Source organism: Psychrosphaera aquimarina, assembly GCF_032461525.1.
GTDB lineage: Bacteria > Pseudomonadota > Gammaproteobacteria > Enterobacterales > Alteromonadaceae > Psychrosphaera > Psychrosphaera aquimarina.
Map to the genome: position 1 here is coordinate 1,211,100 of NZ_JAWCUA010000010.1, position 57,671 is coordinate 1,268,770.

The 57,671-nt window shown below is 37.6% G+C and carries 58 protein-coding genes and 3 pseudogenes (2 of these 61 cut by a window edge); 38 read left to right on the top strand and 23 right to left on the bottom strand.

Going from position 1 to position 57,671, the window contains the following annotated elements; all coding sequences use genetic code 11:
• Positions 1 to 115, bottom strand: partial view of a glutathione S-transferase gene (locus tag RT723_RS17425; protein WP_315948415.1) — the 5' end (the start) only. The gene continues 551 nt to the left of window position 1, outside the view; the window shows 115 of its 666 coding nt (coding positions 1-115); it begins with the start codon at positions 113 to 115; its stop codon lies beyond the left edge, outside the window.
• Between the two features lie 116 nt (positions 116 to 231).
• Entirely contained in the window at positions 232 to 2,148 is a 1,917-nt protein-coding gene (locus tag RT723_RS17430) for a TonB-dependent receptor plug domain-containing protein (protein ID WP_315948417.1), read from the bottom strand.
• A 333-nt stretch (positions 2,149 to 2,481) separates the two neighbouring features.
• Between RT723_RS17430 and RT723_RS17435 the strand changes: the two genes are divergently transcribed.
• Positions 2,482 to 3,195 carry a substrate-binding periplasmic protein gene (locus RT723_RS17435; protein ID WP_315948418.1) on the top strand — a complete coding sequence of 238 codons (714 nt, stop codon included), beginning with the start codon at positions 2,482 to 2,484 and terminating at the stop codon, positions 3,193 to 3,195.
• Positions 3,192 to 4,034: a sulfurtransferase gene (locus RT723_RS17440; protein WP_315948419.1), complete on the top strand. Its 843-nt coding sequence runs from the start codon at positions 3,192 to 3,194 to the stop codon at positions 4,032 to 4,034. Before RT723_RS17435 ends, RT723_RS17440 begins: the two co-directional genes overlap by 4 nt.
• Here RT723_RS17440 and RT723_RS17445 read toward each other — a convergent pair whose 3' ends face one another.
• Positions 4,035 to 4,754: an arylesterase gene (locus RT723_RS17445; protein ID WP_252731682.1), complete on the bottom strand. Its 720-nt coding sequence runs from the start codon at positions 4,752 to 4,754 to the stop codon at positions 4,035 to 4,037.
• Positions 4,755 to 4,773: 19 nt separating this feature from the next.
• On the opposite strand from RT723_RS17445, the gene RT723_RS17450 reads away from it, so the two are divergent.
• The 3 genes from RT723_RS17450 to RT723_RS17460 are packed head-to-tail and all read left to right on the top strand — an operon-like array spanning position 4,774 to position 9,020.
• Positions 4,774 to 5,589 (top strand): ABC transporter ATP-binding protein, encoded by an 816-nt coding sequence (locus tag RT723_RS17450; RefSeq protein ID WP_315948420.1) that lies wholly within the window; start codon positions 4,774 to 4,776, stop codon positions 5,587 to 5,589.
• Positions 5,579 to 8,248, top strand: coding sequence for an ABC transporter permease (locus RT723_RS17455; RefSeq protein WP_315948421.1), 2,670 nt, complete (start codon positions 5,579 to 5,581; stop codon positions 8,246 to 8,248). The genes RT723_RS17450 and RT723_RS17455 overlap by 11 nt, the downstream gene beginning before the upstream one ends.
• 55 nt (positions 8,249 to 8,303) lie before the next feature.
• Entirely contained in the window at positions 8,304 to 9,020 is a 717-nt protein-coding gene (locus RT723_RS17460; protein WP_315948422.1) for an alpha/beta fold hydrolase, read from the top strand.
• Here RT723_RS17460 and RT723_RS17465 read toward each other — a convergent pair.
• Complete coding sequence (locus RT723_RS17465) at positions 8,998 to 9,711, bottom strand: CPBP family intramembrane glutamic endopeptidase (protein ID WP_315948424.1); 714 nt, start codon at positions 9,709 to 9,711, stop codon at positions 8,998 to 9,000. The two genes, RT723_RS17460 and RT723_RS17465, sit on opposite strands and share 23 nt — an antisense overlap.
• Before the next feature lie 109 nt (positions 9,712 to 9,820).
• Between RT723_RS17465 and RT723_RS17470 the strand changes: the two genes are divergently transcribed.
• The 3 genes from RT723_RS17470 (at position 9,821) to RT723_RS17480 (ending at position 13,298) form a co-directional block, all read left to right on the top strand.
• On the top strand, positions 9,821 to 10,729 hold the full coding sequence (locus RT723_RS17470) for a LysR family transcriptional regulator (RefSeq protein ID WP_315948425.1): 909 nt from the start codon (positions 9,821 to 9,823) through the stop codon (positions 10,727 to 10,729).
• A gap of 111 nt (positions 10,730 to 10,840) precedes the next feature.
• On the top strand, positions 10,841 to 11,203 hold the full coding sequence (locus RT723_RS17475; RefSeq protein ID WP_315948427.1) for a glutathione S-transferase N-terminal domain-containing protein: 363 nt from the start codon (positions 10,841 to 10,843) through the stop codon (positions 11,201 to 11,203).
• A gap of 367 nt (positions 11,204 to 11,570) precedes the next feature.
• A complete protein-coding gene (locus tag RT723_RS17480) occupies positions 11,571 to 13,298 on the top strand; it encodes a putative bifunctional diguanylate cyclase/phosphodiesterase (RefSeq protein WP_315948429.1) in 1,728 nt (575 codons plus the stop codon).
• Positions 13,299 to 13,333: 35 nt separating this feature from the next.
• Here the strand turns inward: RT723_RS17480 and RT723_RS17485 are convergent, their stop codons facing one another.
• The 4 genes from RT723_RS17485 to RT723_RS17500 form a co-directional block, all read right to left on the bottom strand.
• Positions 13,334 to 13,759, bottom strand: coding sequence for a DUF4426 domain-containing protein (locus RT723_RS17485; protein WP_315948430.1), 426 nt, complete (start codon positions 13,757 to 13,759; stop codon positions 13,334 to 13,336).
• A 12-nt stretch (positions 13,760 to 13,771) separates the two neighbouring features.
• Entirely contained in the window at positions 13,772 to 14,314 is a 543-nt protein-coding gene (locus RT723_RS17490; protein WP_315948431.1) for a YggT family protein, read from the bottom strand.
• An 86-nt stretch (positions 14,315 to 14,400) separates the two neighbouring features.
• Positions 14,401 to 15,246 carry a pyrroline-5-carboxylate reductase gene (gene proC / locus RT723_RS17495; RefSeq protein ID WP_315948433.1) on the bottom strand — a complete coding sequence of 282 codons (846 nt, stop codon included), beginning with the start codon at positions 15,244 to 15,246 and terminating at the stop codon, positions 14,401 to 14,403.
• A gap of 23 nt (positions 15,247 to 15,269) precedes the next feature.
• A complete protein-coding gene (locus tag RT723_RS17500; RefSeq protein WP_315948434.1) occupies positions 15,270 to 15,989 on the bottom strand; it encodes a YggS family pyridoxal phosphate-dependent enzyme in 720 nt (239 codons plus the stop codon).
• A gap of 32 nt (positions 15,990 to 16,021) precedes the next feature.
• On the opposite strand from RT723_RS17500, the pseudogene RT723_RS17505 reads away from it, so the two are divergent.
• The 5 genes and pseudogenes from RT723_RS17505 to RT723_RS17525 all read left to right on the top strand — a co-directional run.
• Positions 16,022 to 17,059 (top strand): annotated as a pseudogene (locus tag RT723_RS17505) (type IV pilus twitching motility protein PilT); the annotation flags it as partial.
• A 103-nt stretch (positions 17,060 to 17,162) separates the two neighbouring features.
• Positions 17,163 to 18,275, top strand: a complete 1,113-nt coding sequence (locus tag RT723_RS17510; protein WP_428983699.1) for a PilT/PilU family type 4a pilus ATPase — start codon at positions 17,163 to 17,165, stop codon at positions 18,273 to 18,275.
• Between the two features lie 432 nt (positions 18,276 to 18,707).
• Positions 18,708 to 18,862: pseudogene (locus RT723_RS18205) on the top strand (transposase); the annotation flags it as partial.
• Positions 18,863 to 19,104: 242 nt separating this feature from the next.
• Positions 19,105 to 19,575 (top strand): hypothetical protein, encoded by a 471-nt coding sequence (locus RT723_RS17520; protein WP_315948438.1) that lies wholly within the window; start codon positions 19,105 to 19,107, stop codon positions 19,573 to 19,575.
• Positions 19,576 to 19,824: 249 nt separating this feature from the next.
• Positions 19,825 to 20,499 (top strand): alpha/beta hydrolase, encoded by a 675-nt coding sequence (locus RT723_RS17525; protein ID WP_315948439.1) that lies wholly within the window; start codon positions 19,825 to 19,827, stop codon positions 20,497 to 20,499.
• Between the two features lie 186 nt (positions 20,500 to 20,685).
• Here the strand turns inward: RT723_RS17525 and RT723_RS17530 are convergent, their stop codons facing one another.
• Both RT723_RS17530 and RT723_RS17535 read right to left on the bottom strand, forming a co-directional pair.
• Entirely contained in the window at positions 20,686 to 21,063 is a 378-nt protein-coding gene (locus RT723_RS17530; protein WP_216054697.1) for a hypothetical protein, read from the bottom strand.
• On the bottom strand, positions 21,060 to 21,365 hold the full coding sequence (locus tag RT723_RS17535; protein ID WP_315948560.1) for a hypothetical protein: 306 nt from the start codon (positions 21,363 to 21,365) through the stop codon (positions 21,060 to 21,062). The genes RT723_RS17530 and RT723_RS17535 overlap by 4 nt, the downstream gene beginning before the upstream one ends.
• A 354-nt stretch (positions 21,366 to 21,719) precedes the next feature.
• Between RT723_RS17535 and RT723_RS17540 the strand changes: the two genes are divergently transcribed.
• Positions 21,720 to 22,085 carry a hypothetical protein gene (locus RT723_RS17540; protein ID WP_315948441.1) on the top strand — a complete coding sequence of 122 codons (366 nt, stop codon included), beginning with the start codon at positions 21,720 to 21,722 and terminating at the stop codon, positions 22,083 to 22,085.
• 85 nt (positions 22,086 to 22,170) lie between these two features.
• Here RT723_RS17540 and rne read toward each other — a convergent pair whose 3' ends face one another.
• On the bottom strand, positions 22,171 to 24,999 hold the full coding sequence (gene rne / locus RT723_RS17545) for a ribonuclease E (RefSeq protein ID WP_315948443.1): 2,829 nt from the start codon (positions 24,997 to 24,999) through the stop codon (positions 22,171 to 22,173).
• A gap of 544 nt (positions 25,000 to 25,543) precedes the next feature.
• Between rne and rluC the strand changes: the two genes are divergently transcribed.
• Together rluC and RT723_RS17555 are read left to right on the top strand one after the other, a co-directional pair.
• Entirely contained in the window at positions 25,544 to 26,515 is a 972-nt protein-coding gene (rluC, locus tag RT723_RS17550) for a 23S rRNA pseudouridine(955/2504/2580) synthase RluC (protein ID WP_315948444.1), read from the top strand.
• A 178-nt stretch (positions 26,516 to 26,693) separates the two neighbouring features.
• A complete protein-coding gene (locus RT723_RS17555) occupies positions 26,694 to 28,490 on the top strand; it encodes a GGDEF domain-containing protein (RefSeq protein ID WP_216054701.1) in 1,797 nt (598 codons plus the stop codon).
• A gap of 118 nt (positions 28,491 to 28,608) precedes the next feature.
• Here RT723_RS17555 and RT723_RS17560 read toward each other — a convergent pair whose 3' ends face one another.
• On the bottom strand, positions 28,609 to 29,223 hold the full coding sequence (locus RT723_RS17560; protein ID WP_315948445.1) for a Maf family protein: 615 nt from the start codon (positions 29,221 to 29,223) through the stop codon (positions 28,609 to 28,611).
• 125 nt (positions 29,224 to 29,348) lie between these two features.
• Here RT723_RS17560 and yceD point away from each other — a divergent pair, with 125 nt between their 5' ends.
• From yceD to RT723_RS17620, 12 genes and pseudogenes are all read left to right on the top strand, one after another.
• Entirely contained in the window at positions 29,349 to 29,924 is a 576-nt protein-coding gene (gene yceD / locus RT723_RS17565; RefSeq protein ID WP_315948446.1) for a 23S rRNA accumulation protein YceD, read from the top strand.
• Positions 29,905 to 30,069 carry a 50S ribosomal protein L32 gene (gene rpmF, locus RT723_RS17570; protein ID WP_216054704.1) on the top strand — a complete coding sequence of 55 codons (165 nt, stop codon included), beginning with the start codon at positions 29,905 to 29,907 and terminating at the stop codon, positions 30,067 to 30,069. The genes yceD and rpmF overlap by 20 nt, the downstream gene beginning before the upstream one ends.
• 22 nt (positions 30,070 to 30,091) lie before the next feature.
• Positions 30,092 to 31,118, top strand: a pseudogene (gene plsX / locus RT723_RS17575) (phosphate acyltransferase PlsX).
• A gap of 29 nt (positions 31,119 to 31,147) precedes the next feature.
• Complete coding sequence (locus RT723_RS17580) at positions 31,148 to 32,110, top strand: beta-ketoacyl-ACP synthase III (protein WP_315948447.1); 963 nt, start codon at positions 31,148 to 31,150, stop codon at positions 32,108 to 32,110.
• Positions 32,111 to 32,135: 25 nt separating this feature from the next.
• Positions 32,136 to 33,056 (top strand): ACP S-malonyltransferase, encoded by a 921-nt coding sequence (gene fabD, locus RT723_RS17585; RefSeq protein WP_216054707.1) that lies wholly within the window; start codon positions 32,136 to 32,138, stop codon positions 33,054 to 33,056.
• Between the two features lie 25 nt (positions 33,057 to 33,081).
• A complete protein-coding gene (gene fabG, locus RT723_RS17590) occupies positions 33,082 to 33,825 on the top strand; it encodes a 3-oxoacyl-ACP reductase FabG (RefSeq protein ID WP_371819970.1) in 744 nt (247 codons plus the stop codon).
• Positions 33,826 to 33,988: 163 nt separating this feature from the next.
• The gene (acpP, locus tag RT723_RS17595) at positions 33,989 to 34,222 is read left to right on the top strand and encodes an acyl carrier protein (RefSeq protein WP_105052546.1); all 234 of its coding nucleotides are present in this window, start codon (positions 33,989 to 33,991) and stop codon (positions 34,220 to 34,222) included.
• A gap of 96 nt (positions 34,223 to 34,318) precedes the next feature.
• Positions 34,319 to 35,557, top strand: coding sequence for a beta-ketoacyl-ACP synthase II (gene fabF / locus RT723_RS17600; protein WP_315948448.1), 1,239 nt, complete (start codon positions 34,319 to 34,321; stop codon positions 35,555 to 35,557).
• A gap of 118 nt (positions 35,558 to 35,675) precedes the next feature.
• Positions 35,676 to 36,494, top strand: a complete 819-nt coding sequence (gene pabC / locus RT723_RS17605; protein ID WP_315948449.1) for an aminodeoxychorismate lyase — start codon at positions 35,676 to 35,678, stop codon at positions 36,492 to 36,494.
• Entirely contained in the window at positions 36,487 to 37,521 is a 1,035-nt protein-coding gene (mltG, locus tag RT723_RS17610; protein WP_315948451.1) for an endolytic transglycosylase MltG, read from the top strand. Before pabC ends, mltG begins: the two co-directional genes overlap by 8 nt.
• Before the next feature lie 19 nt (positions 37,522 to 37,540).
• Positions 37,541 to 38,164 carry a dTMP kinase gene (gene tmk, locus RT723_RS17615; RefSeq protein ID WP_315948452.1) on the top strand — a complete coding sequence of 208 codons (624 nt, stop codon included), beginning with the start codon at positions 37,541 to 37,543 and terminating at the stop codon, positions 38,162 to 38,164.
• On the top strand, positions 38,161 to 39,051 hold the full coding sequence (locus tag RT723_RS17620; protein WP_315948453.1) for a hypothetical protein: 891 nt from the start codon (positions 38,161 to 38,163) through the stop codon (positions 39,049 to 39,051). Before tmk ends, RT723_RS17620 begins: the two co-directional genes overlap by 4 nt.
• A 27-nt stretch (positions 39,052 to 39,078) precedes the next feature.
• Here the strand turns inward: RT723_RS17620 and RT723_RS17625 are convergent, their stop codons facing one another.
• On the bottom strand, positions 39,079 to 40,554 hold the full coding sequence (locus RT723_RS17625) for a DUF3413 domain-containing protein (protein WP_315948454.1): 1,476 nt from the start codon (positions 40,552 to 40,554) through the stop codon (positions 39,079 to 39,081).
• Positions 40,555 to 40,583: 29 nt separating this feature from the next.
• Complete coding sequence (locus RT723_RS17630; RefSeq protein WP_315948455.1) at positions 40,584 to 40,799, bottom strand: YejL family protein; 216 nt, start codon at positions 40,797 to 40,799, stop codon at positions 40,584 to 40,586.
• 69 nt (positions 40,800 to 40,868) lie between these two features.
• On the opposite strand from RT723_RS17630, the gene RT723_RS17635 reads away from it, so the two are divergent.
• Genes RT723_RS17635 through RT723_RS17660 form a run of 6 tightly spaced genes read left to right on the top strand, consistent with a single transcriptional unit; the run spans position 40,869 to position 44,372 of the window.
• On the top strand, positions 40,869 to 41,882 hold the full coding sequence (locus RT723_RS17635; RefSeq protein WP_216054716.1) for a nucleoid-associated protein: 1,014 nt from the start codon (positions 40,869 to 40,871) through the stop codon (positions 41,880 to 41,882).
• Between the two features lie 11 nt (positions 41,883 to 41,893).
• Positions 41,894 to 42,121 (top strand): hypothetical protein, encoded by a 228-nt coding sequence (locus tag RT723_RS17640; protein ID WP_216054717.1) that lies wholly within the window; start codon positions 41,894 to 41,896, stop codon positions 42,119 to 42,121.
• Positions 42,122 to 42,130: 9 nt separating this feature from the next.
• Positions 42,131 to 42,577 (top strand): hypothetical protein, encoded by a 447-nt coding sequence (locus RT723_RS17645; RefSeq protein ID WP_216054718.1) that lies wholly within the window; start codon positions 42,131 to 42,133, stop codon positions 42,575 to 42,577.
• Positions 42,578 to 42,613: 36 nt separating this feature from the next.
• Positions 42,614 to 43,135, top strand: coding sequence for a DUF1697 domain-containing protein (locus RT723_RS17650; protein WP_216054719.1), 522 nt, complete (start codon positions 42,614 to 42,616; stop codon positions 43,133 to 43,135).
• Positions 43,136 to 43,137: 2 nt separating this feature from the next.
• On the top strand, positions 43,138 to 44,115 hold the full coding sequence (locus RT723_RS17655; protein WP_216054720.1) for a Gfo/Idh/MocA family protein: 978 nt from the start codon (positions 43,138 to 43,140) through the stop codon (positions 44,113 to 44,115).
• A gap of 26 nt (positions 44,116 to 44,141) precedes the next feature.
• On the top strand, positions 44,142 to 44,372 hold the full coding sequence (locus RT723_RS17660) for a hypothetical protein (RefSeq protein ID WP_315948458.1): 231 nt from the start codon (positions 44,142 to 44,144) through the stop codon (positions 44,370 to 44,372).
• Between the two features lie 88 nt (positions 44,373 to 44,460).
• Here the strand turns inward: RT723_RS17660 and RT723_RS17665 are convergent, their stop codons facing one another.
• On the bottom strand, positions 44,461 to 44,910 hold the full coding sequence (locus RT723_RS17665; protein ID WP_315948459.1) for a lysozyme inhibitor LprI family protein: 450 nt from the start codon (positions 44,908 to 44,910) through the stop codon (positions 44,461 to 44,463).
• A 31-nt stretch (positions 44,911 to 44,941) separates the two neighbouring features.
• Entirely contained in the window at positions 44,942 to 45,241 is a 300-nt protein-coding gene (locus RT723_RS17670) for a YciI family protein (protein ID WP_315948460.1), read from the bottom strand.
• A gap of 159 nt (positions 45,242 to 45,400) precedes the next feature.
• On the opposite strand from RT723_RS17670, the gene RT723_RS17675 reads away from it, so the two are divergent.
• Positions 45,401 to 46,822, top strand: coding sequence for a sodium-dependent transporter (locus RT723_RS17675; protein WP_315948461.1), 1,422 nt, complete (start codon positions 45,401 to 45,403; stop codon positions 46,820 to 46,822).
• A 409-nt stretch (positions 46,823 to 47,231) separates the two neighbouring features.
• On the opposite strand, the gene RT723_RS17680 is transcribed toward RT723_RS17675, so the two are convergent.
• From RT723_RS17680 to queF, 3 genes are all read right to left on the bottom strand, one after another.
• Positions 47,232 to 48,122, bottom strand: a complete 891-nt coding sequence (locus tag RT723_RS17680; RefSeq protein WP_315948463.1) for a radical SAM protein — start codon at positions 48,120 to 48,122, stop codon at positions 47,232 to 47,234.
• Between the two features lie 281 nt (positions 48,123 to 48,403).
• Positions 48,404 to 48,790, bottom strand: coding sequence for a ribonuclease E inhibitor RraB (locus RT723_RS17685; RefSeq protein ID WP_216054726.1), 387 nt, complete (start codon positions 48,788 to 48,790; stop codon positions 48,404 to 48,406).
• Between the two features lie 141 nt (positions 48,791 to 48,931).
• Positions 48,932 to 49,780, bottom strand: a complete 849-nt coding sequence (gene queF, locus RT723_RS17690; protein ID WP_315948465.1) for an NADPH-dependent 7-cyano-7-deazaguanine reductase QueF — start codon at positions 49,778 to 49,780, stop codon at positions 48,932 to 48,934.
• A gap of 65 nt (positions 49,781 to 49,845) precedes the next feature.
• Between queF and syd the strand changes: the two genes are divergently transcribed.
• A complete protein-coding gene (gene syd, locus RT723_RS17695; protein ID WP_315948467.1) occupies positions 49,846 to 50,388 on the top strand; it encodes a SecY-interacting protein in 543 nt (180 codons plus the stop codon).
• Positions 50,389 to 50,445: 57 nt separating this feature from the next.
• On the opposite strand, the gene RT723_RS17700 is transcribed toward syd, so the two are convergent.
• Positions 50,446 to 50,715, bottom strand: a complete 270-nt coding sequence (locus RT723_RS17700) for an EMAP trimerization domain-containing protein (RefSeq protein ID WP_315948468.1) — start codon at positions 50,713 to 50,715, stop codon at positions 50,446 to 50,448.
• Between the two features lie 171 nt (positions 50,716 to 50,886).
• Here RT723_RS17700 and RT723_RS17705 point away from each other — a divergent pair, with 171 nt between their 5' ends.
• A complete protein-coding gene (locus RT723_RS17705; protein ID WP_315948470.1) occupies positions 50,887 to 51,282 on the top strand; it encodes a DUF3192 domain-containing protein in 396 nt (131 codons plus the stop codon).
• 74 nt (positions 51,283 to 51,356) lie between these two features.
• Here RT723_RS17705 and RT723_RS17710 read toward each other — a convergent pair whose 3' ends face one another.
• Positions 51,357 to 52,703: a dicarboxylate/amino acid:cation symporter gene (locus RT723_RS17710; RefSeq protein WP_315948472.1), complete on the bottom strand. Its 1,347-nt coding sequence runs from the start codon at positions 52,701 to 52,703 to the stop codon at positions 51,357 to 51,359.
• Positions 52,704 to 52,873: 170 nt separating this feature from the next.
• Positions 52,874 to 54,220, bottom strand: a complete 1,347-nt coding sequence (gene astB / locus RT723_RS17715) for an N-succinylarginine dihydrolase (protein WP_315948474.1) — start codon at positions 54,218 to 54,220, stop codon at positions 52,874 to 52,876.
• Between the two features lie 346 nt (positions 54,221 to 54,566).
• On the opposite strand from astB, the gene topA reads away from it, so the two are divergent.
• The gene (topA, locus tag RT723_RS17720; RefSeq protein WP_315948476.1) at positions 54,567 to 57,248 is read left to right on the top strand and encodes a type I DNA topoisomerase; all 2,682 of its coding nucleotides are present in this window, start codon (positions 54,567 to 54,569) and stop codon (positions 57,246 to 57,248) included.
• A gap of 144 nt (positions 57,249 to 57,392) precedes the next feature.
• Here topA and RT723_RS17725 read toward each other — a convergent pair whose 3' ends face one another.
• Positions 57,393 to 57,671, bottom strand: partial view of a flavodoxin domain-containing protein gene (locus tag RT723_RS17725; protein ID WP_315948477.1) — the 3' portion only. 162 nt of this gene lie beyond the right edge of the window; the window shows 279 of its 441 coding nt (coding positions 163-441); its start codon lies off the right edge, out of view; it ends in the stop codon at positions 57,393 to 57,395.

Consider the following 57,671-nt stretch of genomic DNA (forward strand, 5'->3'; position numbering starts at 1 on the left):
CTGAAGTTTTAGGGTCTCGTTGGTATTCTTTTATTTCATACTCAAGCCCTAGCTCTTCTAATAACCATAAAATACGTTGAGAACGTGAATTATTTAAATGATGTACTGTGATCATACTTAGTCCTTTTTCTGAAAGTTAAAAGAGATTTAATTCTTTAATGAGCCTTTCAGAGCTATTGGTTAAAAGCTAATTAATCAGTATCTTACTGATAACGAGTTAATAATAAAGTGTTACCAGTTATAGGTCGCACTTATTGTGTACTGTTGGCCGCGTCCAGGTGTTCCAGGAACTTCTTCAAACGATTCATCCCAAAGGTTATCCGCAGCAAGCGTAATGCTTAAACCATCAATCTGAGTTGGGGTGTATGTAAACGTTAGGTGAGTGAAAAATGCATCGTCATCACCGTTACGTAATGCGTTTTCTTGTTGTTGACGCCATTCATTATCAACACGAACTTCAAGCATATCCATAGGGGTCCAAATAGCACCTAATGTTACACGGTGATCTGGATAATTTAATGCGTAAAAACTCGCGTCTATGTTGTCACCCCCAAGGGCTTGATAATAGTCTTCTGATTTTTTCAAAAAGGTGTAACTAGTAATGACTTTAGCACCGTCCAGTTGATGAGTGGTCAATAACTCTAAACCAACACTATCTATATCAACAGGGTTTGCTGAACGAGCCGTGGTCGAATTATAATTGTAAGTCCAGTCGGTTAAGCCATTATCTTGACGATAAAATATTGCCGCATCTACAGTCCAATAATCTTGCTCTAATGCAAAACCTAACTCTGTGTTCTTGGTACTTTCACGTTTAAGTTGACGATTGCTTCTAAATAACCCGCCTGTTTCGCTACCACCAATGGCGGTGTAACCTGCCACTTGGCTTGCTTCGGCGTACGAGAAATAAAGGGTTTTAGATGTGCCGTCACTTTCGAGTTTATTCCAAGTAACATCACTAATTACAGATACGTCGGAGTCATCACGGTTGGTATCATCAAAAGCAGCACCAAGACGTAAGGTTAACGTTTCGTTTTCGGCTAATGGCATATTATATTCCGGCAGTACACTTATCTTGTAGTACTTACGTGAAGTGAAGCTGTTTTCAAGAGTCGTTGACTCAATAGAGTCTTCTATATACTGGGCTGAGTAATTCCATGCCAATAGATTACTTTGTGCATGACGGCCTGACAAAGCGATTGATGTAACGTCGGTTTCATGGAACGCCTGAAAAGCCTCAGGGGCTTCGCGAGAAAATACATAATGATCTTTATGGTTACGAGTGTATGCCGTAACTTCAAATGCGCTTTCAGTTCCACCTTCAGTTAAAGAATAGGTTTGTTTATGATTAAGCATAAACAACTGAGCACTTAAGTCTTCAGTTTCATTGACATGAAATGGCGTATACATGTTAGGCCAGCCAAAAAACTTATCTTGAGAGCCAAAGAATATATCGGTCTGTGAGTTTGAATTGGATAATTGCACACGGCCTGAAATACGCTCAAAGTCGTGATCGCCATTTTCTATTGTACCGTCACTTTGTGATTGGGATATCTCACCTTCAAAACCCAGCGTCCAGTCATTAACACCGTCAAGTGGTTTACTGTATGCTGCATGTACACTTTGTAAGTTAAAACCGTTATTACCTAAGCCAATCGATACACTGCCTGCTGTGTAAATAGGTTTCCAACCAAAGTCAACCGTTCCCACAGAGCTGTTCATGCCAAATAAAGCGTTATCGGCACCAGTAAGGATATTGGGGCCGCTTAACATTTGGGGAGCAATAGGTATTTCTGAAAAATAATGGCCCGTCTGTGGATCAAATAAGGTAGCACTGCCCACCCTAAATCCGGTGTTTTCGAAAATACCACCACGGATAGTGACATCGGCCTGTGCTTCAGCCATGTTGCGCGACTGTAAATCAACCCGTGGATCATATTCTAAATTTGATACCGGAGCATCAAAGGTGCCTACTGGTTTTTTATTGGCGGTTGCTGAAGATTCAACGGTAATTTTTTCAATGCTGTTTATGGAGTCTGATTGTTTAGTTTTTTGAAGATTAACGGCATTGGCATCATCAGATGCAATTGAAAAGCTTGATACGCCACACAATAAAATTGGTAAACTAACTTGTACTATTCGGGTCATTTAATTTTCTCTGTTTAGAAATTTGAGTATGTCACAGTTGATGTAAATAAGCGCTTTAACAAATAAGGGTAAACTATGGACTTAATTAATCTTTTTGATAAACATTAACCCTTGGTTAACGTTCATTTTTACAATTTTGGGGGATTATATAGTAACTGTTAAAATTTTATATAACTTAGACAGCTTGTCATCCGTTGATCATAGGTAAATGATATATGCGTCTAGGTTCTTGGTTAGAAATATACTTTTAAAATTTAGGGGTTTAGATTGTTAATTGACCTAATTGTTTGATATAAACTTAGGTCAATGTAAAAGGAGCTCGTTGTTAGCAATATGAAAAAAATAAAAATAATAATATTGATCCTAATAGGACTCTCTTTTTCTATCTCATTTAACGGTAATGCATCGGATAAAATCATCGTTGTTACCGAGTTATCGCCTCCATATCAAACTATCAATGATAATCATATTGGTGGATTCGCCACTGAAAAAGTGAAACAGTATTTAGATAGCAAAAACATTAACTATGACATTCAAATGTACCCTTGGGCACGGGCGTATAAATTAGCATCTAGTAAAACCGATATGATGATTTACGGGATTGCAAAAACACCCAAACGCGAGAAGATATTTGATTGGTTAATTCCTGTTTATGAGTTTAAACCTTATTTGGTCGGCCTTGGACATAGAGCAGACTTAAATATTCGTAACTTAGAACAAGCCAAATCATTTACGATTGCGGTGCAGCGTAATGACTTTTCCCATGATTATTTGTTAGAAAAAGGCTTTATTGAAAATAAGAATATTATTTTAACTAACTCCATCGTGGACTCATGGCGTTTAGTTAAAAATGGCAAAGTCGATTTTATAGTTGAAGACATTACCTATGTGCCAACCATTAATGGAGAAAAGATTGAGCTGAATCTTTTTGCTAAATACTTTCCTTTAGATGACTTAGAATCTGTGGCTTATTTGGCTGTGAATAAATCCATGTCAAAAGAGTTAAAATCCAAACTATTCCCAGCGGTTATAGACAAAAGCAAATGACCTTATTATCAAACCTAGTCACTGTAGATTGGTTAAATACTCATAAACAGGACAAAGACATTATTGTACTAGATGCCAGCATGCATCATTCTATTCATAAGGATGTTTCCACATCAAAAAGCGTAATCCCTGGCGCACTAGCATTTGACTTTGAAAATGTATTTGTAGATAAATACAGCGCATTACCGAATATGATGCCACTACAAGCCGACTTTAATTATCAAGCTCAATTATTGGGGATCAATAACGATTCAACGGTTGTTGTTTATGACAATAAAGGCATATTTTCTTCAGCACGTGCTTGGTATATGTTTCATGTGATGGGTCATAAAAATGTCAAAATCCTCGATGGGGGATCACCTGCTTGGATAGCCGCGGGCTTTGCCACTGAGCATTGGTATGCAACGCCAAATGGTCACGGTAACTTTTGTGGTGAACTGGTACCAAAGGCATTTTGTGATGCAAATTTTATATTAGATAACATTGATAATAGACAGGTTAAGATCATTGATGCACGCTCAGAAGGTCGTTTTACCGGGGCTGATACAGAGCCAAGAGCGGGAATGCGTTCTGGGCATATCCCCAATTCAATTAATCTGCCTTTTACTCGTTTATTAAATGGCAATCAATTCTGTTCACCAGAAACGTTGGCTCAAACAATACAGTCTTTGGGTATTAATCCTGATCAGCAATTGGTATTTAGTTGTGGTTCGGGTGTGACGGCTTGTATACCTCTGTTCGTATTTTATAATTTGGGATATAAAAACTTGAGAGTATATGACGGCTCTTGGAGTGAATGGGGAGCCGATGAACAACTCCCAATAGCAACAGGGAAATGATTACTTATTTTCTAATAGCTTTTCAATTTCTGGACGCATGATGTCTCTAATTATGACTTGTGCATCAATGTTAGGGTGAAGATTATCACGTTGCATGTATTGAGGTTTTGACGCTATTTGTTCCATGAAAAACGGCATTAAGGGTAACTTAAACTGCTCTGATAATTGTTGGTAATTACTTTCAAATAACTGAGTGTATCGGAACCCATAATTAGGCGGGATTTTAATTTGCATTAATGCCACGTTGATCCCTTTGTACTGTGCCGCTTCTATCATTCCTGACAAGTTTTGTTTGATGGTCTTAATAGGAAAACCTCTTAAACCATCGTTGCCACCAAGTTCAATAATAATCCAATCGTTAGACGTAAGTTGATGACGTTTTAATACGTTTTCTATACGAGCTAAACCACCACCTGTGGTTTCGCCACTAATGCTTTCGTTAATGATGGTTATGGATTTTTGCTCGGATTTAAAGGTTTCATTTAGTAAGTTAGGCCAACTTTCAGGCAAGGTCATGCCATAACCTGCGCTAATGCTATCGCCATAGATCATGATCTTTGTTGGTTTAGCTAACGTACTGAAACAAGTAAATATTAAAAATGTAACAATTAAAGCCTTTATAAAAGTTTTAATTCGAGTATTTTTGTAATCAGAAGAACCACTTAATGAACTTATTACATTTGTTGGGTCAAACCAATTATTGTTAAGAACTGTATACATAAATTTAGAGAGCCTAGTTATGAGTCAAAGTCGAATATCCGCTTTAGTTGCCACCAATGTATCAAAACAAGTTTCCTTGCCATCGGCCCCATCTTCATCCAGTGATGAAAAGCAATTAAGCATTTTAAACGACATAGAGTTAACTATTCAAGACGGCGAGTCAATTGCAATTGTCGGTGCGTCGGGATCAGGTAAATCCACTTTATTAGGTATATTAGCTGGTTTAGACTTACCTACTACTGGTGAAGTCCATTTTTATGAAAAACAAATTAATACCTTAAATGAAGAACAAAGAGCGCAAATTAGACGTACGGAAGTCGGTTTTATTTTTCAGCAGTTTTTATTAGTGCCAAGCTTAACGGCGTTAGAAAATGTGATGTTGCCGGCTGAATTGTCAGATGATCCGGAACTTAGAAATAACGCAAAAGTTAAAGCTGAGCAATGGTTAGATAAAGTTGGTTTGTCACACCGTTTAGATCATTTTCCAAATCAATTGTCAGGTGGCGAACAACAACGAGTTGCTATTGCTCGTGCCTTTATCACTAACCCTAAACTGTTATTTGCTGATGAACCATCAGCAAACTTAGACACAGAAAACGGTAAGTTAGTTGAAGATCTATTGTTTGAGTTAAATGAAAAAGCGAATACAACATTGGTATTAGTCACACATGACTTAGAACTAGCTAAGCGATGTCAACGCAGAGTGTTACTAACCAACGGTCATTTAGTGGAAAAACCAGCGGTCAGTAATCAAGGTGGTGACAGTTCAACCACTAATAACACAGATAAATCATTAGATGTTCAAGTTGCTGAGGCGATTTCCAATGCATTCTAATTCACAATTAGCCAAACAAATTAATACAACAGACTCATCCGGTGCCTTTTTTACTTGGTTAAAAATAGCGTGGCGTTTATTTGTTAGAGAGTTAGGCCGAGGTGAGTTAACCATCATTGCTCTGTCTATCATTCTTGCCGTGTCGTCCGTTATGGCATTAAGCAGTGTGACGGATCGGGTTGAACAAGCCATCATGAGTAAAAGTGCTGCCTTTATTGCCGCCGACAGAGATCTGCAAAGTTCACATCCTATTGATAATATCGTTATAGAAAAAGCCAATGAATTAGGGCTACAAACTGACAAACACATTTATTTTTCGTCCATGGCATTTGCCGGAGACGAAATGAATATTGCCGTTGTTAAAGCGGTGACAGAAACTTACCCATTACGAGGGGAATTATTAATATCGCAAGACTTAGTGACTAACCAAAGTGTCACTAAAAACGGACCTAAACAAGGGGAAGCTTGGTTAAGTAAACGATTGTTTTATGCCCTATCTTTAGATGATGCTATGTTGTCGTCAGACACACCACCTGTTGTTGAAGTGGGTGAACTTGCGTTAAATGTTACCGGTATAATTGAATCTGAACCGGATGCACCTTTCCAAGTATTCGACTCGGGCACTCGATTGATCATGAATATTGGCGACGTACCAGCTACCAATGTGATCCAACCTGGCAGCCGAATATTTTATCGTGACTTGTTTGCAGGTGAAGCTGGTCAACTTGATGAACTTGTACTGTGGTTAGAACCGCAATTAAAACCAAATCAAGAAATTAGAGATGTTAAAGATGGTGAAACCGCCATGTCTAATGCGTTACAACGTGCGGAAAGCTTTTTGATGTTAGCCGGAGTATTGGGCTTATTATTGGCGGCAACGGCGGTTGCGGTTGCCACACGACTTTATAGCCAAAGACATTTTGATTCTATTGCTATCTTTAAAACCTTAGGGGCAAGCGTACAGCAGGTTCGCGTGGTTTATCTATTTCAATTGGTGTTGATCACTATATTCAGTGTTTTAGTTGGCATCATTATCGGCTCTTTAATTCAAGGTGTTGCTGTAGAGGCAATGGCGGGTCAATTACCGAAAGACTTACCGCCAGTTGGCTTTAAACCACTATTAATTGCCATCGCTACAGGCGTAGTTTGTGCGTTAATGTTCTCCATTCCTTCTTTGTTAAAGTTATTTTCAGTACCGCCACTTAGAGTGCTTCGTAGAAATTTAGGTGATAATTTTGCAACTTCTATCATGGCTAAAATTATCATGGCGATCACGACTATTTTGTTGGTGTTGATTTACAGCCAAAATTTGAAGTTAACCGCTATTGTTATGGGGGCAGGGGCAGTACTGGTTGCGGTTATACTGGTGGTTTCTAACATAATGATCAGACTCAGTCGTAAGGTTGGTTCAAGTGTTGGTGGTAGTGCGATAAAAATTGCATTAGCGTCGTTAAAAAGACGAGCCAGTGAAAACACTTCGCAGTTAATCGGCTTTACCTTGGCCATTATGTTAATTCTTATTTTGTATTCATTGGAAAACTCAATCATTAAAGAATGGCAGCAACAATTACCAGAAGGTACGCCAAACCACTTTGTTATAAATATTGCACAACACGAACTGGAACAAGTCAAACAAGAGTTTGAGCAGAAGGACATAGTGCTAGAGCAGTTTTATCCTATTATTCGTGGTCGTCTCACGACCATCAACGATGAAGTATTGCTACAAAACGACAGAGATAAAGATAAGACAGGTGCTAAGCTGACAGATGGAGAAGAGAAAGCCAACAATGCACAAACAAAAGCCGAAAACGGTGCCCGTGATGAAGAAGAAGGTTCTGAATCAGAGGGACGAAAGGGCATTGGACGAGAGCTCAATTTAACCTTTACTGAGTTATTCCCTGAAAACAATACCTTGTTAGAAGGCGACTGGATGACAGAAGGTGTGTTAAACCAGGTATCGGTAGAGAAAGGTGTTGCTGAGCGCATGGAAATTAAACTCGGTGATAAGTTAGGTTTCTTGATTGGCGCAAGAGAAGTGGAAGTTAATGTTACCAGTATCCGTGATGTGAATTGGAACAGTTTTCAACCTAACTTCTTTATGATCTTTAGTAATGACGTGGTGGCCGATTTTCCTGCGACCTATATATCGGCTTTCTACTTAGACAAAGAAGATAAGTTATGGGTGAATAAGTTAGTTAAACAGTTCCCAACTTTGAGCATTATTGATGTAGAGGCAATGATCAATGAGATTCAACAAGTTATCGAGCAAGTCTCAGTTTCAATCAGCTTTGTATTGCTTGTTGTTGTGATGGCCGCCACATTAGTGTTATTAGCACAAGTACAAAGTTCGCTGGATGAACGCCGTAAAGAAACCGTTATATATCGAACCTTAGGCGCTAAAGGGTCAATGATCCAAAATGCCATTACTTTTGAGTTCCTGAGTTTAGGGGCGATCGCCGGTATTATTGCTGCATTAGTGGCTGAAGTCAGTTTATATTTATTGCAATCACTTATGTTTAATATGGGCTGGGTACCGCATCCTGAACTTTGGCTAATTGGCCCAATATCAGGTGCCGTATTTGTTGCGTTGGTAGGCACGTTAAGTACTCGAACATTATTAAAAATGACGCCAAACGAGTTAATTCGCCAATTAAGTTAATCACTTATAACACACGGTTAATCGGCTGAATGAAGCAGCCGGTTTAAGAAACGAAATGAAAACTAAGGTATATCTACTACCTGGTACTATGTGTAATAAAAGACTTTGGCACAAGCTCATTGCTTGTGCTGAAGCGAATTTTGAGTTTATTCATATTCCAATACCGGCCAATAAAGACATTAAGCAGATAGCCCAGTGGTTAAATTCATACTTAATTGAAGATAAGGTGTGCTTGTTAGGTTTTTCACTTGGAGGTTATATAGCGTCTTATTTTGCCGTTAAGTATCCGCACAGAATTAAACAGCTTCTGGTGGTCGGTAATAGTCCATGCCGTTTAAGCAATCAAGAAGTAACTCAACGTCAACAACTGCTCAATTTTGTGTCAACCAATAAGTACAAAGGTGTCAGTCATCAACGAGCATCACAATTGTTAGACTCTAATAATGACGAGTTGGAACATATAAACACCATTCAACAGATGGATGCAGAGTTAGGTGTTGATGAGTTGGTAAGTCAAATGACGTATACAACTGAAAGGGACGATCTTCTAGAGCCGTTATCCCAGTTAAAAAATAAAATAACGTTTTATTATAGTGAGCAAGACCCGTTAATTAATCTAGCTTGGTTACAACAGTTAGCAGATAGCAACACGCATTGCCGTTTGGTTGTTTCTAATGGCAACGGGCATATGTTGCCATTAGAAAAACCAGAAGCATTAGCACAGATTATGAGTCAAACATTTGGTCGTGTTAGTTTGTGCTCAGTTCGTTAGTTTTGTTATCAGAAAAAATAATAAATGCGACAGCACCACCATACATATCAATCATGATATGTAGCACGATTGGGATGATAATCGAATCCGTCACCAGATAGATAATCGCCATAACTAAACCTAGCACTGCGGTTCTAACTACATGCACCACGCCTTGATAAATATGTCCTAATCCAAATAATACACAGGAAAGAATGACGGCAGCGTAGGTAGGTAAATCTTTATCTAACATATGGATGATGTACCCTCTAAATAACAACTCCTCACAAATGCCCGCCGTGACGGCTAAACCGAATATAAAGTAGTTGGATTCTGTTTTTGTCTCGGGCAAAAACCAACGAATAAACTCATATTGTGGCTTAATCTTAGCGTGTTCATCAGGATTGTTTTGCAACGACTTTAATGACGCTAAAAAGTAACCACCTAATGAAACTAAACATAATAACCCTAAGTTATTAGTCATATTCCATTGCCATCTAAAACCTAAGTCATGCAGTGTTAATTCAGTGTTTACCACTAAAACCATCAATATGGCCAATGGAACCCATAGGTATAACATGGTTTTGCAATACACACTGACTCTCGACTCTTGTTGATTGACTACTCTTTGTTTCTCGGCTTTATGGCTGAACAAAATGTATAAGGGATACAGGATAAAATAGGACATTAAGATGTATTCTAAATATTTCATTATGATCTGCTTGTAATAGTTAAGGTGTGAACATCATAGTGTTAATACATTAATAAAAATATAGTATATAATTTTATTAATAATAAACTTAAAGTTTAAAGATGCCATTGTGTTTAAAACCGAATCGTTAATCGCTTTTGTATTGGTTGCTAAATACAAGAGTTTTACACTTGCAGCCAAAGAACAACAACAAAGTACCATGGCGATAAGTAAACAGATCTCACAATTAGAATCTCGCTTACAAGAGCCGTTATTTATTCGAACCACCCGTATCATTAAATTGACCGAATTTGGCGAAAACTTCTTATTGCGTGCTAAAGAAATATTAGCGCAACATGATGCGCTAGATATTTGGTTAGACTCCAGAAAAGGCTATTTAGAAGGCACGATAAAAGTGGTGGCGCAAGATGTACAAACTTATGAAGAAACTATCTTTCCTTGGGTTGGTGAGTTTCAGCGGTTATATCCAGATATAAAATTGGTGTTTGAAGTAAATGAATCGCCTTTGGATCTCAACCAACACCACCATGATATTTATTGGGGAATAGGTGAGTATTTAGGCATTCAGTCCCCGTCACTTAAACGTCGTTCTTTATGGCAAGCTCAGTTGGGGATTTTTGCCTCCCCTGACTACTTAAAAAATCATGGCACGCCTAAAAATATTGATGAGTTAAGAGGGCATAAAATTATTGGCCACCCACACTCTAACCCTAATAATATATTGGTTATAAAATCCAAATCAGACCCCACAGGAATGGATGTGGTTGAAGTGGACGCGCCAATATTAACCGTGAGTAACCAATCTAATTTTGCAGCGCAGGGATTGGGGTTAATTAATGCTTTGGTCGATAACCATGACATTAAAGATTACCTAGCAAATAAGCAGTTAATCCCTGTTTTAGAAGAACATTGGTTATCGTCGGCAGAGATATATATCTATTACCAACACGCTAAAATTGAACAGGTAAAAATTAGAGCCTTTATCGACTTCTTTTTATCAAAGCGACAGTTCTGGTGATCATTCACAGAATCGTCAGTTAAGTGTTTTAAACTGTTAAAACGCAGGTATAATGCAGCTTTCTTAATCAGTCTATTTTGATGATTTAATTAGTAAAAGACAGAGAGTTTAATGAAAATTATAAGAGTGATACTAGGCGCATTGATTTTATTTTTAGATTGGATAACTACACCTAAAGGTGTAAAACGAGAGCCTAAGGTTCAAACTGAAATAGACAATAAAACACAGAAATTAGCCCTGTATCAATACAAAGCGTGTCCTTTTTGTGTAAAAGTACGCCGTAGTATGAAACGTAATTCGTTAAAAATTGCTACTCATAACGCAAAACGTAATGAGCAGAGTCGAAAAGAATTACTAAACGGTGGCGGTTTGTTAAAAGTCCCTTGTTTACGAATAGAAAAAGATTCAGGTGAAGTGCAATGGATGTATGAATCATCTGACATTATCAATTATTTAGAACAAGAATATTGTTAATAGATAAAATAAGGTGGTGAAAGGAACCACCTTTTACCCATTTTATTTCAATTATTTAACTTGGTTCGTTGAGTTAGAAATTGAGAACACACCAGATACATTCAAAATAATCACTTTACATATAGAGGTTTTTATCTAGACTCTGTTTGACTTAGATTAATAAATACTAATTTAATTAAAGCTAATATTAAATATCCGATAGTAGTGCAGTTAGGAGCGTAATATTAATATTCGAAAAAATATTGCTACCAATCAATATTTCCAAACTAAACGTCTCATTCAAATCTTTTGGGCTGTTGAATTCAGTCTAATCGTTATTTTTTTACACAGGCTGATTCTTCAACAATTCCTGCAAAGCACTTTTGTTTTGATTGCAGCTGTACTACTCATTCCCGTCTATTCCTTCGTTAAAAATGAAAAAATTAACCAAGCTTCATTTATCTTACTTTCTGTACTGACCATTTTAGTTACCCAGTTTATGTGGCGACATGGCGGTTTATATGATGAAAGTGTTTTAGCTTATCCATGTATTTTGATAATGGCTGCTATGGTTGGAAATAAATCATTATTCATTTTCTTACTCGTCTTTATTTCCGCCTCGATAGGTTTAAATGGCTTAGTTAATAGCCAATCATGGTACATAAATTCTATTACCAATATCACTTTAGGTAATACATTTTTAATATTAATTACTATTTATCTGATCAGTTATATTATTTGGGTGATGGTTGAAGATTTTCGCGATTTAGTGCAGAAACTAAATATTGAAAATTCAAATGTGATTAAATCTAAACAAGAAATTGAAAACCTGTTACATCATGATTTATTAACGGGTTTACCCAATAAAATAATGGCAAAAGAGTTATTTTCTAAAGCAAGATCTAACACGGACAGCGCTAAGAATATCTATTTAATGTTTTTAGATTTAGATAATTTTAAAGTGATTAATGATGCACTTGGACATCAAGCTGGCGATGCGTTATTAATTGAGTTATCACAGCGTATGTTTCAATTGCTGCAAACTCGGGATTCAGTTTGTCGTTACATTGGTGATGAATTTGTGGTGATTGTTGAATCTACTGAGTCAGAAGAGTATGTGGCGAGTTTAGCGCAACAGATCATCGAACAAATAAGTAAGCCATTTTATTATCTGAGTAATGAATTTATATGCGGCTGTTCAATAGGTATTAGTACGACCGCTACGGATGGTGAAGATTTTGATACGTTATTAAAACATGCCGACGCGGCTATGTATTATTCCAAATCTCAAGGCGGTAATAGTTTTCATTTTTATAATAAAGAAATGAACATTCATGGCCATGAGTATATTAGTGTTGTTTCTGATCTGCGCAAGGCCATCGCTCAAGACGAATTGGTTTTAACTTACCAACCTAAAATTGATATTCAAAACAATAAAATTATTGGTGCTGAAGCGTTAATCCGCTGGCAACATCCTGAAAAAGGGCTCATTTATCCAGACGAATTTATTCCCCATGCTGAAAAGTCCGGTTTAATTATCGAAATTGGGGATTGGGTGTTAAGTGCAGCATGTAGACAATGTAAGCAGTGGCTTAACAGTGGTTATTCTGATTTTACAATGGCGGTAAACGTATCGTCAAAACAGTTCGCTAAAAAAGACTTTTATACAAAAGTAGAGAACACGTTAAGCGAATATCAGTTAAATGCTTCATCTTTAGAGTTAGAAATGACGGAGTCGCTGTTAATTGATAATAGTGATGAATTAAAATCAACGCTTAAAAACTTACATGATCTTGGTGTGCACCTTTCAATTGATGATTTTGGTACTGGTTATTCTAATTTAGGTTATTTAAAAGCGTTTGATATTGAATACTTGAAAATAGACCGATCGTTTATCAGTGATTTAGTCACCAATCCAAAAAACAAAACCTTAGTAAAGGCGATAGTTCAAATGTCTCATGGCTTGGAGATTCAAAATATAGCTGAAGGGGTTGAAAATGAACAAACCGTGCGTGTTTTACAACAATTACAATGTGAAATAGGGCAAGGATATTATTGGTCTAAGCCTATATTTGCGGAACAATTTGAAGTGTTTGCTGCGGAATTTAACAAGTAAACCAGATAGGTTTTGGCTATCTGGTTTTCTTTTATCTAATCGACATAAAACATCTGAGTGAAGTTTATGGTTTCGGTTCTTTCGCCTTGTTGAATATCAATTGTAAACTTATAGACTTCGCGGTCGTGGTAGTTTAATTGAGCGAGATAATAAGTGGCTTCGCCTTCGGTTACTTTTACAAAATCCAATTCGCTGCTTTGCCCTAATAACGTTTCAGCTTTACCAGATACGTAGACATTTTGAGCTTTATCGTCGTTACTATTATCTAACACCGAAATATTGATAATTGACAAGTACTTACTGCGTTGCAGTTGGTATTGCTTGGCAATTTCTGGCTGAATGAACGAGCTAGGGAAAGCAATATAATGAATATCCCAATTCCCTTTAGTGAGCTTTTGCTCAGCATTACTGTTAAAGGAGAACAGTATTAATATAAAAACTATGTGTTTTAATAAAGTCATATTGAGTGCCTTTTATATAAAAGAACGTAACAAGTCTTGGAACAAGATTTCGACAAACTTCAATCCAATCAAAAACACCATAATACTCAGGTCAAACCCACCCATATCCGGTAATAAACGTCTAATCGGATTTAACATTGGTTCTGTTAACTGATGTAACAATGCTTCGATTGGATTGTAACCTTGACTTATCCAGCTCAAAATTACGCGGATTAACATTACCCAGAAGATAAGGTTTAACACTTCTTTAACGATAGAGATGCTACTGGCAACTAAAATTTGTACAACTGGAAAACTTGCGCCATATAACATTTGTAATAAAGCAACTTTAGCAAAGCCAACTAACAATAATAATACAATCCCAGCCCAATCAACCCCAGCAAATCCTGGGATTATTCTTCTAAGCGGGACTAATATTGGATTGGTTGCTTTGACAACAAATTGGCTAACTGGATTATAAAAATCAGCGCGGGTCAGTTGTAACCAAACTCGTAAAATAACGACCATCATATAGAGATCAAATAGGGTGGATATTAAAAATTGAGTTGCTTGCATAACGTGTCTATTTCCAGTTCAATTTAAGTTTAAAGCTAAGTTTCAGTGTTGACGCGTTATATTCGTTAACACTGGCTTACCTATATTTAAAGTTTACTCATTTCTTTCGCTCTAGACACTGCTGCGTCTAATGCGGATGCCACAATGTCGTCTAAATTATTTTCGTTAAACGTTCTTATCGCTTCAGCGGTAGAACCACCTGGAGAGGTAACGTTCACTCTTAATTGTTCAAAGCTGTCAGGACTTTGCGCCGCCATTTCAGCAGAGCCTAGCGCAGTTTGTAATACAATGGTATTGGCCGTGTCTTGATCAAAGCCCAATTGAACAGCTTTGTCAGCCATATGCTGCATAAATAAGAAGAAGTACGCTGGGCCTGAACCTGACACAGCCGCTATGTCATCAATTTGAGACTCTTGTTCTAACCACACTGTTTTACCAACGGCATCAAACATGGTAGACGTAACCTCTTTATCCTGTTGGATAACGTCCGCTGAAAATGAACTTTCATCTGTACCACAAAATAAGCCTGAAACACCTAAGCCAACTAAAGAAGGGGTGTTTGGCATACAACGAATAATTCGAACGTTACCGATAATGTCAGTATAACGGTTAACAGTTAAACCAGCCGCAACGGTAATAATAAGCTTTTGGCTAAAATCGATACCTTGTTGCACTAAGTCGGCTAACATAGCCAACATCATTTGTGGTTTAACACCAAGAATGATCACATCAGCTTGGCTAATGGCAGACTTATTATCTAAGTCAGTTTTAATGCCAAACTTGTGATTAAGCGCTTGTTGTTTTTCAACGGTTCTGTTGGTCGCAATAATATTGTCTGGGTTAATGCCACTATTAACCATGCCACCGAGAATAGCGCCAGACATGTTGCCTGCGCCGATAAATGCGTAAGTTAACTGCTTATTATTTGTCATTTATTTCCTTTAGTTACGTTTAGTTATTTTCGCTTACCAAATATTGCTGTGCCTAATCTCACCATCGTAGACCCACATTCAATAGCAATGTTTAAGTCGCCGCTCATACCCAACGAGAGCGTATCTACACTAGAATATTGCTGCTGCAAGTGTGAATAACAAGTGAACATTAAATTAAATTCAGCCTTTAATTGTGGTCTTTGACCATCAGCATTTGGTTCATAATTGTCAGGGATAGCCATCAGCCCCCTTAAACTAACATGTTTTAACTCATTAATGGACTCTGCCAACTCATTTACCTGGTCTAAACTGACACCTGATTTCTGTGGTGAGTTTGAAATATTCACTTGGATTAACAGGTTTATCGTCTTGTTTAACGCTTTGGCGTGTTGATCGATACGTTTAATTATTTTTAACCGATCGACACTATCTATCCAATCTGCACTTTGGCTAATGATTTTGGTTTTATTACTCTGGATTGGACCAATGTAATGCCACTGTATGTCTTTAAGATGACTTAATGTTTGTTGTTTATCAAATAACTCTAGTGCGTAATTTTCACCAAAAACACGTTGTCCTGCAGCGTAAGCGGCTTCAATATCTGCAATTGGTTTTGTTTTACTCACTGCCATCAAAACAACCGAATTGGTGTTTCGATTAAATTTAGTTGCGACATTGTTAATATTGTCTTGGGCGTTTAACAATTGATTTGCTATGGTATTTATATCTTTGTTTTCCGACATAAAATTGTCTTTAACTTACCTAGGTTATATTTATGGATATTACTGAATTACTCGCTTTTAGTGTGCAACATAATGCATCAGATTTACATTTGTCAGCTGCGACACCACCCATGATCAGAGTTGATGGCGATGTTAGAAGGATCAACATACCTGAGTTAGATGCAAAACAAGTTCAGTCACTTATTTATGACATTATGAACGATAAACAAAGGAAAGAATACGAAGAAAACTTAGAAACTGACTTTTCCTTTGAAGTGCCTGATTTAGCTCGTTTCCGTGTTAATGTGTTTAATACCGAACGTGGTGCAGCTGCGGTATTCAGAACTATCCCATCAGAAGTTTTAACACTGGATCAGCTTGGCGCTCCTAATATCTTTAAAGAGATTTCAAATAAACCGAGAGGCCTAGTTTTAGTTACAGGACCAACGGGGTCGGGCAAATCAACCACGCTTGCTGCTATGATTGATTATATCAATGCCAGTCGACACGATCATATTTTGACCATTGAAGACCCAATAGAATTTGTACACAAAAACAAACAAAGCCTTATTAGCCAACGTGAAGTGCACAGAGACACGTTAAGTTTTTCTAATGCATTACGTTCGGCGTTACGTGAAGATCCAGATGTAATTTTAGTGGGTGAACTACGTGACTTAGAAACCATCCGATTAGCCATGACAGCTGCTGAGACAGGACATTTGGTATTTGGTACATTGCATACCACCTCAGCACCTAAAACCATTGACCGAATCATTGACGTATTCCCAGGCGATGAGAAGTCTATGGTGCGTTCCATGTTGTCGGAATCATTACAAGCAGTAATATCTCAAACCTTATGTAAAAAACAAGGTGGGGGTCGGGTTGCTGCACATGAAATTATGATAGGCATTCCTGCTATTCGTAACTTGATCAGAGAAGATAAAGTGGCACAAATGTACTCTTCTATCCAAACGGGTGCGAGTTACGGGATGCAAACTCTGGATCAGTGTTTAACGGAATTAAAAGGCAAGGGATTAATCTCTAACGATGAAGCTGCCAGTAAAGCCGTTGATAAAAAAGCATTTGGTGGCGGTTCCACATCCACACCATCGCCAGTGAGCACTCCACCACAAACGCCACCTTCAAGTGATTTTGGAAGTGGCTTTTAACTAATAAACAGTCAAAGGATAAATGATGAGTAACATGAGTGATATTTTTGGTCAAATGGTTGCTAAACAAGCGTCTGATTTATTTGTTACGGCAGGTTTGCCAGTGAGTGTTAAGTTAAATGGTGAACTCGTGCCTTTAGTTGGTGACAAGTTATCAGCAGATGATGCTAAACAACTGGTATTGTCTTGCATGTCAGAAAAACAAAAAGCAGAATTTGAGCTAGACCGTGAGTGTAATTTTGCGGTTGCAAATGAATCAGGACGTTTTCGTGTATCGGCTTTTTGGCAACGTGATAAAGTGGGTATGGTGGTACGACGTATTGTGACTGAAATTCCAGATCCGGATGATTTGGGTTTACCACAAACACTAAAAGACGTGATCATGACCAAACGTGGTTTAGTGTTATTTGTCGGTGGCACAGGAACCGGTAAATCAACCAGCTTAGCTGCACTGTTAGGTTATCGTAATGAAAATTCAAAAGGCCATATTTTAACGATTGAAGACCCAATTGAATTTGTCCATGAACACAGAAATTGCATTGTCACCCAAAGAGAAGTGGGATTAGATACACCGTCGTTCGACTCGGCATTAAAAACCTCATTACGCCAAGCTCCAGATATTATATTAATTGGTGAAATACGCTCACAAGAAATAATGGAATATGCATTGTCTTTTGCTGAAACTGGCCATTTGTGTGTCGCTACATTACATGCAAATAATGCTAATCAGGCCATTGATAGGATCATGCATTTAGTGCCAAAAGAACAACAAGATAAACTTAAATATGAATTAGCCCTTAACTTAAAAGCCATTGTTGCACAGCAATTAATACCAACGGTTGATGGCAATGGGCGCGTAGCAGCAATTGAGATATTGTTATCTTCTCCTATGATAGCTGAGTTGATCAAAAGAGGTGATATTTCAGGAATTAAGGAAACCATGGCTAAGTCTAGAGAGTTAGGTATGCAAACCTTTGATTTGGCATTATATGATTTATATACCGCAGGCAAGATAAGTTATGACGATGCGATACATCATGCTGATGCGCCAAATGATCTTAGATTAATGATTAAATTGGACTCTAAAGATAAAGCACCAAGTAGCTTGTTATCTGGAGTGACAGTTGATGGGTTGTAGTTTTTGGTTTTTTACTCAAACCTCGTGACTACAGCCGTTTCCCCCTCGGCGGCCATCAATAATACATCCCTGTATTGATGGCATCCCTTCATCCATGAAGTGAACTATACTTTTTTCAACAGCCAAAAAGGGGGCGATTAATTTATCCCTTTAAAAGATAAAAGCCTGTTTCACCTGCGGCGACCATACCTTTTTCAACAGCCAAAAAGGTAGGCCAAAAGGCCGCTTCCAACAAAATCTATACTTCATTAAATAGTTATTGTTTACAAAACGGGCTTAACTTTCGTCTATGAACACCATCCCTTATTCGACTTCCTGTCTCATATTTTGGAAAACTTATTTTATTTCGGGAATATTTAGATGGAGACTTAAAAGCAAAAGCAAAAGCAAAAGCAAAAGCATTTTAGGTGTCAGTTTCTCATATAATCAGGAAAACGACTTGGTGCCATTGAACCTGTTTTTGGCAACATCACCTCCAATAAAGGCATGAACAAATTCACGCTATGTGGTCAATACAAAGTAAATACCCAATGGCAAATGTATTGCTTGTTCACAACATTGAAAAGTTAAGAAATAGTTTACATTAGGCCAAGAGTTAAGCCTTTATACCCACATCAAGCTTCACTTCATTAACTAGCACTATAAATCCACACCAAACGCAATTTAACAAAAACTATTATTGAAAATAAAATCAGTTATTGAATCTTAGAACGATGTGAAATATTGTGGTTTTTATTTAAAAAAATTGGCTGGGAATGAGAAATTCTACAGCCTCGTTAGGCTTAAAAACTAATTACTAGTGATAACTTGAAATTTAGAAGGAATTAAAATGAGCTTTATTCAAGAAGTTAATAATGCAAGAAGTGAAGGCTTTAAAAAGTCAGTAAAAGAGAAGTTTGTTGTTAGACAAAAAGAGTTACAAGAAGAGCAAGTTGAGTTTCATAGCATAATTAATGAAATAATTAATAAAATTGATGAAATTAAATCAGATATTTTAAATGCCGCTGAAAAAGGTGCTCACTCATATATCATACTGGACAATTTTAATTGGGTTAAATCACCTTACTTTCGAGGCTCTGTTGATTTTGATGGTACAGCACTTAACACCCCAGAACTTCTATCAGGAGATCCTGCATTATTAGGGTTTAACTCAGAATGGCACAAAACATATCGTCAGTTTGTGCGAGAAACAATTACAGATAAACTTTTCTTAAATCTCTGGGAGCAATTAGAGTCATTAGGTCTTGAGCCTTTTGTAAAAAATAATGGCTTCAAAAATCAATTCGGTGTCAAATTTTAAGCCTAACAAGAGACTATTAAAACTAAAAGAGACACCCACTTCAATTTGTCAGTTTTTGAAGTGCTAGATTCAAAGTCAGTTAGTTTCATTTAAAGTGGGTGGCTTAGTTGGCTGGCATTATGAAACTTGTAATTGGTATAAACTTCTATTTAGCCTTTCTTTAGTAACAACTAATTGTCAGTCGTTTTGCTACGAGCAGCAAGCATTGCTATTATGTTGCACTTCATTAAAAATTAAGTATTGAATTTTATGCCAACAACGTTACTTGAACGAATTACTATTGAACCAAAATCTCCAGCTAATTCCTGTGTAATATGGTTACATGGACTAGGAGACTCAGGCGCTGGGTTTGCTCCTATAGTGCCTGTATTAGCTTTACCGGAAAATCATGGGATTCGTTTTGTTTTCCCTAACGCCCCAGAGCAAGCGGTTACGATTAATCAAGGTTATGTAATGCGTTCTTGGTATGACATTAAAAGTATGGATTTACATAATCGTGCTGATATAGAAGGTGTGTTAGCGTCTGAGAAACTGGTTAAAAGCTTAATTCAAGAGCAAATTGACTCAGGTATACCTGCAGAAAAGATTATTTTAGCTGGCTTTAGTCAAGGTGGGGTTTTGAGTTTATTTACTGCTTTACGTTTTGAGCATAGCTTGGCAGGTATTTTAGCACTGTCGTGTTATTTACCGACTGCGGATAAACTACCAGAGCAATGTCATAGTGCTAACGCTGATACTCCTATTTTACAAAATCATGGGGAGCGTGACGGTGTTGTTCCTATAAGTGCAGGTAAAATTGCAAACGGTTTACTTAATGCTGCTAAATATAATGTGACTTGGAAAAGCTACCCAATGGAACATTCTGTATTACCAGAGCAACTCGCGGATATTTCAGTGTGGTTACAAGCTAGGTTGCTTGCTTAAGATTTGTATAAACGGACAGCAATATTTGTTTATTTAAAATGAATATAATGTTTGACTGAAATCTTATCTGCTCCAATCATTCCCTAAAGCCCTAAAGCCCTAAAGCCCTAAAGCCCTAAAGCCCTAAAGCCCTAAAGCCCTAAAGCCCTAAAGCCCTAAAGCCTTAAAGCCTTAAAGCCTTAAAGCCTATGCCTTTTTACTTCTTGGTGCACCTAGTAAAATAAATATGTGGCAAATACAGACAGATAAAAATGCGCTCATACCAAGTGCGCCGCCGTAACCATCAAATACTGGAACAAGGTATTCAAATAGGATTGAGAAAATAATGGATGCGCTGCTTATGGTATAAACACCAAAGCGGTGCGGGGCGCTCATGCCAATAAACGTTCCGCCAAAAAACACGATTGCGTATAGGTCAGGGGTCATGTCTACGGCATATAATATTAAATACGCCACTATGGATAGCAAAGCGGAGGCACTGATACCGTCAAAACGATGGTGTCTTGCTAGATAAAATGTTGAAAACGCGCCCAGTAGCGCGAGGATTGGGTATTCAATACTCAAAGTATAATACCTCTGGCAATAACAAAAAGGGTTACGCTGGCAAAAGCGACACCACCCAACTTACCACCAAAGCCATCAAACATATCCATGGTCAGTACATATAAACTGGCACCAATACACGAAATTATAGCGATTTCCCAGTAACTAGTAATAAGGCTTGCGGAGCACATCCCGGCAAAACTCCCAGCATAAATAGCAGCGTATGGATGGTTGTTATATTCTTGAGGGAAGGGGATAACTTTACCAATCAAACCTGTTAACGCGGCAGATATGACTAACGGCAGTGCCAAGGTTGTGTGCATTGCAAAGCAGGCGATAAATCCCAAAAAGAAAGTAATGAATTTTAAAAGTAAAAATTTAATCATAGAGTATCTATTCTAAACTATTCTTTTTTTGCTTTCTAATAGTCAATGCGTAGGTTGTCATTTAAAGTAGGATACTCTGTAATTTGGTATGTTGTTCAACATGTCGATATTTCAATTAATGTGATACACATTTTTTATATGCCAATCAAAGTCACAAACTATTTTAATGTGATGATTATTTCCAGTGTTTATTTGGCTTGGTAGAAAATTATATAAATAGTTTTATGATCCTGTTTACTATCAGTTATAGTCAAACAGTTAATCAGTGTTACCAACAAGGAGAAGGTTTTTATGGTTAAATCAACCATGTTAGTTTTATTATCAAGTTTATTTATCGCTGGGTGCAGCTCAACTAATTGGGTAAAAGTAGATAACTCTGACTTTAGCTCAGCGGAGTTGGAAAGCGCATTAAAAGCGTGTAACTATCGTGAAGCAATGAAAAAAAGCAATAAGGCAATGTTAGGCACTAGCCAACAAGTGAGATCGAGTAGTAATGTTAGCCACCATGAGCTTGATCAAATCACTGAGCAGGAAGTTAACAAAGCGAAAGATGATGCTATGCAAAAAGCCAACAGTGATGTGATGCATAAAAATATGAACTTGGCGAAAGACGCGTATAAATGTGTTGAGAACAAAGGGTTTATTATTAAATCTTGATAAAAATTAAATATAAAAAAACCGCTCATTGAGCGGTTTTTTTGTTTGTAGACTATGAATGAACATAGCCTACATAACAACACACTTATAGTGTTTTAGTTGTACCAGAGGTTGCACTGCTTGTAGCAGATGCAGAACCACCTGTTCTAGCCGATATAACAACAGCTGTTCTATCAGCGTCAGCCATCGCTGTAGGAACCCCTACAGATACCATTTCAACAGGAGCCGGTTTAGTCATAGGAGCACTTGAAAAGCCAACATGTTTAGCAGAACTCGTTTTTTCTTTAACGATTTCTTTTTTCGCTGGTGTTTCTTTTGCAACTTTAGCTTTGGCTTTTGCAGCCGGCTTCTTCTCTTTAGCAGGAGTGGCCTTAGCAGGTTTAGCTTCTTCAACGTCTGCCGTTTCAGCTACGACGTCATCTTTAGCTGTTTCTACTGGCGTTTCTGTTGCTACTTTTTCAACAACTGCTTCAGTTTCAACTTTTTGTTCTACGGTATTGTTCTCGGCCTTAGCTTCAACAACTTCAACCGGAGCGGTAGTTGTTTCTTTTTCTACCTGGTCATTATTGTCTTGAGGTTTAGCTTCAACTTCAACTTTAGCCGCTGACTTAACACCGCTAGCTGTGTTTACAATCGCTTTACGTTTTTGTTGCACCGATTCGCCAGATTTATTACGAATAGTACGTTTAGACTTAATTACTTTTTTCTCAGTAACCTCGGCTTTAACTTCTGCAACAGGCTGGGTAACTTCAGCTTTTGTTTCAGCAACTGGTTTATTAACGTCTATGTTTACGTCAACAACTGGACTTTCCGATTTTTTAGCAACAACTTGTTCATTAACCGCTTCTACCTTTTGTGAGGCATTTTCTGATTTTTGAACACGTACACGTTTACGATTACTACGACGTTGTCTACGTTCAGCTACATGCTCTTCTTTTTTTGCCGGAGAGGCATTGTCAGCATTTGCATGGGCTGGCTTTTTACGGTTGTCATTACGATTTTCATCGCGGTTATCGTTATTACGACGTGTGTCTTTTTGATTACCACGTTTAGTATCTTTTTGATCCGTACGTGTGTTATCACGTTTTTCGTTACGTTCATTTGGCTTTTTATCACCAGTACGAGCATTACGAGCACGACCTTTTTGCGGGCCACGACGGTTTTCGTTTTTACCTTTGTAATTTTTATTACGAGCAGGTTCAACTTTTTTCGGTTTTTCTTCTTTCGCAAATAATGAACTAATCCATTTAACGGCTTTCTCAAGCAACGTTGGTTGTTTAGGTTCATCAGCAACAATGGCTTTTGGTGCAGGCGCTTTAGGAGATGCAAAACCTTTTAGTACAGGCTCTTCAATATCTTTTTTGACCGTTGAAACAACATTTGATGTTACTTCTTTTTCTTCAGGGCGTGTAACTAGTTTAAAGCTAGAGTCGGCAATATCTTCATCGATACGTACACGTACAACATCATAATGAGGTGTATCCAAATGAATATTTGGAATAACCATGATGTTAACTTTATTGTTGTTTTCAATGTGACGAATAGAATCACGTTTTTCATTCAACAAGTACGAAGACACTGGCACTGGTACTTGTGCTTGAATTTGAGCTGTATTGTCTTTAATCGCTTCTTCTTCAATTAGACGAAGGATAGATAACGCTAACGACTCATTACTTCTTACTGTACCTTGGCCATCACAACGAGGACAAGTATGTTGACTTGCATCACCTAGTGAAGGACGTAGACGTTGACGAGACATTTCAAGCAGACCAAAGCGGCTGATTTTGCCAATTTGTACTCGAGCTCTGTCTTGTTTGATACTGTCTTTTAAGCGGTTCTCAACATCACGTTGGTGTTTTGGCGGTGTCATATCGATAAAGTCGATAACTAATAAACCACCTAAGTCACGTAAACGTAATTGACGTGCAATTTCTTCAGCAGCTTCTAAGTTTGTATTTAAAGCTGTCTCTTCAATGTCGCCACCTTTGGTTGCTTTTGAAGAGTTAATGTCAATTGATACCAATGCTTCTGTTGGGTCAATTACAATTGAACCACCTGATGGCAATCTCACTTCACGTTGGAAAGCAGATTCAATTTGACTTTCAATTTGGTAATGAGTGAATAGTGGCACTTCACCTTGATACATTTTTACACGTTCAATGAAATCCGGTCTGAATAATTCAATGTGACCACGAGCTTCGTTATAAACGTTTTGGTTATCAATTAAGATTTCACCAACATCACGTTTTAAGTAGTCGCGGATAGCTCGGAAAACAACATTACTTTCTTGGTGAATTAAGAAAGGTGCAGGCATAGTTTCTGATGCTTGCTGAATAGCTTCCCAATGTAATAGTAGGGCGCCTAAGTCATACTCTAATTCTTCATAAGATTTACCAACACCAGCGGTACGAACAATTAAGCCCATGCCTTTTGGTAATTCTAATTTATTTAAAGCCGATTTTAGCTGCGTTCTTTCATCACCTTCAATACGACGAGAAATACCACCGGCACGAGGATTATTTGGCATTAATACCAAGTAACTGCCTGCAACGCTGATAAATGTGGTTAAGGCTGCGCCTTTTTGACCACGTTCTTCTTTGTCAATTTGAACGATTACTTCTTGTCCTTCCTTTATCACTTCTTTGATATTTGGACGGCCAGAAAATTTGTAATCTGATGGGAAATAGTTACGCGCTATTTCTTTGAGAGGTAGGAATCCATGACGGTCTGCACCGTAATTGACGAAAGCCGCTTCTAAACTTGGCTCTACTCTTGTAATTATTCCTTTGTAGATGTTGGCCTTTTTTTGTTCATGACCTGGACTTTCTATGTCCAAATCATATAACTTTTGACCATCAACCAATGCAACACGCATCTCTTCTTGTTGCGTGGCATTAATTAACATGCGTTTCATTATATGTAACTCTTCTTTTATCAAAGGCCACAATTCGCACGTTTATAGCTGCACTTTCTAAACACCTCGGCGCGGTATAGTTTCCCAACTAGTTGCTTGCTGTATTTCAATCATCTCGACTGTAATCAAGGATACTGGATTCTAATTTTCAGAATTCTTCGGTGCCTTTAGCATATAAACGCTATTGGAATTCGTGGCACTGGTTAAGTTAACGCCTCTTATATTTCGACTGGTCTGAACGGTTAAAATAGAGGGTAATATGATACTCGCATTACCTTACTTAGATGGCGTGGAGGTCTGAAGTCTTTTTGTCTAGCTAGTACTATTCTTATATATGTACATAGCTTTATCTATTAACTCTGATATGATCGTGTCTTCAAACCCTGCTCCGTTACATGACTCTTATGTTCATTACCTGAGGCAGTTCAATCAGTTGCTTTATATTATAAAGCGCCGTTATTATCAGTCGCAAACGCAGATATAGCAACTGAATTAATAGTTTATTTAAATAAATGTTCAATTAAACACTAGTGAAAGCCAAAAAATGCCTGAAAATGAAATAAATTATCCAAAAGTGCAACAAGTCGAAATAGATGAAACATATGTTGGTCAGCGAATTGATAATTTTTTAATCACCAAATTAAAAGGTGTGCCTAAAAGTGTAATCTATCGAATTCTGCGCAAAGGTGAAGTTCGTGTTAATAAAGGCAGAATTAAACAAACTTATAAATTACAGATGAATGACATCGTCAGAATTCCACCTGTGAGAGTGAGTCAGGATACACAACCTGCCATTTCAGATAAGTTACAAGCGGTACAAGATCTTGAAAAAGCCATTATTTACGAAGACAAAACCTTAATAGTGTTAAACAAACCATCTGGGATCGCCGTGCATGGTGGTAGTGGTTTAAAGTTTGGAGTGATTGAAGCGTTAAGAGCGTTGCGTCCACGTGAGAAAATGTTGGAGTTAGTTCACCGACTGGATAGAGATACCTCTGGCATACTGCTAATAGCCAAACGTCGTTCTGTTTTAGTGTCATTACACGAGCAGTTACGTATTAAAACTATGAACAAAGTGTATTGGGCATTAGTAAAAGGGCAGTGGAGTGCAAGTCAACGTTCTGTGCAAGAGCCATTACTGAAAATTAATACTAAATCTGGTGAGCGACTGGTGGTGGTTAATCGTGAAGAGGGCAAAAAGTCTTGTACTTTATTTGATGTAATAGAAGAGTTTGATGGCGCGACGTTAATTGAAGCAAGACCACAAACTGGCCGAACACATCAGATACGTGTGCATACCGCGTGTAAAGAACATCCTATTGCTTGTGATGATAAATATGGTGACCGAGAATTTGATAAATTAGCAAAAAAAGCAGGTATTAATCGCTTATTTTTGCACGCTAAAGAAATCTCATTTTATCATCCCGTTTCGGAAACGACTGTGCACTTTGAAGCGCCACTTGATCCTGTGTTAGAACAAGGGTTAAAAAAACTACCTAAATTAACGACAGAGTAAGCAATATTAGGTGTAATGGCTTTGTAAAGCCGTTACGCCGCATACTGATGAAAGTACATGACCTCAACACTTTGTAAAAAACACTGTCAAATTCCTGCAACCTATTAGTAACAAAACTGACACAATCTAATGCTACATTGCAGATAAATGTCCTTTTATCTTTATAACGTAGGTTAATGTGTCGTATACAACCTCTTTGCTAGAAGAAATAACTCGATTAATATTAGATCGCAGTTTAACTATCGTATTTCAGCCTATATTTGATGTGAGCCAAGAAGCTATATTAGGTTATGAAGCATTAACTCGCCTACCAGCAGATTCAAGTATTAAAAGCCCCGATCACCTTTTTAGTACAGCAAACCAAGTGGGAATGTTGTCTGAATTAGAGTTACATTGTCGTCAACAAGCCATTAACCGTTTTGCTCAGCTTAAGTTAACGGGGTTGTTGTTTTTAAATGTGAGTCCTTGCACTTTATCGCAAGCCGATCACCCAAAAGGCGAAACATTAAACTTACTCAAATGTGCAGGTATTTCGCCAGATAGAGTAGTGATTGAAATCACCGAACAATTTGAAGCAAACGATAATCAAATCCTGAAACAAAGTTTGGAACATTACCGAGAGCTAGGTTTTAAAATTGCGATAGATGATTTAGGCACAGGGCATTCTGGTTTGAAACAGTGGTCAGAACTAAGACCGGATATAGTTAAAATCGACCGTTATTTTATCAGTGGTTGTCACAAAAACATTGTTAAACGTGAACTACTAAGAACTATCTTTGAATTGGGAACCGCAACTGGCGTTTCAATTATTGCTGAGGGTATTGAGCATAATGAAGAGTTTTTATTATTAGAAAAAATGGGTATGCAGTTTGCTCAAGGGTTTTTACTTTCCAGACCGGCAGAATTCCCAGACACCAAATTACCTGACAGTCTCAGTTTGAGACAGATAGGCCCAAATACACTGTCTAATGATCATAATGTGTTTGAGTTAGAAAAATTACTTACCTATAGTCAACCCGTTTCAATCAACGAGATGTGTTCCGAGGTATATCAACTATTTAAAAAGTCACCCAAAATGCAGTCAATTGCGGTGATTGATAAAGATGAAAAGCCGATAGGAGTTATATACCGAGATACATTAGCTGAGATGTTTTCATCAGACTATGGTCACGCTCTGTACGACAAAAAACCAATTACCAATTTAATGGAAAATGTCCCTTTTACTGCGGACATATCGGCTTCTATCGATGATGTGAGCAGTTTGGTGACAGACAACACCCATTTTGACTTAAGGCCTGAGTTTATCGTTGTTGATAAAGGCAAGTATGTTGGCGTTGCTAGTATTCGTTCTTTGTTAAAAATAATGACAGAACAAAAAATTCAGCATGCCCAACATGCCAACCCATTAACTATGTTACCGGGCAACATTATTATTGAGCAAAAAATAATGCATTTATTAGCCAATAAGAAAAACTTCTCAATGGCCTATTTTGATCTCAACCACTTTAAACCCTTTAACGATTTATACGGTTATGCCGAAGGTGATGTGGTCATTCGTTTAGTAGCAGATGTATTGTCCAAGGTGTGTAGTGATGCATTTGTAGGCCATGTGGGCGGCGATGATTTTGTGGTGTTGTTCCAGCATTCAGAACCAGAATTTGCGTGCACTAAAGTGTTAGAGATATTTGGCCAACGTATTACCAGTATTTTTAAGCCGGAACATTTAAAACAAGGCGGTTATTACGCGGTTAGCCGCAAAGGCAATAAAGAGTGGTTTTCACTCATGTCTTTATCTTGTGGCATTATTCATCCAAACGTGAGTATTGTACGATCTCATTTAGATGTGGCTAATTTAGCTTCTGAAGCGAAAAAAATGGCAAAGAAAATGGTGGATGGCGAAATATACATTCAACCTAAATTTAATATGGATTTTACCAACGAGTTTGTTGAAAGGTCATTGGTGACCGAATCCTAATATATTTACCTATATAATGTAGCTGATATTGGAAACAGGTTAATGTGTCAATATCAGCTGCATTTGTTATTAGTTATATAAAGTATACTGAGGGCAATTAATTATTTAGCTTTGTGAATTAGCTTTGTGCTTTTGTCACTTGCTGTTGTAAAACAGAAAAGCCAAACTTTTCAAACAGTCCAACCAGTTTTATCAATGGCAATCCAACTAAAGTGTTTGGATCATCTCCAACCAACTTTTCAAATAAACAGATACCTAACGCTTCGCTTTTAAAGCTACCTGCGCACTTGTACGGCTTTTCAGCTAATAAGTAAGCTTCGATGCTGTCCAAGGTTAGTTGTTTAAAGTAAACCTCAAATGGCTCGACTAAAGCGTGTGTTTCACCGGTTTCACTATTAATAACCGCTAAACCGGTTAAAAAGGTGACTTTATTACCAGAAAAAGACGAAAGTTGCTTAATTGCATTCTCATGCGTATGTGGTTTGCCTAGTATAGTGTCGTTAAATAAAGCAACTTGATCTGAGCCTATAACTAACGCATTATTGTGTTTGTTTGCAACCGCTTGTGCTTTTGCTACGGCCAAACGTTCAACTAACTGATGTGCAGTTTCATTAGGCAAGGGTGTTTCGTCAACTTCAGGTTTGTCTGTTTGGAAATCTAAATTTAGTTTTTCTAAGATTTGTTTTCTAAATGGAGAGGTGGAACCGAGAATGATAGTAGGGTTTTTAGTCATGAGTCGCTCAAAAAAATAGCAAAATGGTTAATAAATAAATAAAGTCGACTAAGTTTAGCTTTTTTTACATATTCATACTATTTTCTTTTGACTATGTTGCTCAGTAACTATAATATGCGCGCCCTATGCAAAAGTTGAAAATTCCAATCTCGATCAACCCAGCGAATGCTGCGTTAAAACGAATGACCATTGACGGTATTATCGTTAAAGGTGATCTGTCGCGTTTAGCTGAAGTGGCTGATGTGTTAGATGAATATCTGGACGTTACTTTTGAATGTGGTATTGATCCACAGAATTTAGTATTTGTTCAAGGCTCTACGTCAGTCAATCTTGAATTGAGCTGTCAGCGTTGCGGTGGTGGTATAAAAACAAATGTTTCGGCAGAATTTTTATATACTCCTGTACGTCGAGCTGCGAAAGAGAGCGAAGAGCCGATACCGGATGCATATGAAGAAATCGAATTAAATGAAGAGGGTGAAATTAACCTGATTCAATTAGTCGAAGACGAATTAATGCTGGCGTTGCCAATTGTAGCAATGCATGAACCAGAAGACTGTTCTATTACTGAAGAGGACATGACTTTTGGGGAGTTAGCGCCAGAAGCAATGGATGAAGAAAAATCTAATCCATTTGATATATTGAAAAAAATTAAAGAAATAATTAAAGAACTAGGAGACGGCAATGGCAGTTCAAAAAAGTAAGAAATCCCGTGCTAGACGTGGCATGCGTCGCTCACATGATGCATTAACTACAGAGCATTTATCTGTAGATCAAACGACTGGTGAAACTCACCGTCGTCATCATATGACAGCAGACGGCTACTACAAAGGTCGTAAAATAATATAAAGTAAGTTAAGGCTGCTTTATTATGCGTGATATCAGAATCGCGCTAGATATGATGGGGGGCGATTATGGCCCCCGATCTACTATTCCTGCAGCGATCAGAGCTGTAGATAAATATCCCAATTTACACCTGTTCCTTTGTGGTCACTCACAGAGTATTCACACCTTTCTGAATAAACATAATGCACTTGCACATCCAAGATTAACCATTGTCCATGCTGAACAAGTGGTCAATCAAGATGAACGTCCTGATCTTGCATTACGTCGTAAACCTCACTCATCCATGCGTAAAGCCCTTGAACTTGTTGAACAAGAACAAGCAGATGCTTGTGTTTCCTCTGGAAATACTGGTGCTTTATTAGCAATAGCTCGTTATGTTTTAAAAACATTACCAGGTATAAAAAGACCCGCATTAATCAGCGCACTCCCTACCTATGAAAACGAAAAAGTATTTTTGTTAGATTTAGGTGCCAATATTCATCAATGCTCCGACACCTTATTTCAATTTGCCGTTATGGGATCTGTAATGGCTACCGAAGTTGAACAAATTGAGTCACCTCGTGTTGCTTTGTTAAATGTTGGATCTGAAGATATAAAAGGCAGTGCACACTTAAAAGAAGCAGCACTAAAACTAACCAACTGCAAAGAAATTAATTATGTAGGTTTTGCAGAAGGGAATGAAATATTCTCTGGCAAAGCAGACGTCATCGTTTGTGATGGATTTGTTGGCAATGTGGCTTTAAAGACCATCGAAGGGGTAGCTAAGCTTATTCTGTCGAAAATTAAAGCACTTAGTGAAAGGTCTTTTAAGTAAAATCCTAGCAGGAATACTGCTTCCAGGGATAAAAAAGCTATTTTCTAAAATGAACCCCGACCAGTATAACGGTGCGAGTCTGGTAGGATTGCGCGGAATTGTGGTCAAAAGCCATGGAAACGCCTCTTCCCAAGCATTTTTTAGTGCTATAAAAGAGGCGGTTAAAGAGGCACAACGTCAAGTTCCCCACAAGATAAAAGATAAGGTGGAACAAGTTCTCAGTGATGAGAAAAAATAAGAATAGTCTAAAAGACGCAGAGAGGGTGCATGTATTCAAGAATAGTAGGAACCGGTAGTTATTTTCCTAAACAAGTTCGTACCAATAAAGATCTAGAAAAGATGGTTGATACCAACGACGAATGGATCCAAGAACGTACGGGCATGAAAGAGCGTCGCATTCTCGGTAAAGATGAGTCCGTTGCAACTATGTCAGTAGAAGCCTCTAAAAAAGCCATTGAAGCTGCTGGAATAGATCCAAGCGAAATCGATTTTGTCATTGTTGGCACAACAAGCCATTCACGTGCATTGCCAAGTGCAGCATGTGAAGTACAACGTGATCTAGGTTTAACATCAGGCGTACCAGCTATGGATGTTGCTGCAGCTTGTTCAGGCTTTTGTTATGCGTTAAGTATTGCTGATACTTATATACAAGCAGGTAAAGCTAAAAAAGCGTTAGTTATAGGCGCTGACTGTTTAAGTCAAATGATGAGCCCTGAAGATCGCTCAATGGTGATTTTATTTGGCGATGCTGCAGGCGCAGTCATCTTAGAAGCGTCGGAACAACCTGGCGTATTATCTACCCATATCCACTCAGATGGTAATTACACTGAGTTGTTACAAGTCGGCATGCCTGTGCGTGGCGATGAAGCTTCGGTACATAATTCGTGGGGAACAATGGAAGGTAACAAAGTATTTAAAGTTGCCGTAACTAAATTATCCCAAGTTGCAGATGAAACATTACTTGCCAATAACATTGAAAAATCAGATATTGATTGGCTAGTGCCACATCAAGCTAATTTACGAATCATTTCAGCGGTTGCTAAAAAACTAGATATGTCGATGGACCAAGTGGTGATTAACCTCGATAAATTTGGTAATACATCTGCAGCTACTGTACCAACCGCTTTGGACGAAGCCATCCGTGATGGTCGAATTCAACGTGGTCAAAACATATTATTAAATGCATTTGGCGGTGGTTTCACTTGGTCGTCTGCATTAATTAAATATTAATAAATTTTCTATAGAGTAATAAATAATGACTAAAGCAATTGTTTTCCCTGGTCAGGGTTCTCAAGCCGTTGGCATGTTAGCTGACCTTTACGAAAACCATCAAGTAGTTAAAGATACTTTCGCTGAAGCAAGCGATGCACTGGGTTATGACTTATGGGCACTAGTGAGCGAAGATGCAGAAGGTAAATTAAATAAGACTGAGTTTACCCAACCGGCATTATTAACAAGTTCGGTCGCGGTTTGGCGTGCATATTTAGATAATGGCGGTGAAAAACCAACATTTTTAGCCGGACACAGTTTAGGTGAATACTCAGCATTAGTATGTGCCAATGTTATCTCGTTAGCCGATGGTGTTAAGTTAGTTGAAAAGCGTGGTCAATACATGCAACAAGCCGTTCCTGCTGGAACCGGTGCCATGGCTGCCATTATTGGGTTAGCGGACGACTTAATTGCCAAAGCATGTGAAGACGCAGCACAAGGGCAAGTTGTTTCATCTGTTAACTTTAATTCTCCAGGCCAAGTGGTTATTGCGGGTAATAAAGAAGCAGTAGAACGCGCAATGGAATTATGCAAAGAAGCGGGAGCTAAACGAGCACTTCCTTTACCAGTATCTGTGCCTTCTCATTGTGCTTTAATGAAACCAGCAGCTGAACAGTTAGCTAAAGACTTAGAAGAATTGGTATTTAATAAACCAGAAATTGCGGTTGTTAATAATGTTGACGTGACGGCTGAGCAATCGCCTGAAGCAATAAAACAAGCGTTAATTAAACAGCTTTATAGTCCAGTTCGTTGGACCGAAACTATTCAGCACTTTGCGGTTGAAGGTATTACAGAATGTTATGAGTTTGGCCCAGGTAAAGTGTTATCTGGTTTATCAAAACGCATAGACAAAACAGTGAGTTGTGTTTCTATTGGCGATAGCGCTGCGTTAGAAGCAATACTTTAAAAATAGTTAAATTATAGGAATGACAATGTCTTTATTTAGTTTAGAGGGTAAAGTTGTTTTAGTTACTGGAGCCTCTAGAGGAATTGGTAAAGCGGTTGCTGAAAAATTAGTTGGTATGGGTGCTAAAGTTGCTGGTACAGCAACATCAGACAATGGTGCTGAAAACATATCTGCTTATTTAGGTGAAAATGGTAAAGGTTATGCACTGAACGTAACTAATCCAGATTCAATTACCGAAGTTTTAGCCGCGATTAAAGCGGATCTTGGTGATATCGATATATTAGTAAATAATGCTGGTATAACTCGTGATAACTTAATGATGCGTATGAAAGACGACGAGTGGAATGACATCATTGACACTAACTTAACGTCTATCTTCCGTTTGAGTAAAGCCGTGTTAAGACCTATGATGAAAAAGCGCCATGGCCGTATTATAAACATAGGTTCTGTAGTAGGGACTATGGGTAATGGCGGACAAGCAAATTATGCTGCAGCAAAAGCCGGTGTTATAGGTTTTTCTAAATCACTTGCAAGAGAAGTTGCATCTCGTGGTATTACCGTTAATGTAGTAGCGCCAGGATTTATTGATACAGATATGACAAAAGCATTGGACGATGGCCAACGTAAAGCGATAGCAGATCAAGTTCCTGCTAATCGTTTAGGTGACCCAGATGAAATTGCATCTACTGTGGTATTTCTAGCAAGTAACGAAGCTGCATACATTACAGGTGAAACGATTCACGTAAATGGCGGCATGTATATGGTATAACCGTCGAAATCACATTGATTTTGATGGAAAAGTGGTCGAATTTGCTTTGTGAGGTTCGACCACAGATATAATGAAAATTATTACTTGAATACGTCGGACGCAATAATTAAACTAGGCGCATTCAAAATTTGAAATTTATCTTTTTATTGATAAGGAAAATAAGATGAGCATTGAAGATCGCGTAACTAAGATCGTAATAGAACAACTAGGTGTTAAAGAAGAAGAAGTAAAATCAGAAGCATCTTTTGTTGATGATCTAGGCGCTGATTCTCTAGACACTGTTGAATTAGTAATGGCTCTTGAAGAAGAGTTCGATACAGAAATTCCAGATGATGAAGCAGAAAAAATTACAACTGTTCAATCAGCTGTTGATTACATCAAAGCACACGCAGAATAATTTTATAATTGTTCTAAAAAGGCAGCTTTGGCTGCCTTTTTTTCATCTTGTATTTGCTTAATTAAACTGATCTTAGATGTCGTTTAGGAGAGAATTGTGTCAAAGCGTAGAGTAGTTGTTACTGGTATGGGGATGTTATCTCCGCTGGGGAATAATGTAGAGTCATCGTGGGCAAATTTGTTGGAAGGTAAAAGTGGTGTAGATCTTATTACCCATTTTGATACAACAAACTTCGGTACCAAATTTGCGGCAATGGTTAAAGATTTAGATACTGCAGATTATATTGAACGTAAAGAAGCCAAAAAAATGGATCTGTTCATTCAATACGGGATCATTGCTGCTATCCAAGCTATTAGAGATTCAGGCATTGAAATTACAGAAGAAAATGCTTATAGAATCGGTGTTGCTATTGGTTCTGGTATTGGTGGTTTAGGTTTAATCGAAGAAAACCACACTAAGTTAATGAATTCTGGCCCTCGAAAGTTATCACCATTTTTTGTTCCTTCTACCATTATCAATATGATCTCTGGTCACCTTTCTATCATGTATGGTTTAAAAGGCCCTAATATCTCTATCACAACAGCTTGTACTACTGGTGTTCATAATATTGGACAAGCAGCACGAATGATTGCTTATGGTGATGCAGATGTAATGGTTGCCGGGGGGGCTGAAAAAGCATCAACGCAACTTGGTATTGGTGGTTTTGGCGCCGCACGTGCCTTATCTTCAAGAAATGACGATCCACAAGCGGCAAGCCGACCATGGGATAAAGACCGTGATGGGTTTGTGTTAGGTGATGGTGCTGGTGTTATGGTTGTTGAAGATTATGAACATGCAAAAGCTCGTGGTGCTAAAATTTATGCTGAGATCGTTGGTTTTGGCATGAGTGGTGATGCTTATCACATGACGTCACCGCCAGCGGATGGTGACGGTGCTGCACGTTCAATGTTAAATGCAATTAACGATGCACAAATTAATCCTGAGCAAATTGGTTATATCAATGCCCATGGAACATCTACCCCAACTGGCGATAAAGCTGAAACGGCCGCGGTAAAACGTGTGTTTGGCCATCACGCTGGTAAAGTCATGGTTTCGTCTTCTAAGTCAATGATAGGCCACTTATTAGGTGCTGCTGGCTCAGTTGAATCTATCATTACGGCTATGAGCTTGGTGGATCAAAAAGTATCTCCAACCATTAACTTAGATAATCCAGATGAAGGCTGTGATTTAGATTACGTACCGCATATTGCTCGTGATGTTCAATTAGAATATGCACTGTGTAATTCATTTGGATTTGGTGGTACTAACGGCACATTATTGTTCAAAAAGATGTAGCTATTAGTAAAATCTGAAATTAAAAACGCTAATTAAATGAATTATTAAGATGATAATTAGCGCCTAATTTGATACAAAAGCCTAACAAAACTGTTAGGTTTTTTTTTATGGGTTTTATATGTCTTTTTTGTGCTTTGATCACAAGTTAAATGAAATATCTATCGACAAAGAGTTTCAATACCAACGAAGTTTTTTGTATGGCGACGGCCATTTTTCGACAGCGAAAGTAATAGACGGTGAGATTCAGTATTTAACAAGCCATATTGCTAGATTACAAAACGCTAATGACAAGTTGAAATTCAGCCAAGTTGATTGGCTCAAATTAGAAACTATATTAAAACAAACAGTAAAACGGTTAACTTTGGGTTTTATAAAAATTCATTTTAGTCGAGGTCAATCATTACGAGGTTACGGTCAGTGTGCTCAAATAAAGACCACTGTTTTTGTCTCTTTTGGCGAGCTAACATCGCCTTTTGTTAAAACCCTGTCCCACCCCAATACAATAAAGTTAACTCAGTTAACAACGCAATTAGGGTTACAACCTTTATTAGCGGGTCTTAAACATTGCAATCGATTAGAGCAAGTTTTAGCGAGTGTGGAATTAGAACGCACTGAGTTCCCTGATGGTTTAATCGCGGATATTCAAGGTAATGTTATTGAGACAACCAAAGCCAATATTATTTGGTATCACCAAGGTGCGTGGTATACACCTTCGTTAATTAACTCTGGTGTTCGCGGTGTTATGCTGGAGCAGCTATTAGACCAGAAGTTAAATATAATCCAAGCCGACACCAGCATGGCATTTGTTAGCCAACAAGCAGAAGCAATGATTGTTTGTAATTGTTTAATTGGTTTACAGGCAGTTTCTTCTATTGATGATAGAATGTTAGATGTCGAATTAAGTCAAAAATTTATGAAAGAAGTATCGAGTGCCTAGTCTTTTTAGTTTACATACATTTAAATTCACCAATAAAACCATCTTAAGTGTCATTATATTATTTATTGTATGCATGACGGTTATATTATTTGGTGTGTTAAGGGTGAGTTATACTCAACCGATCAATTTGGACAGTCCTAAATTAATTCAATTAAAAAAAGGGGATTCACTTTATACGGTGTGCAACCGTTTAATTGAGCATGATTATATAAATGACTGTTTGGGGGTTAAAGTTTTTTCTAAAATTAACCCTGTCGTAGGCAAAGTTAAAACCGGTGTGTATGCGTTAACACCTGGTCTCGCGCTAAATCAGTTTGTTGCCAATTTAAATGAAGGGAAAGAGCAACAATTTTCGTTTACCTTACTCGAAGGCGACAATATTTATCAGGTATTAGATAAGTTAAAACACGCTACTTTTTTAGTAAACGACATCAAAACCATGCCTTTGCCTCAATTATCCCAAAAACTGTTACTTACATCGGATACACCGGAAGGGTGGTTATACCCAGATACTTATTATTACTCTGCATACACAGATGCGTCCGCACTTCTTTTACGCGCGGTTAATAAACAGCAAGAAATATTAGCCAAGTTATGGCAACAAAAACAAGCTGGGCTGCCAATCAGTACGCCTTATGAAGCATTGATCTTAGCGTCAATTGTTGAGAAAGAGTCTGCCGTTGCTGCTGAGCGAGAAATCATTGCTTCTGTGTTCCACAATAGATTAAATAAAAAGATGCGTTTACAAACAGACCCGACCGTAATCTACGGAGTTTGGGATGAGTACAAAGGTGATATAACACGTAAACATTTAAAACAAACAACGCCTTATAATACGTATCGTATAAATGGGTTGCCACCAACACCAATTGCAAACCCAAGTAAAGCGTCGATTGAAGCCGTCTTACATCCAGCCTCTACTGAGTATTATTACTTTGTTGCTTCGGGTAATGGTGGACATGTTTTTAATAAAACGTTGGCAGATCACAATAAGTCAGTGCAGGACTATTTAAATAAATCCAAATAATAATTGGAAAAGGTTATTAATGAGCAAGTTTATCGTAGTTGAAGGATTAGAAGGTGCAGGAAAAACTACTGCACAGGAGCTAATCAAAGCAATATTAACAAAACAAAATATTGAATTTGTGAGCACTAGAGAACCCGGTGGCACACCATTAGCAGAAAAGATGCGTGATATTGTTAAGTCTGAAACCGATGAAATACTAACACCAGAAGCCGAATTGTTACTAATGTATGCAAGTCGAATTCAATTGATTGAAAATGTAATAAAACCCGCATTAGACTCTGGGAAATGGGTATTAGGTGATAGGCATGATATGTCATCATTGGCTTACCAAGGTGGCGGTCGTCAACTTGATCAAAACTTGATTATGCCAATCAGGAATGCGGTATTAAAAGGCTTTGAACCTGACTTAACCATATTAATGGACTTAGATCCTAAAATTGGCTTAGCTAGAGCAGCAGCCCGTGGTTCATTAGATAGAATCGAACGTGAACAAATAGAATTTTTCGAGCGTACCAGAGCCGTGTATTTATCATTGGCCGACCAAAACCCGAAAGTGGTGGTGATTGATGCCTCAAAAGACATCGACAATGTACAAACACAAATCACCGATAAATTAACAGCTTGGTTAACAATAAACTTATGAATAACAGCTTAGATATATTATCACTGCCGAAACACCAAGATAATTTGGCTCACGCCTATATTGTTGAAGGCATTGATATAAAAAAGCGACTTATTAATATTCAGGGGTTAACCCGCAGTTTATTGTGCCAAACGGAACAAACCATTGTTGGTGATTTTTGTGGTCATTGCCATAGTTGTAATTTATTAAACGCAGACACACACCCAGACTTTATGATGGTTAATGCCGATGAAGGTACGATTGGGGTGGACGATGTGCGCGCAATTTCTCAATTCCTTTCAAACATGTCGCACTTATCTGGCAATCAGGTTGTGGTAATAGAACACGCTGAAAATATGACAGAAAACGCCAGTAATGCCTTGTTAAAAACATTGGAAGAGCCGACTAATAAGTGTTTTATATTTTTGTTATGTAAAACAAAATCGGTTTTACTGCCAACCATTCTAAGTCGTTGTCAGTTTATTCAAATAAACAATAAATCAAAAGATGAACTAAAACTGACCTATCCCGAGTTAGCGGATTACATCATTGGTTTTTCTAACAATTCAGAAAGTGAGTTGGCAAAGTGGGTTGAAGAGCAAAAAGTTGAAGAGTTTACTGAGGTCTATCAGTTATTTATTCAGTGGTTAAAAAAACAAATACCAAACTTTGTGATAAGTAATAAAGTCTTGTCTAACCCATTAATGTCGTCATTTTTACTTTATTTAATTGAAAAGCGTATTCGACAATTAATGTTAAAGTCAGCCAAAACCGGCAATTCAACCTCAGCATTAACGGCGTCCAAACTACTGACTAAATATAATCAAACATCGAACCTTATTAAAGGGCAAAACAAAGCCTTAGCCATGTCCCAGTTATTAACCTCGGTAGAACCTTTAATCCGTTAGACCAGGTATTGGCTCAACAGTCTTGAGTTAATTAATAGGGGCTAACTTAAGTCGTCTACTGGTTAGTTTTGTTATCGCTGCTTGAATTGTTTGCAAATCTAATGGTTCTATTACAGGTTTTTCATTTGAAAATGAAAGATTAGAAACCAATTGTCCGTGTTCAAATAACATGCTTTTGTCTTTGTAAACTATGCTAAATAACCCTTCATGAAAGTTAGTGAATATATAATCATCTTCGATATCACTAATCGCACTGTCGATAAGATTCAATTCGTTATATTCGTCACATTGCAATTCGTCTTTCATATAGGAGGCAATAATGTTTTGAGGGGCCATTGGTGAACTATTAATGGTGTTAAAGCCCACTAATATAACCTTGCTGCGATAAAACGGAGATGGATTGGTTTTATCATAAAAAACATACACACGACTGGTATCCGAATTAGCCGATTGTTGTTCCACATCGTAAGTGCCAGAGTGAAGTTCTATGGCAATTTTGTTAGCACTTAGCTGGTAGTTTATTTCAAGTTGAGTTTGGCTGCCCATATGGCTATATAGGCCAGGTAAACCGGTGCTAAAGTTGAATATTGCAGTATCAAAGTCGCTAGGAATGATCAGCTGATCGGAGGTTTGATAATTAATATTAAAGCGTGTTAACCAGTGAGTGATGGACGTGATATTAGATATATCGACCAAGTGAACCGACAAGTTACGTTTATCAGCAACATCACAACTAATCATAGTAAAAGGCTTAATGGTAAAACCTGATTGTGAAACGTCAGTTTGTTGTGTTTTAACTAATTGATACTTTTTAAGGTCAATCAACTCATATTTAGCTAATAAAGTTTTTGCCGTTAACGGATAAGAAACGGGAAATAGATTGTTTTGTTTTGCGATATCGGAATTAAGGGTAGCGTCAGACCACATATGCATTAAGTGGCTGATAAAAAATACCGACACTAAGGTGGTCGCAATCACGTTTTTATATTTAAAGTTTTGTAATTGGGTGATCCGCTTCCAAGTTAAATTACTGACAACAAATTGGTAAGCCAAAATAGCGACAAGGACAAACAAGAGTAAAAACCAATAGCCATTTCCCATATGAACAATATAAAAGTCTTCCACTTCACGTAATTGCAACAAGGATGTCGCAGATAAGTGATAACCCAAACTTCTAAACGACAAAACATCTAAAAATAAGAGTAACTGAAAGAAGGTCGCCATAATGGAGGAAATACCTCGGATATGATGACGATGGGGAAACAGGGTAATAATTGGGAATATGGTGAGAATAAAACAGCTAATAGCTAAAAAAGAAAAATGCCCTAGCCAATTAACGATTAAATACATCCAACCCAAAAAGGTGGCTGGTAACTGTGAAGTTGAGAGATAGAAAAATGAAAATAACAGAGCCAAAATAATATTAGCAAAGGTGAACCAATGTCCCCATGATAATAAGTTAAACGGGCGCTCTATCTCCTGTTGACTACGAATTTTAATCAATTGTTCAATCTCTCACTTTCACAACTAAATTAACTAGCCATAGATGCTAATAGGGCATCAGAAAAACTTTTAGCAATCGCCATTTTTTGTTTTTCAGATACATTGTCGTCAATTACGTTGCTAACTGTGTTTCCTAAGGCGATTAAAGCGAGATCTACCGGGGCTTTATTGGCTTGTATTACAGAAATGATTTCTTCGACTAAATTATTAATCTCATCGTTAGAGTATTTTGATATGATTGGCATATAATTTTCTAGCTGCGTTGTATTTTAATTAACGCAGATGCTAACACAATATAATGATTAGGAAAAACCATGTCAGTAACGGTTAACCAATTTTCAATCGCTTTTTATGAAAAAAGAGAAGATACCGACTTTTCTACCAAATGGGCGGTAATGACAGACACTAGCTTAGACAAATCGAATATGTTTGTTGAGCAGTTACATAATATTTATAACGGTAAACCAAGTAAAAGTTATGCTGCGTTTAGTGAAGAAAAAAACACGGCGTTTTCGCAACAGTTACACAGTTATTTGAACCAAGAAATTGCCTTTGACCATGTATCAAAAGAAACACTTCAATTATTTCAAGCTGAGTTAGAAAAGTATGAGTTTGATGATACCGGCTATTTATTACTGATTGATTATGAGTACGTTGCGACACGTTATTTTATGGTTGGCGTGGTTAACCTAACAGAGCATTTTGCAATAGACACCGAGTTTGGCATTCAAAGCTCTCGTCATTTGGATTTAAATAAAATTCAATTAGCGGCCAGAATTGACGTGAGTAATTTGTTGCATGCCAAAGAAGATTTAAAAACAATTTCTTTTATTAAAGGCCGAGCTGGTAGACAAGTTAATGACTTTTTTATGGACTTGTTAGGTTGCACAGAAACCATTAATGCCAAAACGCAAAGTAAAGAGTTGTTAACCGCGATTGATGACTTTATGTCAACTGAATCCATGGCACAAAACGAGAAGTCAGATACGCGTGAAAAAGTATTTGAGTATTGCAGTGAAAAAATATCAAGCGGTGAAGATGCGGACTTAACTGAATTAAACGAAACGCTGTCGGTATTGTCAGACAGTGAATTTAAAGACTTCATACAACAACAAGAATACAGTTTTGATGACAAAGTTACGTTAGATAAAAGTACGGTGCGTAAATTAGTTAAGTTATCTGGCGCGGGTGGTGGTGTTTCCATATCATTTGATCGTATATTGTTGGGAGACAGAGTTAACTATAATCCAGGTTCTGATACGTTAACCATTAAAGGTGTGCCGGCGTCATTAAAAGCTCACCTGTTAGATGAATTTGGTTTGGAATAAAGACAGAAGTTATGAAACGAATCCCCAATCTTAAAGATAAGTTAAATCAAAAGATCCGAGACAAGGCTATCTCGCGCGCTAAAACACGTATTGTTTTAGCGGGCAAGGTGCCAGAAGATTTTAACGAAGAACAACTGGAAGTAATTGTTAAAGAGGAAGAAGAAAAGATCTTAAGTGGCGCTAAAGAAAAAGGCCTTTTAGTATTAGCGTCCCTGTTGGGCTTATCACTGTGGGGCTAATTGTTCGTTATGTTTAATCAATTATTAAAATGGACGTTATTAATTTCCATTTGGCGTAAATACAAACAACACATAGGCATCACGATTGCCTTGATATTGGCATTAATGTTAACGTCATTTTTGCATCAGGACTTTGTAAACTACAGTTTGGCTGCAAACAATGACAGTTTGGGTTTATCGTATGTTATCAAATGGCTAGTGTATTTAGGTTTAGTCACCGTTTATTGGTTCAGTGTCACAAAAGTTAAATCAAAAAGTGATAAAGATTCAGACTTACACCGAAAAATGAAAGTAGCAAAAGAGCAAACGGTGAACCAAAGTGCAAATATGACCTCTGAGAATCATCCGGATCCTTTTGCTAATATCCGTGAAAAAAAATCACTTAGGTCAAAAGCCGACTTTTTTATAGAAAAAGCGGAAATTGAAAAAGCTAAAAAGTCTGCAGGTAAGGAATAAGTAACACATATCAGCAAACATTAATTAGGAGAGTGGATGCAAACCTTTATTGTTTTATTAAGAGGAATAAATGTAGGTGGTCATAATAAATTGCCAATGAAAGACTTGGTTCCCCTCCTAAAATCCAATCATTACCAAGACATTTCTACCTATATCCAAACTGGTAATATCGTATTAAGTGCCAAGCACAATCCAGAACAAGACATTAAAAAATTGATCACATTAAACTTTGGATTTACGCCAAGTGTTTTTGTTATCTCTGTGTCTGATTTTTCCACCGCCGTTACTAATAATCCTTATCAAAATTTTGATGGCAAGTTGGTGCACTTATACTTCTGTCAGGCGCCAATTCAATTAAATTTGGAAAAGACCCAAAAATGGCAAAGCAGCACTGAGTCGTATCATATTGCAGATAATGTATTTTATTTGCATGCACCGGATGGGATTGGTCGGTCTAAGTTAGTGGCCAATATTGAGTCATGTTTAGGCCAAGCGGGCACCGGACGAAACTTAAATACTATTAATAAAATAACCATGATGTTAGAGGATAATAAATAACAATGGATACAACTAATCAAACAATACGTTGGGGCATCATAGGTTGTGGTAATGTAACAGAAGTAAAAAGCGGACCTGCTTATCAAAAAGTAAAAAACTTTAAACTAGCAGCGGTAATGAGACGTAATGAGGCGTTAGCTAAAGATTATGCTCAAAGACATGGCGTTGAAAAATATTACGCCAATGCGGATGATTTGATCAATGATCAAGATATCGACGCGGTTTATATTGCTACGCCGCCTGACTCCCATAAAGAATATGCTGTTAAAGTCGCTCAGGCGGGCAAAATTTGTTGCGTTGAAAAACCGTTAGCACCAAGTTTACAAGATAGTCAGGCAATATTAGATGCGTTCAAAGCCGCAGATGTACCTTTATTTGTGGCCTATTATCGACGTTCACTACCAAGGTTTACTAAAGTTAAATACTTAATTGATTCTGGCAAGATTGGAAAAGTTAGGCATATATCTTGGTCACTTTATAAATCCACTAGCGAACTAGATTTGTCAAAACAGTATAACTGGCGCACTGATAAAAAAGTGGCGTTAGGTGGCTATTTTGATGACTTGGCCAGTCACGGTTTAGATTTATTTGCGTACTTGCTAGGTGATTATCATAAGGTATGTGGTATGGGGAATAATCAACAAGACTTATATACTGCCTTTGATACGGTAACAGCGTGTTGGCAACATAAAACAGGCGTTACTGGCACAGGAAATTGGAACTTTGGAAGTTATTCCAATAGCGATAAAGTGTCGATTGTTGGTAGTAAAGGTGAGCTTAATTTTTCTGTATTTGATGAAACATCAATTAAAATTAAAACAGCGACAAGCGAATCTAAAATATTTATCGAACACCCAGAAAACGTGCAGTTGCATCATGTTGAAAATATGCAGAAACATTTATTACACGGTGAGAAGCACCCATCGAGTGGTGAGACAGCAACACACACAAGTTGGGTGATGGATCAAATTTTACTTTGAACATGAGAGTCTGTTTATGAGGAATAATGATGGAGTTTGATAAGTTTAGAAATAAATCAATTACAACAGGCAAAGGCATTTTAGGTGTGTTTTCTATTTGTGTTATTGCCGTGGCATTATTTATTTTAGTGGCAACCTTTATTAATAAAAGTGAATTTAACTTCAGTGCCTTGTTAGCGATGTTTGCTGGAGCGGTTTGTTTTTACGTGGCTATGACCAGAAAAGTAAAAAGTGATCATAAAAATATAAGTGAGTGAAAAAATAAAGGTGCCTAAAGGATAACTCTCATAAAAAAACCGATACTAAAACAAAGTATCGGTTCATTCTCACAAGACAATAGTCAGTTTAAAAGAACTCAAACTGACTAAGTTGTTTTAACTCATTGGTGCGTTGAATCGTCATATAAATATGACACTCTTTAGACATATTGGCGGCGATACTTGCATCCGGTAACATAGACAAGTACTGCCATTTGCAGTTTTTATTTTTAAACTGTTCAAACTCTTTACTGGTAGACTTAAACAAAGTAATGGCATCTCTACGGCCATTAATTTCTGCCACTTCCTGCAATTTAAAAACAATATTTTTTTGCCAGATCTCTAATTCTCTTACCTTGCTAGTATGAACTGTATCTAAGCAGGCCGAGTAATTAACCTTGTCATCAAACTTGGTTTTACAAACGTTAACTTCTGGTACGCCAAAACGATCTACAAATTCAGCGTCTATCTTGTTAGCTAATAGTCCTTCGCTGACAAATAAGAGCAAATACACTAGTAAAAACTTTTTATTTAACAAGGTTATTTTCCTAATAATTGGTGTTAAATGTTTACGGCAACACCTTTTTAAATGGTTTAACGATGGAGTTTTGATAAACACCAGCGGCAAGGTATGGGTCGGCATCTGCCCATTTTTGAGCGTCTTCTAACGAGTCAAATTCTGCTACGACTAATGAGCCAGTAAATCCAGCTTCACCAGGGTTCTCTGCATCAACCGCCGGTAGAGGGCCTGCTAATAACAAACGCCCCTGAGAAGTTAACGCTTGTAGACGCGCTAAATGTTTTTCTCTGGTTTGTAACCTTAAGGCTAAGCTATTTTCTACGTCTTGTGAACAAATCATGTAATACATTTTACGAGTATTCCTGTTTAAAAAAATTCATTTTTATTATTTCACTGGATCTTGCAACATTTGAGTTAAAAATCAAGTGGAAAGGAAGACAGCGTATAAATTACTTGCTAGCATGCGGTGCAGAAAAATTTAACAATAATAATTATAAAGGAAGTACATATGAGTGCTGAAAGAGAGCATTTTTCCTCAAAACTAGGTTTTATTTTGGCCGCAGCTGGTTCGGCTGTTGGTATCGGTAATCTTGTAGGATTTCCTGTTGCTGCCGCAAAAAATGGCGGCGGTGCATTTCTATTTATCTACGCGATGTTCGTCATCTTAATTTGTTTACCTGTAATGATGGCTGAAATGTCATTTGGTCGACATACCAATAAAGATCCACTTGGCGCTTATAATTCAATATCGAACAACGATAAAAAATGGAAACTAGCTGGTTTATTAGGTGTGTTAACGCCATTTATGATTGCTGTATTTTATATGGTGATCACCGTATGGATATTTGGATATCTATATAATGCAGTAACAGGCAACTTAGCGGCTCTCGCTGACCCTAAGATGTTTGGTGAGTTTATTACCAGTAATTCACTGTTTGTTTACATGATTGTGGTAGTGGCTATCACAGGCGTAATATTAATGAGCGGTGTAAAAGAGGGTATTGAAAGAGCAGCTAAAATATTAATGCCTTCATTATTCGTCTTACTTATTTTATTAGTTATCTACGTATTAACTTTAGATAATGCATTCTCTGGTGTTGCATTTTACTTAGTCCCTGACTTTTCTAAAATCAATGGCAGCGTGATCAATGCGGCGCTATCACAAGCGTTTTTCTCCCTATCGTTAGGTATGGGTATCTTAGTTACTTACGGTTCTTACATCAGTAAAAAACAAGATATTGCAGACTCATCTAAGTTAGTAGCATTAACAGATACCGGCGTGGCATTTATCGCAGGTTTGATGATCATGCCAGCTATCTTTAGCTTTAACCCTATGGTTGAACCGGACAAGTTAAATGAGTCGTCTATTAACTTAATCTTTGTTTTATTACCTAAGATCTTCTTATCACTTCAAATGGATATCGGTTACTTTGGCGCAAGCGCGATAGCATCACTGTTTTTCTTATTGGTATTTTTTGCCGCTATTACGTCTTTAGTGTCAATCATTGAAGTACCAAATGCAGCTGTGATGGATGGCATGAAAGTAAGCCGTAAAAAGTCACTTACTTACTTAGCCATATTGATGGTGTTTTTAACCGTATTAACGTCTATGTCGTTTGGTATGTCTGATACCTTAACGGGCTTAACTCATTATGCAGGGGCATCCAAGTCGCTATTTGATGTTATCTATGATGTATTTTACGACACCATATTGCCGTTAAATGGTTTACTGATCTGTTTATTTGTTATTTCTCGTTGGAAGATGATTAACTTCAAGAAAGAACTAGATGAAGGGCTAGAAAAGGGTAAACACGGTTTCTTATTACGTTACTCAGAAATTGCGCTTAAAACTTATATTCCAATGATCTTAGCGTTAGTATTTTTAAATACAGTAGCAATGAAGTTCTTTGGTTATAAATTGTTGTTCTAGTTTTGGCTTAACTCCAATTTTAGTGATTAAAAACCTTAACGAATGTTAAGGTTTTTTTTTGAGTTTTGTTTTTCACTTCTGCTTCAAATTATCTGTATTTAATACTAATAGATATTTTTTTAAGGGCGGCGCTCTGTTTCATTATAAGAGCGGCTACCTTTTTTGGCTGTTGAAAAAAGTAATGTTCACATCATGGATGAAGGGATGTCATCAATACAGGGATGTATTATTGATGACCGCCACAGGCGAAATAAGATCTATCAGACTCCTACAATGTAAGAGTTAAAGTTAATCTATCGCTGGGTTAGGTAAATTTTTATAATAATTGAAGTATTTTGTTTTGATCTTTAACAGTTTAAAGGCAACGCCTTTTGCTCTATAAAAAGCCACCCACTTTTTGGCCTAAAAGTTACAACCCCCGTTGCCACTCTTGCCTTAAGGGAATCATCTGCGGTGTATTGATGGCAGCTTGCACTTTAGCTAACAAGGAGGCTTTGTCTTTGCCTAATATGCCTTTTAATACTAAGTAGTTTGAGGCGTGATCTGAGCGGAATATGGTTTTATCTAACTCTAAGCGCGTTAATAAGGTTTCCATCTCTTTAAACAAACCAAGCTGGTTGGGGAGTTCAAAGCCATTAGGGAATTCTTTAGCAAAACGCTCTTGGCCTAGTGGAAAGGACACTACTAAAGTTGATAGGTATTCTGGTTGGGTTTCGTTCATTAATTTGGCGGAATTAATGGCATGTTGTTGACTGAATTCGTTGCCACCTAAACCATTTAAGATCATAACCGAACGTTTAATGCCGGCCTGTTGTAACTTGTCTAACGCGATTTTTGAGGATTCGTAACTTTCGCCTTTTTTGATCAATTGTAAAACATGATCATCACCACTTTCACAACCTACATAAACTAAACTGAGTTTTAATTGTTGTAGCGATTGCAGTTGCTCAACGGTTTTATTGGTTAAATTTCTAGGTAAACAATAAGAGGAGATACGTTGTATATCTGGAAAGTACTTGTTTATCAGCTCACAGATCTCTTGTAAGCGTCTAAATGGCAATGTTAGGGCATCACCATCGGCTAAAAATACACGATGAACCGGCATGCCTGAGCGTTTTATTGCAATAAGCTCTTGTTCAATGTCTTCTAACTTCTTAGGTTTATACTTTTTATTGTCTTGAGTGTACATGTCACAGAAAGTGCATTGATTCCAAGAGCAGCCATTAGTGACTTGTAATATAAGAGATTTCCACTCACTAGGTGGACGGAATACCGGTTCAATATATTTTAATGGATACATGTTTAACCCTAATATTACTTTCTCAAAACAAACTTTTTGTAGCTCAAAACCCGTCACTCGAAACTCGTCACCCGAAACTCGTCACTCGTCACTCGAAACTCGAAACTCGAAACTCATCACTCGAAACTCATCACTCGAAACTCATCACTCGAAACTCATCACTCGAAACTCATCACTCGAAACTCATCACTCGTAACCCGAAACTCGTCACCCGAAACTCGTCACCCGAAACTCGAAACTCGTAACCCGAAACTCTTCACTCGAAACTCGAAACTCATAATTTAAGTATAAGAATCTTCTTCATCAGGCTCGTTTTCGTCGCCCATGAATACACCCCAACCATCAGAGTAACCTTTATTTTTTTCAGCGATTTTTTTGAATTCTTTTTCAAATGCAACAATGTTTTCGTAAGTAACGTCCATTACTTTAGATACTTGCAGTTCGATGGCAATACTCGATGCACCCCCATGGTCGTATTTACGGCTTTCAACTTTGACAAATGGCTCTTCGTTTTCAATCCTGGCGATAAATAACTTTGCAACAGTATCGGCATCGGATTCTTGATCAAATAAAGCAAAAAAGTCGACGACGTATTGCTCACTAAAATCAAATCCTGCATTGGCCATGTCTTGTAATATTTGGCCGGTATCATCATTTGGAAAATTCATTGTTATCCATTATCACTGGTGGTTATGGGCCAATTGTAGCTAAGTTATCAATTTGACCCAAGTACTATTATAGTAAGCGTAGAAGTAATATTTAGGTTAAAAATAACTCTGCATTTTTTACATTTACGCCACATTATTGGACTATTGCCTGTTTATTCGCATACGTTTTGGAATAAAGTCAACTAAGGTGGTTCTTATTGGATTAATGTCTAATCCGCCACGTCGGGTATATCTTGCATAAACGGTTAATTCGCTTGGGTTGGCAAGGGTCATGATGTCGGTGAAAATTCTCTCCACACATTGTTCGTGGAATTCGTTATGCATTCTAAATGAAATCAAATAACGCAATAATGATTCATGGTCTATTTGTAATCCAGTATAAGAAATAACAATACTGGCCCAATCTGGCTGACTGGTAATTAAACAATTTGACTTTAACAAGTGGCTATTTAATTGCTCGGTAACTGTGTTACCAGATTTATCTAATTTTAATAACTGATTATTAAAGTCGTAATTGTCTATTTCAATATCTATATCATCTATATTAACGCCATCTAGCGGCGTTACTTGAAATGGGGCTTCTTGTTCAACGGATAACAAACGAACATCTACCGTCTCACCTGCACAGTCGGTTAAGTCTTTTTCCATTGCTTCTTGCACATCTGTCCAAGAAGTAAACTTGGTTTGATTAAAGCTATTTAAATACAGCTTAAATGATTTACTTTCTATTAAGTTGGTACTTGTTGCAGGCACAACAAACTCAGCAATGGCCACCACAGGTTTGCCTTTGGCATTTAACCAGCTTACTTCATAACCTGTCCATAAATCGTGACCATAAAAAGGTAATGGATCAGATAGGTTTAAATCGTCTCTGTTAAGACTACGAGGAACGGGTTGCAGTAGATTTGGATTATATTTTGTCTCATAGGCGGTTTGTTTGCCAAGAGTCAGTTCATCTAACGCGCCACTTTCTGTATACTTTGAAGTCATAGGGTAAACAATATCTAGTTTGAATGTGGGTATTGTAAAGAATATAAATTTAAGTGGAAGTGGATATGACTAAAATTGAATTATTAAATCAGGCTTGGGTTAAGTTTGTTTCAAATTGGAGCAAACTTGCTGAGCAAAATGGATATCCTGAAATTGAGTCCGATCCTGAATGGCCTTCGCCGTGTGAATTTAGTGCTAATAACAAAACGTATTGGAAACCGGTTGAAATTGAACAAGCGTTAGAATTTGATAATGTTGGTCGGGCAATGGATTTAATCATAGATCCGCAATACTCTGCATTGTTTTGTAAGTATTATGCCGACAACATCAATGCTGAACATAACGCGGGTCCATTACAATTTTTACAAGCGTGGTCGTATACAGATTTCGAACGACTGCAGCAAAACCTTATTGGTCATTTGATGATGAAAGCCAAATTAAAACAATCACCTACGTTGTTTTTTGCGCTAACGGATGAAGATGATCTTAATTTGGTTGTGGTTAATGAAACAGGAGAGGTGTGGTTGGAATATGTCGGTAAAGAACCACATAAAAAAGTCGCCAACAATTTAGCTGAATTTATCGAACAGTGTTCGCCGGTTTTATAAATTTTATACCGAGTAACCCTAACCAGATTAGGGTTACTAAATTAGGGGTGTTGAGTCTTATTTGAGCAGCAGGGACTTTAACAATGCAACTTCCTGTTCCAACATTTCCACTCTTTGCTCTAATGTTTTCTTTTCATCAGTGCTGGTCAGTTTATTTTCTTTCTTTGGAATTACGACATCAGGATTCGAACGCCATTGCTGTAGGCCAGAGATTAATGTTGGCATTGGCGTATTTTTATCCGCCCTAGCTTTTATTAAAGCAATCGAGGGCTCTTTCCCTTCATTTTTTAATACTTGGCAAATGTTAATAATATCTGAAATATTCATATTCTCTATAATTTGGTTAATTTAACTAATAAATTGTATTTATGACGATTGGTGGTGCTATACCTAGATGTTATATTAATATTTCTCCTTATATAACAAATACTTACCATGTTGGAACTGATTTTGCCTTATAGGCGCATCGTTAATATAAATAATAAAGTTGAGATGACAATGAATCAAACACTTAATAAAACAATTAAAACATTAATTTTAACACTTCCATTAACATTTGCGTTAACTGGCTGTGTTGTCGTTGTAGGTGATGATGAAGGAAGAGGGTGGAATAACTCTAACTCAAGTAGTGAATGGAAAGAAGTACAGAGAACGAATAAAGCGAAGGTAGCGCAATTAGAAGTTGGTGAAACCATTTCACAAGTAAAAACAACGTTTGGCTCTGCTGATTTTAATGAAGCGTTTACAGATAATGACAAACAATACCAAGTGTTATTTTATCGAACTCGTCACAAACACTCAGACGGTGAAACAACTAAAGATGAATGTACACCTCTCATTTTTGTTGACGGTGTATTACAATCTTGGGGTCAAAAAGCGTATAAAAAGCTTTAACCAAGGAAAAATATATAATCAATAAAAAAAACCGAGTTATTAAACTCGGTTTTTTGTGGATTAATTAAATTGAATTACGATTTTAGTTTATCAAAATCAACATTTTCAATTTCAGAACCAGCATCTTCGTTAGCGAACATCTCATGATCAAATTCTTTTTCAGATGAAGCAACAATACAACTCACCATACAATCACCCGTAACATTAACGGCGGTACGAGTCATATCTAATAATCGGTCGACACCAATAATTAACGCTATGCCTTCAACAGGTAGACCAACTTGCTGTAATACCATCGCCAACATAATTAAACCTACACCCGGAACGGCAGCTGTACCAATAGAGGCTAATGTTGCCGTTAATACCACCATTAGGTAATCACTTAAGGCTAAATCAACCGCAAATACTTGAGCGATGAATACCGTAGCAACCCCTTGCATGATGGCCGTACCATCCATGTTAAGTGTGGCACCCATAGGTAATGTAAATGAAGCGATAGAGTTTTTAACGCCTAGCTTTTTAGTAGCCGTTTCCATAGTAACAGGTAGAGTTGCACCTGAGCTTGATGTACTAAAAGCGAACAAAGCAGCATCGCGCATTTTCTTGAAGAAGATGACAGGGCTTAAACCAGTGAAGGCTTTTAATAAAGAGCCGTAAACCACAAACGCATGTAACAACAATACAAAAATTACTAAGAAGAAGTACTTAATTAAACTACCAATGGTTTCATATTCAAGGGTAGTGAATAATTTAGCTAATAAGAAGAACACACCATAAGGGGCGACATTCATTAGAATAACCACTAAGCGCATAATTACGGCGTTTAAATCCACAAACAAGGCCGCTAAGCGTTCACCTGATTTACCCGCAAGTGCCATAGACACACCAAACAAGAGTGCAAATACAATGACTTGCAACATATTACCTTGCGCCATTGAGCTAATAGGGTTAGTTGGGAACATATTGATAATAACTTGAGCAAACCCTGGCGCTTCTTTAGCAACAAAGTTTTGATCCGTTGGTAAATTTAACCCTTGTCCTGGGCCAACAACTAAAGCTAATAGGATGGCTAATGTGATGGCAATTGCGGTTGTCATTAAGTACAACGCAATTGATTTCCCACCTAGGCGAGCTAACTTACTGGTGTCGTTTAAACTGCAAGTGCCAACGACCAATGAAACAAATACCAGTGGAACCACAATCATTTTCAAACTAGCAACAAATATACTGCCGCCAACATGAAACAATCCGTTTACAAAAAAGTCATTAATAGAAAGAGTAGTGATGCCTAATGGGATTAAAATGTCGCCGGAAGTACCAAATAGTTCTTGTAAGATCACACCGGTAAGAATACCGGAGATCATCCCGATTAAAATGCGAGCCGTGAGCCCAAACTTTTGATTGGATGGTTGTTTTGTCATTTTTATTTATTCTTATTTTATGAATTCGATTCGAGTATAAACAAGTCAGCTAAAAATGTAGAGCTTTCTGACGATAAGTGAACAAAACTCATACAAATACGGATTCTATTAAAAGTTTTAACTATAAAAAAGCGACCCTAAGGTCGCTTTAATCAATAGTTATTACGTAATTATCGTTGGAATGGATAAACTGAACCAAGGTTTAAAATTTGAGTGAGTTCATCGAGTGCAGCTCGAGTTTCAATTACTAACATAGGATCTCTTAGATCTGATTCCGATAATTCATCACGGTAATGTTTATCTACCCAGGTATTTAATGTTGAAAATAACTGTTCTGACATCAGAACATTTTGATTGGTTGCGGCTAGTTCTTGTTCATTTAACGCAACTCGTAATCGTAAACATGCCGGTCCGCCACCATTTCTCATACTTTGTTTAACGTCAAAGTAGTTTACTTGTTTAATCGGTGTGTTTTGCGTAATTAAATTGTCTAAATACGCCGATACCGACGGGTTTTCTTTACATTCCATTGGCGCAATGATGGCCATATGACCATTACCGATATCAACCAACTGAGTATTAAATAAGTAAGTTTTAACCGCTTGTTCAACACTGACTTGATCTGTGGCAACTTTAATAAAGTGGAATTCTTTATCTGATTTTTTAGCAAATTTAGATTGGATTTCTTTAAACTTTTCAGCGGTATTTAAAAAGGCTTGTTCGTGATAGAACAATACATTTTGATTACCCACAGATATAACGTCATTGTGGAATACACCTTGGTCAATGACATCAGGATTTTGCTGCATATAAACAACACCTGACTCATCTAATTGATGCAAACGTGAAACCGCTTCACAGGCTTCATAGGTGTGACGTGCAGGATATTTAACGGGTGCTGGCTTTGAAGAATCGAATGCGTGTCTGCCATAGACAAATAATTCCACACCTGCTTGATCGTATTCACCGCACAAACGAGTATGATTTGCTGCGCCTTCATCACCAAAATGATCGTTATCTGGTAAATGCTGGTGGTGTGCAAAGTGCTGTTCGTTATTAAACATGGCTTTTAATATACGGCCACTGGTTTCAGGCTCTAACGAACGGTGGAATTTATTAGTTAAATTAGCCGGGGTAAAATGTACTTTTTTGTCAGCAGTATCCGCACTTGGTGAAACGGTTGCGGCGTTGGCTGTCCACATACTTGAAGCCGAATATACAGCTCTTAACACTTGTGGGGCTTGTTTAGCGGCTTGCTCTAAAACCGAAGTATCGCTACCACTGAAGCCTAAACGACGTAATGCATCTAAGTCAGGTCTTTCATGTGGCGCTAAAACCCCTTGAACTAATCCCATGTCATGTAATGCTTTCATTTTTTGCAAACCTTGTTTGGCTGCAGATTTTGGATTAGAGGTATCTTTTGCGTTATTTAAAGAGGCAACATTACCAACAGACAATCCGGCATAGTTATGAGTTGGGCCAACTAGACCATCAAAATTAGCTTCAAAATGTTTCATTATTAGAACTTCTCCATAAAATACAGTGACACAGGATTTACATTTTTATTCACAAAAAAAATTTGATGTTTTTTTTAAACTAGAGCAAATTTTTAACAAATTAATTAGATAAAAAAATAAATGTAAATAAAATCATTTAATTTTTTAAGTGACAAATCTTCTGAAAACCTTAGTATCATTGCGTGTCGTTAATCGAAAACTGTTTATATTATACGCAGTTAAAGAAGAAAATCTCACTTTGGTGCAGAAATAGATAGCGATTTTAGCTTGAAGTCGAATAGAATCGCATATATATCTTATAACTTGGTATAAGTACGCAATTTACCCAAGAAGCGGTTGAGGAATTATGGGAAAGTCTCTGGTCATAGTCGAGTCACCAGCAAAAGCAAAGACCATCAACAAGTATTTAGGCAAAGATTTTGTCGTAAAATCCAGTGTTGGTCATATTCGTGATCTCCCAACGTCAGGTGGTACGAAAAAACCAGCTGAACGTGTGTCAACAAAAGGGTTGTCTGTAGAAGAAAAAGCAGAATTAAAAGCAGCAAAAGATAAAACTGCTTTAGTCAGCCGTATGGGGATAGACCCAGAAAACGGTTGGGCTGCTAAATATCAAATATTACCGGGTAAAGAGAAAGTTGTTGCGGAACTTAAAAAATTGGCAGCGTCAGCTGACCATATCTATCTCGCAACGGATTTGGACCGCGAAGGGGAGGCCATTGCTTGGCACCTGCGGGAAATCATAGGCGGTAATGAAGATAAATTTAAACGCGTTGTTTTTAACGAAATCACCAAAAGCGCAATTAAACAAGCATTTGATAAACCTGGTGAATTAGATATACACCAAGTAAATGCTCAACAAGCACGCCGATTCTTAGACCGTGTTGTTGGTTTTATGGTTTCGCCTTTGTTATGGAAAAAAATAGCACGAGGTTTGTCAGCGGGACGAGTTCAGTCTGTTGCTGTTCGTCTTGTTGTTGAACGTGAAAGAGAAATTAAAGCGTTTATTCCAGAAGAGTTCTGGCGTTTGAATGTTGATACCTTTACCTCTAAAAAAGAACAAATATTATTAGAAGTAAATAAACAACAAGGTCAAACCTTTAAACCGACTAATAAAGATCAAATGGATGCGATATTAGCAGATATTAAAGGCCAGACATTTACGGTGTCTAACCGTGAAGACAAACCATCTAAAAGCAAACCATCTGCTCCGTTTATTACGTCAACGTTACAACAAGCGGCGAGTACACGTTTGGGCTTTGGCGTAAAGAAAACCATGATGATGGCACAACGTTTATACGAAGCGGGTCACATTACTTATATGCGTACCGACTCCACTAACTTAAGTAGTGAAGCCGTTGGCGCTTGTCGTTTATTTATCCAAAGTGAATTTGGTGAAAAATACTTACCTGCTAATGCACTGGTTTACGGTAGCAAAGAAGGAGCGCAAGAGGCGCATGAAGCGATTCGTCCTTCGAGTGTTGGTGTTCAAGCTTCACAATTAGTGGGTATGGAGCGAGATGCCGAGCGTTTGTATGAGTTGATTTGGAATCAATTTGTGGCGTGTCAAATGGTACCTGCGGAATATGACGTAACAAATGTAACCGTAACTGCTGGTGATTTTGAACTTAAAGCTAAAGGTCGAGTGTTAAAATTTGACGGTTGGACAAGAGTGCAAACGGCCGTTAAAAAAGCCAATGACGATAACATTGAATTACCAAATGTGAGTGTTGGAGACGTATTAGATGTATCTGAATATCTACCAAAACAACACTTTACTAAACCTATTGCACGTTTCTCTGAAGCCAGCTTAGTTAAAGAATTAGAAAAACGTGGTATTGGTCGTCCATCTACGTACGCCTCTATCATCTCGACAATTCAAGACCGTGGATATGTACGTTTAGACAACCGTCGTTTTTACGCCGAAAAAATGGGCGAAATTGTTACCGACCGTTTAGTGGAAAACTTCACTGAGTTATTAAACTACGACTTTACTGCAAAAATGGAAGGTCGTTTAGATGAAGTTGCGGATGGTGATTTACAATGGAAGAAGTTGTTAGATACCTTCTATAGTGAATTCCAAGAAAAACTAGTAGTGGCTTCATCTGAAACAGATGAAGGCGGTATGCGTCAAAACTTACCGGTACCAACCGATATAGATTGCACTAAGTGTGGCCGCAAGATGAACATTCGTACTGCAAGTACTGGTGTTTTCTTAGGTTGCTCTGGTTATGCATTGCCTCCAAAAGAACGTTGTACCAATACAATGAACTTAACCCATGGTGATGAAGCTGAAAATGTTTCTGATGAAGAATTAGAGACCGAAGCATTACGTCACATGAAACGTTGTCCTGTTTGTGAAACGGCAATGGACAGCTATTTAATTGACGAAACCAGAAAAATTCATATTTGTGGTAATAACCCAAGTTGTTCTGGTCATGTGGTTGAAAAGGGTGAGTTTAAAATTAAGGGCTATGATGGACCATTAATCGAATGTGATAAATGTGGTTCGGATATGCAACTGAAGTCTGGCCGTTTTGGTAAGTATTTTGGCTGTACTGGCGAAGAGTGTAAAAACACGCGTAAATTACTAAGAAGTGGTGAAGCTGCGCCACCGAAAGAAGATCCGGTTCATTTACCGGAATTACCTTGTGTTAAGTCGGATGGGTATTTTGTTTTACGTGATGGCGCTGCAGGTTTGTTTATGGCGGCCTCAACCTTCCCTAAATCTAGAGAAACTAGAGCTCCATTAGTTGAAGAACTAGCTTTATATCGTGATCGCATTAGCCCTAAATTTTATTATTTAGCCGATGCTCCAGCACAAGATCCAGATGGCAATAAATCAGTTGTTCGTTTTAGCCGTAAAACAAAACAACAATATGTCATGACGGAAAACAGTGAAGGTAAAGCGTCAGGTTGGAGTGCTTGGTTTACTGATGGTAAATGGGTAGAAGAAGATAAACGTAAGAAGCCTAAAGCGAAGGCAAAGCCAAAAGCTAAGGCAAAACCAGCCGCTAAGAAGAAAGATTAGGTCGTACTGGTTAATATGTTAAATTTAAAAAGGCTTCCCTTAGGAAGCCTTTTTGTTATTTTCACACTCGACACTCGACACTCGACACTCGACACTCGACACTCGACACTCGACACTCGACACTCGAAACTCGAAACTCGAAACTTAAAGCCGTTTCACCCATTGTTCTAACCAAGGTAACGCCAATGTTTCGGGTTCTAGCGTTTGTACGGCATCTACTTTTAACATAGGGAACGCTTCTTTAGCTTGTAACTCAATAAACAATTCTTGCATTAAGTCGCCAGCCTTGCCGTAAGTGGTATAACTTGAATCACCTAGACATATGACGCCAAATAGTTTACCCGTTTGCATCGGCATATTATTTTTAGCATTGAAATAAAAAGGTTCTATATTGGACGGGAGTTCGCCTTGTCCAGTAGTTGA

Bases quoted from the DNA above. Each gene is read 5' to 3' on its own strand.
- RT723_RS17430 (WP_315948417.1), bottom strand. From the start codon at position 2,148: ATGACCCGAATAGTACAAGTTAGTTTACCAATTTTATTGTGTGGCGTA.
- RT723_RS17435 (WP_315948418.1), top strand. From the start codon at position 2,482: ATGAAAAAAATAAAAATAATAATATTGATCCTAATAGGACTCTCTTTT.
- RT723_RS17440 (WP_315948419.1), top strand. From the start codon at position 3,192: ATGACCTTATTATCAAACCTAGTCACTGTAGATTGGTTAAATACTCAT.
- RT723_RS17445 (WP_252731682.1), bottom strand. From the start codon at position 4,754: ATGTATACAGTTCTTAACAATAATTGGTTTGACCCAACAAATGTAATA.
- RT723_RS17450 (WP_315948420.1), top strand. From the start codon at position 4,774: ATGAGTCAAAGTCGAATATCCGCTTTAGTTGCCACCAATGTATCAAAA.
- RT723_RS17455 (WP_315948421.1), top strand. From the start codon at position 5,579: ATGCATTCTAATTCACAATTAGCCAAACAAATTAATACAACAGACTCA.
- RT723_RS17460 (WP_315948422.1), top strand. From the start codon at position 8,304: ATGAAAACTAAGGTATATCTACTACCTGGTACTATGTGTAATAAAAGA.
- RT723_RS17465 (WP_315948424.1), bottom strand. From the start codon at position 9,711: ATGAAATATTTAGAATACATCTTAATGTCCTATTTTATCCTGTATCCC.
- RT723_RS17475 (WP_315948427.1), top strand. From the start codon at position 10,841: ATGAAAATTATAAGAGTGATACTAGGCGCATTGATTTTATTTTTAGAT.
- RT723_RS17485 (WP_315948430.1), bottom strand. From the start codon at position 13,759: ATGACTTTATTAAAACACATAGTTTTTATATTAATACTGTTCTCCTTT.
- RT723_RS17490 (WP_315948431.1), bottom strand. From the start codon at position 14,314: ATGCAAGCAACTCAATTTTTAATATCCACCCTATTTGATCTCTATATG.
- proC (WP_315948433.1), bottom strand. From the start codon at position 15,246: ATGACAAATAATAAGCAGTTAACTTACGCATTTATCGGCGCAGGCAAC.
- RT723_RS17500 (WP_315948434.1), bottom strand. From the start codon at position 15,989: ATGTCGGAAAACAAAGATATAAATACCATAGCAAATCAATTGTTAAAC.
- RT723_RS17510 (WP_428983699.1), top strand. From the start codon at position 17,163: ATGAGTAACATGAGTGATATTTTTGGTCAAATGGTTGCTAAACAAGCG.
- RT723_RS17520 (WP_315948438.1), top strand. From the start codon at position 19,105: ATGAGCTTTATTCAAGAAGTTAATAATGCAAGAAGTGAAGGCTTTAAA.
- RT723_RS17525 (WP_315948439.1), top strand. From the start codon at position 19,825: ATGCCAACAACGTTACTTGAACGAATTACTATTGAACCAAAATCTCCA.
- RT723_RS17535 (WP_315948560.1), bottom strand. From the start codon at position 21,365: ATGCACACAACCTTGGCACTGCCGTTAGTCATATCTGCCGCGTTAACA.
- RT723_RS17540 (WP_315948441.1), top strand. From the start codon at position 21,720: ATGGTTAAATCAACCATGTTAGTTTTATTATCAAGTTTATTTATCGCT.
- rne (WP_315948443.1), bottom strand. From the start codon at position 24,999: ATGAAACGCATGTTAATTAATGCCACGCAACAAGAAGAGATGCGTGTT.
- rluC (WP_315948444.1), top strand. From the start codon at position 25,544: ATGCCTGAAAATGAAATAAATTATCCAAAAGTGCAACAAGTCGAAATA.
- RT723_RS17560 (WP_315948445.1), bottom strand. From the start codon at position 29,223: ATGACTAAAAACCCTACTATCATTCTCGGTTCCACCTCTCCATTTAGA.
- yceD (WP_315948446.1), top strand. From the start codon at position 29,349: ATGCAAAAGTTGAAAATTCCAATCTCGATCAACCCAGCGAATGCTGCG.
- rpmF (WP_216054704.1), top strand. From the start codon at position 29,905: ATGGCAGTTCAAAAAAGTAAGAAATCCCGTGCTAGACGTGGCATGCGT.
- RT723_RS17580 (WP_315948447.1), top strand. From the start codon at position 31,148: ATGTATTCAAGAATAGTAGGAACCGGTAGTTATTTTCCTAAACAAGTT.
- fabD (WP_216054707.1), top strand. From the start codon at position 32,136: ATGACTAAAGCAATTGTTTTCCCTGGTCAGGGTTCTCAAGCCGTTGGC.
- fabG (WP_371819970.1), top strand. From the start codon at position 33,082: ATGTCTTTATTTAGTTTAGAGGGTAAAGTTGTTTTAGTTACTGGAGCC.
- acpP (WP_105052546.1), top strand. From the start codon at position 33,989: ATGAGCATTGAAGATCGCGTAACTAAGATCGTAATAGAACAACTAGGT.
- pabC (WP_315948449.1), top strand. From the start codon at position 35,676: ATGTCTTTTTTGTGCTTTGATCACAAGTTAAATGAAATATCTATCGAC.
- tmk (WP_315948452.1), top strand. From the start codon at position 37,541: ATGAGCAAGTTTATCGTAGTTGAAGGATTAGAAGGTGCAGGAAAAACT.
- RT723_RS17620 (WP_315948453.1), top strand. From the start codon at position 38,161: ATGAATAACAGCTTAGATATATTATCACTGCCGAAACACCAAGATAAT.
- RT723_RS17630 (WP_315948455.1), bottom strand. From the start codon at position 40,799: ATGCCAATCATATCAAAATACTCTAACGATGAGATTAATAATTTAGTC.
- RT723_RS17635 (WP_216054716.1), top strand. From the start codon at position 40,869: ATGTCAGTAACGGTTAACCAATTTTCAATCGCTTTTTATGAAAAAAGA.
- RT723_RS17640 (WP_216054717.1), top strand. From the start codon at position 41,894: ATGAAACGAATCCCCAATCTTAAAGATAAGTTAAATCAAAAGATCCGA.
- RT723_RS17645 (WP_216054718.1), top strand. From the start codon at position 42,131: ATGTTTAATCAATTATTAAAATGGACGTTATTAATTTCCATTTGGCGT.
- RT723_RS17650 (WP_216054719.1), top strand. From the start codon at position 42,614: ATGCAAACCTTTATTGTTTTATTAAGAGGAATAAATGTAGGTGGTCAT.
- RT723_RS17655 (WP_216054720.1), top strand. From the start codon at position 43,138: ATGGATACAACTAATCAAACAATACGTTGGGGCATCATAGGTTGTGGT.
- RT723_RS17660 (WP_315948458.1), top strand. From the start codon at position 44,142: ATGATGGAGTTTGATAAGTTTAGAAATAAATCAATTACAACAGGCAAA.
- RT723_RS17670 (WP_315948460.1), bottom strand. From the start codon at position 45,241: ATGTATTACATGATTTGTTCACAAGACGTAGAAAATAGCTTAGCCTTA.
- RT723_RS17675 (WP_315948461.1), top strand. From the start codon at position 45,401: ATGAGTGCTGAAAGAGAGCATTTTTCCTCAAAACTAGGTTTTATTTTG.
- RT723_RS17680 (WP_315948463.1), bottom strand. From the start codon at position 48,122: ATGTATCCATTAAAATATATTGAACCGGTATTCCGTCCACCTAGTGAG.
- RT723_RS17685 (WP_216054726.1), bottom strand. From the start codon at position 48,790: ATGAATTTTCCAAATGATGATACCGGCCAAATATTACAAGACATGGCC.
- queF (WP_315948465.1), bottom strand. From the start codon at position 49,780: ATGACTTCAAAGTATACAGAAAGTGGCGCGTTAGATGAACTGACTCTT.
- syd (WP_315948467.1), top strand. From the start codon at position 49,846: ATGACTAAAATTGAATTATTAAATCAGGCTTGGGTTAAGTTTGTTTCA.
- RT723_RS17700 (WP_315948468.1), bottom strand. From the start codon at position 50,715: ATGAATATTTCAGATATTATTAACATTTGCCAAGTATTAAAAAATGAA.
- RT723_RS17705 (WP_315948470.1), top strand. From the start codon at position 50,887: ATGAATCAAACACTTAATAAAACAATTAAAACATTAATTTTAACACTT.
- RT723_RS17710 (WP_315948472.1), bottom strand. From the start codon at position 52,703: ATGACAAAACAACCATCCAATCAAAAGTTTGGGCTCACGGCTCGCATT.
- astB (WP_315948474.1), bottom strand. From the start codon at position 54,220: ATGAAACATTTTGAAGCTAATTTTGATGGTCTAGTTGGCCCAACTCAT.
- topA (WP_315948476.1), top strand. From the start codon at position 54,567: ATGGGAAAGTCTCTGGTCATAGTCGAGTCACCAGCAAAAGCAAAGACC.